Raw genomic sequence first — 54,729 nt, 5'->3', positions numbered from 1 at the left:
CTTCTCGAATACATAAAGATCCTAGACGACGTACAGCTCAAGACCTTTGCCTCTCGATGTAATACCTCAGTCGGCCAATTAAAGCAGGTTGCTTATGGCAATCGTCGAGCGAACGCAGCTTTATCCATTTCGATTGATCGGCATAGCGGCAGTCGTGTGACGTGTGAGTCGTTAAGGCCAGACATTGATTGGCAATATCTGCGAACACAGGCACCAGCTAATCACAGAGTAGAAAACGCTGCATAGAAAAAAGGCGACCCAAGGGTCGCCCAGTTTCTCCCGACAGCATCACCACAATGCTATCGGGTCGTGATGTCAGAAGGCGAGCACACCACATGCCGTCGACTTTCATCGCGTTTCCAAGGCTCGGAAGCCTTGGTGTTGCTGCCGTTCTTACCACAGAGCTGGCAGCTGTTGCGCCAGGGGTGAACAACGGATTGTTCGTCCCGGCACGGTGCCGGTGTTGGTCTTACGAACCTAGCCGGCTTTGGGCCTCTCCAGACCACGCGGCAAATGTATCACCAACTTCTGTCGCGCGGCACTGGCAACTTTTAGGATTAATGCCATGAGCCGTATCGCTCTGAGTTCTCTGGAACGGGCGCAGCGGGAAATCCTGCCGCTCGATTTAGCGCTGTACCACGCCGCTCGCGATTACCCGGGCGGCGCTGCTGCCATCGCAGCCACCACTGGCCGCAACCCGACCACGCTGCAGCACAAGCTGTCGCCAACCCACCCGAGCCACTCCATCAACATTCAGGAGTTTGGTGAGATCCTCGAACTGACCAAGGATCGCCGCATTCTCGATGCTGTGCATGCGCTGGTCGGTGACACGATCTGGCAGGAGCTAGCCGACACCTATACCAACGACATGCCCGAGACTCTCACCACCGGCATCGCCGAATACTTCCGCCAAGTCGCGGATCTCGCCGAGACCTGGGCCAAGAGCATCGGCGACGGTGTCGTCACCGATCAGGAACTCGCCGCGATTCGCCTGCAGGTGTTCCGGGGCATCCAAGGGCTGCTGGGTTTGTTCAACCGCGCCACCTACGTCAACCAGACGACGCGAGGCGCTGATCGTGGCTGACATCGCCGATTTCGCCAATGATCTGGTGCAGGAACGCATCGATCAGGCCATGGCTGCGCGCAGCGCTGCCAAAGCAGAAAGCGCTGCCCATTCTTTGCTGTTCTGTGAAGCCTGTGACGATCCGATTCCGGAAGCACGCCGACTGGCCCAGCCGGGTTGCTCGCAATGCATCAGCTGCCAGTCCCTTTCTGAGCGGGGGATTCAGCATGCTCGATGAGGTGTTGGGGCAATTCGCCGATTACGGTCTGGAGCCAGCGCAACCGCTGGTGTTCGGCAAGCTGACCCGCTGCAAGACATCGCAGGACAAGGGCAAGGAAAAGAACGGCTGGTACGTGGTCCACGAGCAGCGCACGGAGAAGGGCGACACCCTGATCTTTGGCGCCTTCGGTGACTGGCGTTCGGGCGAGACGCAGAAGATCAAGGTCAAGGCCGGCCGCATGTCGCCTGAAGAGCGTGAAGTGATGCGCGCCCGCCAAGAAGAAGCTAAGCGCCGCGCTGCCGAAATCGCGAGTAACGCTGCGCGGCGGGCCGCGAAAAGGGCGCAGGGTTTGTTCGAGCGCATGCCGACCACCGGCCGAAGCGACTACCTGGACCGTAAGCAGATCGTTGGTATCAAAGTGCGTTACGCGCCGCGCACCGGTGCGGTACTGGTGCCGATGAACAATGCCCGTGATCAGATCATGGGCCTTCAGGTGATCTTTCCAAACAAGCAGGAAGACACCGGCCGCGACAAATCCTACTGGCCTTACGGGATGGCAAAGGAGGGCACTTTCCACCTGCTCGGTCCGCACCCAGTACCGGGCGAACCGGTGCTGGTTTGTGAAGGTTACGCCACCGGCGCCAGCCTGCACATGGCGACCTCGCTCGCTGTGGCCGTAGCCTTCGATGCGGGCAACCTGTTGGCCGTGTGCAAGGTCATGCGCGAGCGCTTCGCCGGTTGCCCGCTGATCATCTGCCGCGATGACGACTGGAAGACCACCAAGCCCAACGGCGATGCGTGGAACCCGGGTGAGGAGAAGGCTAGCAACGCCGCGCTGATCGTCGGTGCCCAGGTCGTTGCGCCGATCTTCTCGATTGAACGTCACGACAAGTGGACCGACTTCAACGATCTGCACGTCGCCGAAGGCCTCGACGCGGTTCGCCGACAAGTCCTCGCGGTGGTCCGCCCACCGGCAGCCGGTGGCTGGAAAGATCAGTTGGCTCGCAGTGAAAGCGGCGCCTTGATCGCGCACATGCAGAATGTCGAACTGATCCTGGCTCACGACGAACGCTGGGCCGGGGTGATCAGCTACTGCGCCTTCAGCTCGAAGATCGTCAAGCTGCGTGCGGCGCCTTATGGCGGTGGCACCGGCGAGTGGGCCGACATCGATGATGTGCGCGTGATGAAATGGCTCGCGCAGCAGTACAACCTGCGCGTGAAGTCCTCGCACGTGATTGAGGCCGTCAGTGTCGTGGCCCACGATCACGCATTTCACCCGGTGCGTGAGTACCTGAAGAAACTCGAATGGGATCGTGTGCCGCGCCTGGAGCGTTGGCTGACGGATGTCATGGGGGTGAAGGCAACGGATTACACCTCCAAGGTCGGCAAGCGCTGGATGATCTCGGCCGTGGCGCGGGTGATGAAGCCCGGCTGCAAGGCTGACTCGGTGATGATCCTCGAAGGCGTGCAGGGCGCCGGTAAGTCGACCGCCATGAGCGTGCTCGGCGGTGAGTGGTTCATGGACACGCCGTTTGCCCTCGGTGACAAGGATGGCTTTCAGGCGATTCGCGGTAAGTGGATTGTCGAGCTCGGCGAGCTGGACAGCTTTAACAAGGCTGAGAGTACCAAGGCTAAGCAGTTCTTCTCGGCGTCCACCGACACCTACCGCGAAAGCTATGGCCGCAGAACATTGGACGTGCCACGCCAGTGTGTTTTCGTCGGTACCACCAACCAGGACGAGTACCTCAAGGACGCCACTGGTAACCGCCGTTATTGGCCGGTGGCATGTACCAAGGTCGACGTGGCGTTGCTGCGCGAGATCCGCGACCAGCTGTGGGCCGAAGCGATGTTTTGCTTTGAGGCCGGCGATCTCTGGTGGGTAACGCGAGAGGAAGCGCCGATGTTCAGCGAGGAACAGGACGAACGCTTTGTGGTGGACGAATGGGAAACGCCCATCCTGACCTGGCTCGAAGAGTCGCAGATCGGCGAGACCACTACCGGCAGTGAAGTGATGAGTCAGGCGCTCAAGCTCGATCCCGGTCATTGGGGCAAACCCGAGCAGATGCGCGTGGGAGCGATCCTCCATCGACTGGGCTGGCGACGTTTCCGTTTGGGCGCCTTGAGCAAGAGCGGCCAGCGGCCCTGGGCCTACAAGAAACCGGATGGTTGGGGCAGGGCGCCTGTGCTGGAACAACCGGAGTTTGAGGAGCCGTGCTTCGATGATTAAAGCGATCGATATGGCTCTCAAACAATGGGCGCAGGAGCTGCACAGCGACGAGGTGGCCGCCGGTTACTCGGGCGGCAATATGGTCGCCATGATGATGGAGAGCGGTGGCCAGCTCGTGCGCGGCAGGCGTGGGAGCAGGGTGCCGCTGGAAGCCTCTCTGGACATCGAGCGTATCGTCAAGAAACGCCTCGATCCCGAGTTGAAGACGGTGGTGCAGGTGCATTACTTCCAGCCTGATGCGCCTTTGACTGCGCGTCTGGCCGAGAGTGGCTGCACACGCAACCTTTACTACCAGCGCCTGCATGACGCTCACATCGTGGTCGAGCACTTCCTCTTGGGGGAAGCGGCTTGAACGTGGGCATTACTCTGGCTCACGCCGTCCCACTGGCCTGCCTCCGTCCCACTGCTTTTTGCGGTGGTGGGACGGGCGCAGGCCCCGTCGTTGTTGGGCTGTCCCACCGTCCCACCTTTTTCATGCCTCCCGCCCGTGTATGCGTAGCGGGCATCAATGCGCGTGTTCACGCGCACGCGTGTTTTTAAATATTCTCTCTATACACGAGAAAGGAGAGTTAAAAGTAGGACGGTGGGGCTAAGCCCCAATCTACGGGGCTTTCAGACGTCCCACCTTGTTTTAGAGAGGTGGGACGCATGGGACGCCAGAAAAGCAAAAGACAGCCGGGATAGATATTCACCGACATTCGCCAGCTGTTCACCGGGCGTAACCCACACATTCACTGGATGGCATTAAAACGGCCTTGCTGCCACCAGAATCGACCTGTAAAAAGGGGCCATCTTCGATGGGTGCGACCGCAAAGCGCGGCAGGCCACCCACCACCTGACCCGGCCATTGCGCCGGGTCTTTTTGTTTAAGGGGCAGGGCAATGACGAACGAGCAACAGGCACTGGCAGAGATGCCGATCTGGTTGGTGATTGCCCTGTCATTGGTTGGCGGTGTGTCCGGCGAGATGTGGCGCGCCGACAAGGACGGGGCGAGAGGCTGGGCATTGTTGCGCCGCCTCGCACTTCGGTCCGGTGCCTGCATCGTGTGCGGCGTGTCAGCGATGATGTTGCTGTTCGGTGCGGGCCTGTCGATCTGGACAGCCGGCGCCCTCGGTTGCCTGACTGCGATGGCCGGCGCCGATGTCGCCATCGGCTTGTACGAGCGCTGGGTGGCCAAGCGGCTGGACCTGAGCGAGGCCGAGCCGAAGGCATGAGCCGGGCAGGCCCGGGAGGGCGCCGATTTTTACGGGTCCTCCCTGAAGGCCGCCCCCTACACGGGTTATCGAACTCGCGGAATCTCTCTAGCTGAAACCTTCGCAGGGATGTCCGTCTTTCCAAGTGCAAGACATCACTCAGCACTGATAACGATCACGTATGTGCTGGTTGTAATACGAACCCTTGGATACAGCCGCTATCAACCCGTTATATACGTCTAGGGGGACGTTGCAGAAGTCGTAAGTGTGGCCTTGTTGAAAACAGATCCTCATCCGTTTCGTGCTTGGATCGTAGCCAACGGCGGTGATTGCATCGGAACGCACGGCAATCATTTCCATGCCATCTCTCCATTTGAAAAAGCGTCTGCAAATACTAGTAGAGAGTCATGGATTTGCAGCCCTCCGCACAAAAGTGCCGGGGACCCTGGGGACTTTCAAAGGACACGGGGTCGGAAACCCGCGGGATTGTGTTAGAGGGAGTCCCGCCAGCTTACTGAAATTTCAATCATTGAAATCTGAAAGGACTCATTGAAAACCGCTGAAAAGGAGGGCTTATGACCGCAGCCACGTGCCTGTCCAAGAGCGACTTCGCCGTGCCATCGGCGGGTCATCGAGTTACATCACCTGGCTCAAGGAGAGCCGTCGACTGGTCCTGTCCCCCAACGGCAAGCAGGTCGACGTGCTGGCCACCGAAGCGTTGATCCGCGACACCACCGAGCCGAACTAGGCTGCCGTCGCTGCTCGCCACAACAGGATCGGCTTCAGGGCGATGTTGCAGCCACGTCGCAGCTCAATACGAGCCGACTAACATGGCTGCGCCGCCGCCCGCTGATCCTGCGCAAGGGGAGACTCCAGTCTTTGTGCAGAAGGCCGCATTGAAAAAGCACATCGCTCAATCATTCACTAATGAGCCTGTCGCTCCGGCCGGCGCGGCAACGCGCCGTCTTATCGAATCCTTGGGAAGTGGAGATGCAATTGACTGCTGCGAGTGAAGAAAGCTGTTCGTCTAAATTGCAAGGCACGCGCGTAGTTTGCATCTGATATGTATCTGAAAATATGGATTTGAGCGTGACGCGCGATTCGAAATTCGGTCTGGTCGCCTGTCGCATTGAACCCCTTATTGCGCAGCCTCAGCCGATTGCAACCCGTTGCGCGACGAACAACAACCGACCAAACACTGGCTATTTGCCGCCAAGCGACCAGGCTTATCTGTTAAATAGCTCCTTGTGCAAGTTTACAAACGCTTGAACAGTCATCGGTGGCTGTCCGGTGACTTCACCAATGATGAAATCCTCGCCCTCGAACACGCCGTGCTGGTAGTCCTTGGCAACTTCCAGCAGATGCTGAATGAGGAAAGGCTGTAGGCCATCGCTTTGCATTTCCTTGCGGTACTGATCCAGTGTTATCGCGACGTACTTGATCTCCCGATCCAATACTTTACCGACTTCGTCAGCCACGGCATGCTGGTTCATTTCGACCGGACCGTGAAGCGGATACGTCTTGCCTTTGTGAGGCTGCGGGTTTTGCAATATGGCAGCGATGAGCCGCGCCTGATCCTCTGCTGCAATCGGGGCATGACGACCTGAGCCAAAGGGGAGGCGAATCTCGCCGTGTTCAACGATATGTTTACGCCAATGCGGGTATATCAACCACTGTGCAAAGTACGTCGGTCGCAAGTGCGTCATGTCCAGCCCCGACCAGTCAAACACTCGTTCTGCGGTGTAGTGATTAAGGGCCGCGTGACTTTTGGCAACGCGACGTGCGGAAATTTGAGACATGTTTACAACTGACTCTACCCCGGCTTCTTTAGCAGCGAGAGCGAAGTAGGCAGTCGCTTCAATCAAGCCAGGTGCGATTGGGTAAACGAAATAAGCTCGCTTGATGCCTTCAAGCGCTGCTCGAACAGCGTTCAAGTCCAGCAGGTCCGCGACCACAACTTCGGCGCCCAATTGGCGCAGTTTGGCCGCTCGATCATCGTTCGTGCGGACGAGCGCACGTACCGCGTGTTTTTTCTGGCGCAGTATTTCAACGGTTCTCCGGCCGGTAAAACCACTGGCGCCGGTAACGAGTATGGTGGGGCTTGTCATCGATCTTCTCTCTCTTTTGGTTTTCGACTGCATAATGGCCATGGTTCGCATGATGGCTGCAATATGGTTATATGATAGCTATCATCTTTGTCAACGAGTTCTTTAGCTCTAGGGAATTCAGAACGTAAGTTTTAGAGGGGGTAGGCAGTGTAGGCGGGGACTGGAGGGACGTCAGCAATCTGACGAGAGGGCTGGCAACCACCGGAATGAGTACACCGCACGCCTAACGAGGGTCCGAATACAAAGTCGGCGGGTTGATGGATCATTTTCACGATGACGGCTTGGATTCAAATGCCTGCATGCCCAGCTTCACTGCAGGTCGGGCCTCTATCAACGCCAGCCAGCGTGCCATGCGGGGCAACTTCTCCCAATGAATTTGGTCGCGCACCGATCTTGCAAAAGTAAACGCAGAAATATCGGCCATTGAAAAGGCATCGCCCGCTATGTACCCGCCCTCGAGAAATGCCTCTGCCGTCATCAGATGTTCCAACGCTCGTCGGCTTAATGGTGCAGATGCATCTTGCTGCCCTATCTGGCGCAGAAAAAAAGCAGCGTGGCTTGGCGCGATAACATCCGTGACGAAGAAATAAAACCGGTCGTAGACCCGGTACCGTTGAGCACTCGGCCCTCTGGGCGACAGCCGACCAGGGGCGTGTTCGTCAGCATACTGAATAATGCCATTTGACTGATTGATTACAAGGGGAGGTGAGACGCTGTGATTTACAAATGTCGGAGCCTTACCTAACGGGTTAAGCGCCAGATATTCTGGGGCACGCTGATCGCCAGAGAGAAGGTCAAGGCACCTCGGGGTAAATTCTATGCCCGCCTCAGTCAAGGCGATTGCAGCTCGCACACTGTTCCCCGTTGATGCGCCATAAAGCTCCCGTATCTCAGACATAAAATTCTAACCTCGTAAAATTGGTTACGCGAATGCATCCACGAAGGACTACGTATTACGGTTTCAGCAATTTTGCTGACCTCTCAGAATTTCGTCGGCGCCGAGCACAGCCTCAGTGCCTCAATTTGTACTTGACTGGTGTGTATTTACACATATGATGGTCGTCATGAAAAGCCCCCATGGCGCCGACCTTTGTCATTGCCTCGCCGCCAGACGCCATGCGCGTCTGCTGACCCGCCTCTACGATCGGCATCTGTCTGCTGCGGGTCTCACTGCCTCGCAGTTTTCTACTCTTGCGTTGATCAATGAGCACCCCGGGATTCTGATCGCCGAATTGGCTGAGGTAATGGTCATGGAGCGAACTACGTTGGTTCGGGCACTGAAGCCACTGCAGAACGAAGGTTATGTCGCTAGCCATGCCGAAGGGCCGCGTTCTGCCATCAGGCTCACGCTGTCTGCGCAAGGACGAGCGAAGTTGGCGGAGGCCGAGCCCTATTGGAAAGCCGCGCAGCGTGAGCGTGAGGATCAAATCGGCGGGGTCGCAGCAGTTCTGATTCGTAACTCGCTTCTTCAGCAGGCCGGTGGCGAATAAATTTTTTTGCGTGTTTGGTGTGTAACTGCACATATGATTCTTACCCAGAAATGAGGAAGTACTCATGAAAGCTTTTCCAAGAGTTCCGTCCCAGAGCGCTGTCAATCCAGCGGAGCGAATCAGTGCGATCGACTTCGTGAACAGGCTCAATTGGTGGTTCGAGACTTGGGATGTGGAGGCAATGGTCGATGCTTTTCTACCGGACGCCGTCGCGTACCACTTCCATGGCACCATTCGTGGCCACGATGAGATTCGCCAGTTCTTCAAGAAGGACTATCCGTATCTGATTCCTGGCGTCAGCCGACACGCCACCAACCACATTGTCGATGCGGATGAAGACGGCGTCGTGGTGCGCTATCAGAATCTGCTGGTGCGCTACGCGACGCCAGAGTCGGCCGCGATACTGGGAGATGGCCAAGCCATCGATAGCCCCGATGATTTGCCTGCCATCTGGCTCTACTCGCCAATGATGGATCGCTTGCGTCGAACTGAACACGGCTGGAAAGTCTTCGAGCGGTTCATAGGTGGTTCAGCCATCAACATGAGGCTTAACCCACCGATTACTGATGCTGCTCAACTTGCCAAGTACATGCCCCAATTAAAGCAAGCGTAAGACCTGCCATCGTCGAGTAGAAATGAAAGGGGGGCGTTCCACACATATTCGGAATAGCGAAGCCCTTGCTAACAGTAAGTCAGTCTTCATCCTTTGAGCGGCGCTTAGCAGCCCGCTCTTTTTTTGTGGGAGTGACAGGCCAGGCATTAATGACCGATTGTAGAAACTGCTCAGACAGTTCAGGGCTATCCAGCGCTCTGGCAATGAGCATCGCCCCGGTGATCGATGAAAGGATGCGTAGTGACTCTTGGTACTTTTCTTCATGATTTGCGCCTTCGACCAACGCCATCAGGGTATCGATCAAATGCTCGACGCCTCTGGTGAAGGAGCTGCTGACCGTGCCACCGGTACGCGCGACATCCGCACCTAATGCAGGAATCGGACAACCCTCGGTCCAGTTATCCAGATGCGCTTGTGTCAGGTACGTCTTGACGAGCTCAGGAATAGATTTGGCATTCTGCCAATCCTGAATATTTGATTCAAATGTCCGGCTGACCGCTTCTGACGCGAGCTGTTCCTTGCCGCCCGGAAACTGTCCGTAGAATCCGCCATGGGTCAGTCCAACTGAGCGCGAGAGCTCGCCGATACCAATTCCGTCGATGCCTTTTTCCCGATACAGCCGTGACGCTGCAGTAAGGATGGCTTCTTTGTTGGCTGCGGCCTGGTCTTTCGTCACTTTCATGAAATTGCTCCTGTGGCCAGGTTGGCATCGCCTGGACATAACGATGTTGCTGGGCTGGCTTTCATGATATTCGTCATATAAAGTTGCTGCAATGGCTGTCTAGGCATCTGTAGAAGTCTCGCGGATCCCATGGCTTTAGCTCAAGTCAAATAATTTTCCGGTGGACCGGCCCCATGAAACGTAATGATCTGCGCTGTGTCGATCTGAATCTGCTGGTGGTGTTCGAAGCTCTTATTCAGGAGCGCAACCTCACCCGCGCCGCTGAAAAATTATCTCTTGGTCAGCCAGCGGTCAGCGCAGCGCTGGTGCGTTTGCGCAGGCTGTTCAACGACCCTCTGTTCGAGCGCATCGGTCGTCGAATGGTGCCCACCTCTCGTGCATTGCGTGCTGCACAGACGCTCGGGCCGGCGTTGGATTGCGTGTGTACTGCGATCGCCGACACCAGGGTTTAACCGGGCTGATCCCTTTTTTTGTCATTAAATATGATGGCTATCATTATTAGTGATAGCCAACTTCACTCCCTTCGATTCGTCGTGACCTCGTGCGAGGCCGAGAATCCGCAAATTCCCAAACCGTCTGGCGGACACAACCCATGGAACAGTCACTCAAACCTTTGCGTTATCCCCTTGCCGCGTTGGCGCTGGTAGCGCTTGCTGCGTGTGAACGCACACCCGATGCCGCTCAGGTTCCCGGGGCGCCGCACGTTACCGTCGCGAAAGTGCTTGAGCAACCCATCACCGAGTGGGATGAAGTCACTGCTCGCCTGGAAGCACCAGAAACCGTAGAGGTTCGCCCACGGGTGACGGGCCAGATCGAACGCGTGGCTTTTACCGATGGTGTGCTGGTGAAGAAGGGCGATTTGCTGTTCCAGATTGATCCGCGTCCGTTCGAGCATGAAGTGCATCGCATCGAGGCGCAGTTGCAACAGGCACGCGCCACGCTGATCCGCACTAGCAACGAGGCGCAGCGCGGACAGCGTCTGTTAAGCAGCAACGCGATCTCTGCCGAACTCGCCGACACTCGCACAACCACGGCGCAGGAAGCCCGGGCCGGTGTCGATGCGATCCAGGCGCAGCTGGATCTGGCGCGTTTGAATCTCAGCTTTACCCGCGTCACGGCGCCGATCACCGGTCGTGTCAGCCGCGCGGAAATCACCGCCGGCAACATTGTCACCGCCGACACGACCGCGCTGACCAGCGTGGTCTCCACCGACAAGGTCTACGCATACTTCGATGCTGACGAACGCATGTTCCTCAAGTACAGCCTGCTTTCCCGCCAGGGCCAGCGCGGCCAGACCACGCCGGTCTACATGGGGCTTTCGAACGAGGAGGGCAACACGCACCTTGGGCAGATGAATTTTGTCGACAACCAGGTAAACCCGAAAACCGGCACCATCCGAGGCCGTGCGGTTTTTGATAACGCTGGCGGTCAATACACCCCTGGTCTGTATGCGCGCTTGAAACTGGTGGGTAGCGCTGCGTATCCCGGTCTGTTGATCAAAGACGAAGCGGTCGGCACCGACCTCGGCAAGAAATTCGTGCTAGTGGTCGGCCAGGACAACAAAGCGGTTTATCGCAGCGTTGATCTGGGGCCGAAACTGGAAGGCCTGCGCATCGTGCGCAGCGGCTTGCAGAAAGAAGATCGCATCGTCATCAACGGCCTGCAGCGCGTCCGCCCAGGTGCTTTGATCGATCCGCAGGACGCGCCGATGGCGAGCCCGGAAACGGTCACCACACTGGCTCGCCAGCGTCAGGCAATCGAAGCCGCCAATCAACCGGCTTCAGCTAAATCGCCTGCGCTGGTGAATGCTGAATCTGCCGCTGCACCTCGCGGATAAGGAGCACTGACATGAAGTTCTCCCAGTTCTTTATCACGCGGCCGATTTTCGCCGCAGTGCTATCGCTGCTGATCCTGATCGCCGGAGCCATCTCGCTGTTCCAGTTACCGATCAGCGAATACCCGGAAGTGGTGCCACCGACCGTGGTGGTCCACGCCAACTACCCCGGCGCCAACCCGAAAGTCATCGGTGAAACCGTGGCCGCGCCGTTGGAGCAGGCGATCACCGGCGTCGAGAACATGTTGTACATGTCCTCGCAATCCACCGCTGACGGCCGACTGACCCTGACCGTGACATTCGCTTTGGGCACCGATCTGGACAACGCCCAGGTCCAAGTGCAGAACCGTGTGACCCGCACCGAACCCAAGCTGCCAGAGGAAGTGACGCGCATAGGTATTACCGTCGACAAGGCTTCTCCCGAGCTGACCTTGCTGGTGCATCTGGTGGCACCGGACAAGCGCTACGACATGCTCTACCTGTCGAACTACGCGATCCTCAACGTCAAGGATGAGCTGTCGCGCCTCGACGGTATCGGCGATGTGAAGATGTTCGGTATCGGTGATTACTCGCTGCGTATCTGGCTCGATCCGAACAAGACCGCTTCGCGCAATCTGACCGCAACCGACGTAGTTAACGCGGTGCGCGAGCAGAACCGTCAGGTCGCTGCAGGACAACTGGGTTCGCCGCCGGCACCGAATGCCACGAGCTTCCAGATGTCGATCAACTCCCAGGGGCGTTTGGTCAGTGAAGAAGAGTTCGAGAACGTCATTATCCGCAGCGGTCCGGATGGCGAGATCACGCGTCTGAAAGACATCGCCCGGGTCGAGTTGGGCTCCAACCAATACGCCTTGCGCGCCTTGCTCAACAACGAGGAAGCGGTGGCGATGCCGATCTTCCAGCGTCCGGGCTCGAATGCGATCGACATCTCCAACCAGGTGCGGGCGAAGATGGCGGAACTGAAGAAGAGTTTCCCGGAAGGCATGGACTACGAAATTGTCTATGACCCGACGATCTTCGTGCGCAGTTCGATCGAGGCAGTGGTTCACACCCTGTTCGAAGCATTGATTCTCGTGGTACTGGTGGTGATCCTGTTCCTGCAAACCTGGCGCGCCTCGATCATTCCGCTGGTCGCGGTGCCGGTGTCGCTGATCGGTACGTTTGCCGTGATGCACCTGTTCGGCTTCTCGTTGAATGCGCTGTCGCTGTTCGGCCTCGTGCTGGCGATCGGGATCGTGGTGGACGATGCGATCGTGGTGGTGGAGAACGTCGAACGGAACATCGAGTCGGGGCTGGAACCGGTCGAGGCGACCAAAAAAGCCATGGGCGAGGTGACCGGTCCGATCATTGCCACGGCGCTGGTGTTGTGTGCGGTGTTCGTACCCGCAGCCTTTATTTCCGGCTTGACCGGGCAGTTCTACAAGCAGTTTGCGTTGACGATTGCGATCTCTACGGTGATCTCTGCGTTCAACTCCTTGACCTTGTCACCGGCCCTGGCCGCCGTGTTGCTCAAGGCACACGGCGCACCGAAGGACCGTTTCTCCAAAGTGTTGGATCGCCTGCTTGGTGGCTGGCTGTTCAAACCTTTCAACCGCTTCTTCGATAAGGCCAGCCATGGCTATGTGATTGCCGTGGCCAAGATCATTCGCGGCAGCAGCGTGGCGTTGCTGATATACGCAGGTCTGATCGCCTTGACCTACATGGGCTTCAGCACCACGCCGACCGGTTTTGTGCCGACCCAGGACAAGAAGTACCTAGTGACTTTCGCCCAATTGCCGGACGCCGCGAGCCTGGATCGCACCGAAAACGTGATCCGGCGCATGAGCACCATCGCCATGAACGAACCGGGCTTCGACAGCGCCGTGGCCTTCCCGGGCCTTTCGATCAACGGCTTCACAAACAGTCCGAATGCCGGCATCGCCTTCATCGGTTTGCGGCCGTTCGATGAGCGCAAGGATCCGAGCCTGTCAGCCGGGGCGATTTCCGCTTCGCTGAACGCCAAGTTCGGCAGCATCCAGGACGCCTACATCGCGGTGTTTCCGCCGCCGCCAGTGCAAGGCTTGGGCACCATCGGCGGGTTCCGTTTGCAGATCGAGGACCGGGGCAACCTGGGTTACGACGAGCTGTACAAAGAAACCATGAACATCATCAACAAGAGCCGCAGCGTTCCGGAGCTGGCCAACCTGTTCACCAGTTACACGATCAACGTGCCGCAGATCGAAGCCGCCATTGACCGCGAAAAAGCCAAGACCCACGGCGTGGCGATCAACCACATTTTCGACACGTTGCAGGTGTACCTGGGCTCGCTGTATGCCAACGACTTCAACCGTTTCGGGCGGACCTACCAGGTCAACGTACAGGCCGAACAACAGTTCCGCCAGGAGCCGGAACAGATCGGCCAATTGAAGGTGCGCAACGACCGCGGCGAGATGATCCCGTTGGCCACCTTCGTCAAGATCAGCCCTAGTTCGGGGCCTGACCGCGTCTCGCACTACAACGGTTTCGTCACCGCCGAAATCAACGGCAGCGCTGCGCCAGGCTACAGCTCCGGCCAGGCCCAGGCGGCGATTGAAAAACTGCTGAAAGAAGAATTGCCGAATGGCATGACCTACGAATGGACCGACCTGACCTACCAACAGATCCTGTCCGGCAACACCGCGTTGCTGGTGTTCCCGCTCTGCGTGTTGTTGGCGTTCCTGGTGCTGGCGGCGCTGTATGAAAGCTGGAGCCTGCCATTGGCGGTGATCCTGATCGTGCCGATGACCCTGCTGTCGGCGATTGCCGGGGTGATCATTTCCAAGGGCGACAACAACATCTTTACCCAGATCGGCCTGATCGTGCTGGTTGGTCTGGCCTGCAAGAACGCGATCCTGATCGTCGAGTTCGCCAAGGACAAACAGGAGCAGGGCATGTCGCCGCTGGATGCGGTGCTGGAGGCTTGCCGCATGCGGTTGCGGCCGATCCTGATGACCTCGTTCGCCTTCATCATGGGTGTGATTCCGCTGGTGACGTCCACTGGTGCCGGCTCCGAAATGCGCCGGGCGATGGGGGTTGCGGTGTTCTCCGGGATGCTCGGCGTAACTTTCTTCGGCTTGCTGCTGACGCCGGTGTTCTTCGTGCTGATTCGTCGCTCCATTGAGCGCAAAAACGCACGCAAGGTCGCCAAGGTTCACCCAACAACCGCATTGCATCCGGAGGCACACTGATGAACACCTTGAAGCTTTTTTTTCCCAGCCTTCTCGTCGTTGCGCTCGCCGCGTGTACGGTCGGTCCCGACTACAAGACGCCTGACACCGCGCCGGCCACTATCGTGTCGATCCAGGGCGGGCACTACGATCAATCGCGGTTTGAAACGGTGTGGTGGCAGCAATTCGATGACCCCACGCTCAACCAGTTGGTGAGCAAATCCCTGGAAGGTAACCGCGATCTGCGCGTGGCGTTCGCCCGCTGGAAAGCGGCCCGAGCGATTCGGGACGACGTCAGCAACGACAATTTGCCGGTGGTTACCAGCCGCGTCAGCAGCCAACAAGGAAAGGGCCAAGTGCCCGGTCAGACCGAAAGCCGCGTCAATCAGGAACGCTATGATCTTGGCCTCGACATGGCCTGGGAAGTCGATCTGTTCGGTCGCATCCAGCGCCAACTGGAATCCAGCGACGCTCAGGAAGATGCTGCCGCCGCAGACTTGTATCAACTGCGCGTGACGATGATTGCCGAGTTGGTGGACGCCTATGGCCAATTGCGCGGCGCACAACTGCGGGAAAAGATCGCCCTGGCCAACCTGAAGAACCAGCAGGATTCGCGCAGCGTGACGGTCAGCCTGCGCGATGCGGGTGCGGGTAATGAACTCGACGTAGTGCGCGCCGATGCACGTCTGGCTGCGGTCGAGGCTACGGTGCCGCAACTTCAAGCGGAGCAGGTGCGGCAGAAAAACCGCATCGCCACGCTGCTGGGTGAGCGTCCGAATACGTTGAGCGTGTCGTTGAACCCCGCCGAGTTGCCAGCCATCGCCAAAGTGCTGACAATTGGTGATCCCGCAGAGCTGCTGCGTCGGCGCCCGGATGTGCTTGCCGCCGAGCGCAGGCTGGCTTCCTCCACTGCGGATATCGGTGTGGCCACCGCCGACTTGTTCCCGCGCGTGAGCCTGAGCGGTTTCCTTGGTTTCACCGCCGGCCGTGGTTCGCAGATTGGTTCCAGTGCCGCCAGGGCCTGGAGTCTGGGACCGAACATCACCTGGGCAGCATTTGATCTGGGCAGCGTGCGGGCGCGCATTCGCGGTGCCGACGCCAATGCCGAAGGCGCGCTGGCGACCTATGAACAGCAAGTGCTGCTGGCGCTGGAAGAGTCTGAAAACGCCTTCAGCGACTATGGCAAACGCCAACAACGCTTGTTGTCGTTGATCAAACAAAGCGAATCGAGCCGCGCCGCTGCCGACCTTGCGGCCATCCAGTACAAGGAAGGAACCGTGGATTATCTGGTGCTGCTGGATGCGCAGCGCGAGCGGCTCAACGCCGAAGATGCTCAGGCACTGGGTGAAACCGATCAGTACCGTGGCATCGTCGCGATCTATAAAGCGTTGGGTGGTGGTTGGGACAGCGGTGACGGCAGGGTCGCGAGCGTTTATTGATATACCGATCGAAACCCCTGGCGGAATCTTTGGCACAATATCAGAAGCGATTTAGAGAAGGTGCAGCGTTTACCTCGCCTGATCGTTCGTCATTATGATTCCAGCAGCGATTGCTCACACCATCGCTGCTGGTCTGGACTCCACAGGCAAGGCGTGTCGAGAACTGCGGCAACTTAAGGTAATAGGCCTGCCGAGCGATACGTCGCGATTGTTCTGTCAAAGACACTGATGTCAGCCCGCCCGCGAGCGATCAATTGAGCTCCCTCCACAGCCGCATAGATCGCCAGCGCTTGTTCCTGTCGTTCCTCAAGGCTCAGCTGTGGCCGGCAAACCGACAACACTTCCGTCAGCCAGCGCACATTCAGTTCGGTGAAACCGTCGACCTCTGTCCTTACCTCTGGTGGCAAGTCATCGTATTCGGCAGACATGATCCCGCACAGGCACATGCGATTGTCGTTGACCAAAGCCATGCGAAAGATGTCCGTGTAGCCCTTGATCCACACATTCAGGTCGTCGGAATCGGCCCGTAAGCCAGCAAGGTATTCAAGCCCATCCTCGGTGTAACGTTTGGCTAAAGCCGCGCCCAAGTCGCCTTTGGTAGGGAAGTGGTAGTGGATGCTCGCGCTTTTGATGCCGACTTCCTTGGCGAGCTCACGAAAGCTCAAGCCGTTGTAGCCCCGGGTCTGCACCATCTTTCGGGCAGCCGACATGATCGTTTCTCGTGTATCCGTCGTCACAAATAAATCTCCCTATCGATAGATAGACGTTGACAGTGAAAATGTTCTTGCCGTAGCTTATACCTATCGATAGGTAGATGGATAGTTATGGAGCTCGTATGAAGATTTTTGATATCCCTGGTTTTCCTAACCCGCTGCGCATTCGTATTGTTCTCGCCGAAAAAGGGCTGGGCTCGCAAGTAGAGTTCATTAAGGTCGACCTGCCTGCTGCGGAACACAAGCAACCCGCGTTCCTGACGATCAACCCGTTGGGTACCGTCCCGGTGCTGCAACTGGATGACGGCACCAACATCAGCGAATGTACCGCAATCACCGAGTATCTGGACAATCTGGACGGCAACCCGATTCTCACCGGCAAGACGCCGAAGGAAAAGGCCATTATCCACATGATGCAAAAGCGCGCAGAGTCCGAGCTGGCGGATCCGGTCGGCTATTACTTCCACCACGCCACGCCGGGGCTCGGTGCCGCGCTGCAGCCCTACAAGAGTCCTGAATGGGAAGGTCGTATCGAGTGGGGCAACCGTCAGCGCGACAAAGCAGTTGCCGGCATGCACTACTTCGATCAGCTCTTGCGCAGTCAGCCATACATCGCCGGTGAGCAATTTTCCATGGCCGACATCACGGTGTATGCCGGGCTGATCTTCGCCGGTTTCGCCAGTATTGCCATCCCCAATCAGTGCAGCGCGCTCCTGGCATGGCAGGCGAAAGTGCAGCAACGCCCAAGCGTAAAAAATCCCGCCTGATCCTTGCTCCTCCGCCCCAACTGGAAAACAGTCAGGGCGGACCTAAACCTACTCGTTTTTTTCAGGTTCCTCTATATGACCCTTTTCAACATCCGATGGGCGATGCGCCATACCCTGGCCATCGTCGCGCTGACGACTGCGTGCTCGACATTGACTGTTCAGGCCAGCAGCACCCCAGCAGAAAAAAAAGCTGCACATAGCTACACCCATCAAACCGCTCCGACCCAGTTCATCGAAGTCGAGGGTGCGCGCCTGGCATATCGTCGCTTCGGCAAACCCAGTGCCGTGCCACTGGTATTTCTCCAGCATTTCGTTGGCAACCTAGACAGCTGGGATCCCAAAGTCATCGACGGTTTTGCCCGTGATCGTGAAATTATCCTTTTCGACAATGCCGGCGTCGCCAGTTCCAGCGGTGAAGTACCGAACACCATCGAAGGCATGGCCAAATATGCCTCCGGCCTGCTGCAGGCACTGAACGTGAAAAAGGCTGACTTGCTCGGCTTTTCCATGGGCAGTCTGATCGCACAGCAAGTGACGCTTGATCATCCGAACCTCGTCCGTCGCCTGATTCTGGTCGGTTCATCACCTCGCGGTGGAGTTGGTATGGACTCGCTGACGCCGGAATTTCAGGGCTACCTGGCGAAAAAGCGTGCCGTACCGGATGAACTGTTGCTGGACGTTTTCTTTACCCAGACCGTAGAAAGCCAGGCCGCCGGACGCGAATTCCTTTCCCGTCTGCGCTCACGTAGGGTCAATCGCGATGTTGATGTCGATAGCAAGACTGCACCCGCACAAGCAGCCGCCATCGCTGGTTGGGGGGCGCCAGCCGGCAACGCCAACGACTACCTGAAAGGCATCAAGCAACCGACGATGGTAGTCGCCGGCAGCCATGACATTGTCTTCTACACAGTTAATGACGTGACCTTGCAGCAGAGTTTGCCCAACGCCCAGTTGGTGATCTACCCGGATTCAAACCATGGCGCGATCTATCAATACCCGGATCTATTTTTGAAACACGCCACGCTGTTTCTCAATGGGGTGAAGTAATCGAAACAAAGCACTGACGATTTGCTCGGCAGTACATGCCGCACGACCGATTAGGCTCCAAGTCAGGCCTGCGTCTACAGATCTGACGAGCGAAGAATCCAGGATCTCAAAATATGAAAGCGATTCAGTTCCGTAGCTTCGGCGGCCCCGAAGTACTCGAGTACGTCGACTTGCCAACGCCCGTGCCGCGGCCGGGAGAAGTATTGATAGAAACCTCCGCGATTGGGGTGAATTTTCCGGATATTCGTGAACGGTTAGGCATGTATAACCGGCCCGAAACACGCGTTGGTGGTGTCACGCTGCCGCATGTATCCGGACTTCAGGTGGTCGGACGCGTTTCAAAAACAGGAGCGGGCGTTGACCGTGCCGTTATCGGGCGCAAGGTCATGGCCTTGATGCCCAAGGGCGCATACGCACAGCAGGCTATTGCCCGTGCTGACATGCTGGTAATGCTGGATGAGTCGGTAAACGACGTCGCCATGGCGGGTTTACCTTGTCAGGGGGTGACTGCGTTCCTCGCTCTACGCACATGCGCGCATTTACAGTCAGGTGAAAGCGTTTTGATCCAAGGCGCCGCCGGGGGGCTTGGCAGTCTGGCTGTGCAGATTGCAAAAGCCATGGGCGCACAGACAGTTTTCGGTACGGCCAGCACTGAAAATCGACGCGCATTCGTGCGCAGCCTCGGGGCCGACTATGCCATTAGCTACGACACTCCCCAGTGGCCGGAGCGGGTGCTTAAATTGACCGAGGGGCGTGGAGTCGATGTGATCCTCGAAACCATCGGCGGCGAAGTGTTCGATCAGAATTTTGAGTGTCTCGCCATGCTGGGGCGTTGTGTGGTGGTAGGCTCCACGCGGGGGCCAGGCGAGGCATTGGCGCCTCGTCGGTTGATGGCCAAAGCGCAAACCTTGACCGGCATGTACCTGCCGACGTTCTTCCAGCGCCCTACTTTGATTCGCGAAGCTTTGCAATTCCTCGCTGATGGCGTTTCAGGCGGAGTGATCAGACCAGTCATCGGCGCGACGTTACCCCTGAGCGAAGCAGGGCTGGCGCACGCCTTATTGGAGCGAAGGGAAGTGCAAGGCGTCATTGTGCTGGATCCAAACCTCTAAGAGTGAATCTCCGATTCCCTGAGTTTTCTCGCGAATTAATGATGTAGGGGGGCTGTGGCGTTGATCAGGCGGACAAACATTCATCAGTAAATATGTCCTCACGAGAAGAGGACGCTATGCGGCATCACGGTTTCAATGGCAATGCAAGATGTTGACGCTCGGACTGGTGCTCGCGTGGGACGATCAATGCATTAGTGCGGTCACATAGCCTTTCTAGGTCTATAAAGGATAAGGTCTTGCGCACACGCGTCACGCCGTCCTCATTAAGAGTGGCCCGATATTAGCGTTGCGATTATGGCGGTTCGTCTACCGATGGCGGACCTGATAGGCTGCTTCTGGCCGTTAGCGGCCACTTGCGAACGGCCGCTTCTAGGCGAAACCTGTTATACATGAACGCCAGCAATTGCTCGATTACAACCCCCCCCATTAGCCTGAAATCTAAGTCTTGAAGGGAGCCAGTTTCCTGCCCCCGTCAGATTGTGGAACCTTCGTTTTTCCGAGAATTCTTCCTGCATCCTTCGCAGGTGAAAGCCCAAATACCTTCGTATAGTCTCGACTAAACTGCGTTGGGCTTTCGTAGCCCACCTCGAAAGCTGCCGCCATGACGCTCCTGCCGCTGGCTACCATGAGCATCCGCGCCTGAAGTAAGCGCACTCGTTTGTGATACTGCAATGGACTCAACGTCGTCACCGCTTTGAAGTGGCGATGGAAGGCCGAGACGCTCATTGCCGCTTTCTGAGCCAAGCTTTCCACCCTGATCGGCTGCGCAAAATCTCGACGGATCCATTGAATGGCTGTGTTCACTCTGGCCATGGCGGTATCGGGCGCTGCGATCTCTCGCAGCATCCAGCCGTGGGGGCCTTGCAGCACGCGAAACAGTATCTCGCGTTCATAAACAGGCGCCAGGGCTGCGATAGCTTCCGGGTTGCCCATCAATCGCAACATGCGCACCCATGCGTCCATTAATTCGGTCGTAACGGCCGCCACCGAAAAGCCCGGGTCGCTTTCATGGCGGCCGACAGGTTTGGGCAGGTCAGCCAGCAAGGTTGATAACACGGTGGGATCAAGCGTGAGGCTTATGGCCAGATAGGGTTCGCCCGTTGCCGCAGGGTGCACCGCGCCCACCGCAGGCAACTGAATCGACATGACGAAATAGGTCGCAGGGTCGTATCGCAGCGTGCGGTCGCCCACGGTCATGGTTTTGCTGCCCTGCAGAATCAAGTTGATCATCGGGTCATAGACTGCCGCCAGCATATGCTCGGGGATTTTGCCTTGGACCATAGCGACGCGGGGAATGCCCGTCTCTGTGCGGCGTTTTTCGGCCTTGGCGGCGAGGATGCGGAGTTCGTTAAGTTGTTCGTTCATGCTGGCCATGCTGAATGTCACAGCAGGAGCAACGCAAGCGAAAAGTAGAAACAGGCAGATTTCGAGTAGGAACGGCTGCGTCCGCAGTGACCAGCGCCCTTAATGTGGAGGCTCATTCAAGCAGTCGAGGAGTACGTCATGGGCGTTATCGTCATTACCGGAGGCAGTCGAGGGATCGGTGCGAGTGCAGCAGAACACGCCGCCCGGTGGGGTATGGGTGTCATTCTTACTTACAACCAGCATCCGGACGATGCGGATGATGTGGTGCGACGCATTGAACGAGCGGGCGGCAAGGGCGTTGCGCTTAATCTCGACGTGGCGGATGTGGAAAGTTTCAAAGGGTTCCGCGATGCCATCCTGTTAGTGCTCCGGGAGACATGGGGCACAAGCACCCTCTCAGGTTTAGTTAATAACGCCGGCTATGGCCTGTTCAACCCGCTGGCGTCGGTCAGCGAGGCTCAGTTTGATGGTCTTTTCAAAGTCCATCTGAAAGGCCCTTTCTTTCTGACGCAGACCTTGCTGCCATTACTGGAGGAGAACGCCAGCATCGTCAATCTGACCAGCGCTACTACACGCGTGGCCACCTCCGGGGTGGCGCCGTATGCGGCGTTCAAAGGTGGACTGGAAGTGCTCACGCGCTACATGGCCAAAGAGTTCGGTGATCGGCGCATACGTGTCAATGCGGTTTCACCTGGGGCGATTCGAACCGAGTTAGGTGGCGGGCTCAATGATGAGTTTGAGGCGATGCTGGCTGAGCAAACGGCGCTAGGCAGAGTCGGTGAGCCCGAAGATGTGGCCCGCGTCATTGCCATGTTGCTGTCCCAAGACGGGGCCTGGATCAATGCCCAGACCATCGAAGTCGCGGGCGGCTACATCATCTGAACGATCGGGAGACGTTGCCATGCTGGATCATATTTTTCTGTCTGTGAGTGACATTGAGCGCTCTATCCGTTTCTACGAAGCTACGTTGGCGCCGCTGGGTATCACCGCGCGCTTGGACTACGATGGCAAGGACGGTCCGCCTGGGCATCCGGACCTGAAAGGTTTCGGCGCCAAGGGCCGGATGTTTTTCTGGCTGCGTCAGGGTGAAGTCGAAGGCCGAGCGGTACATGTCGGTTTCGTCGCAGACAGTAAAGCTCAGGTTGCGGCGGCCTATGCGGCAGCGTTGGCTCAGGACGCCGTCGATCAAGGCGCACCGGGGGCGCGTCTGCACTACGACCCCAACTACTACGCGGCCAATGTTCTGGATCCTGACGGATACAGCCTGGAATTCGTTTACAAGAACTGGCAGCACGCACAATGAAAAAATTGATGATTTATGGCGCAACCGGCTACGTCGGGCGCATGGCGACCGACTATGCAGTGGCGCAGGGACTGGACGTTGTCATCGCCGGGCGCAGCCACGACAAGCTGCGCGCTCTGGCTGCACAGTTGGACGTTCCTTATCGCGTGTTTTCCCCTCATGCCCCGTCGACACAATGCCTGGAAGGCATTGGCCTGCTGGTGAACTTTGCCGGCCCCTTCGCGCGGACAGCTGACGCCTTGATGTGGCTCTGTATCAAGGCTGGAGTCGATTATCTGGATATCACGGCCGAGATCAACGTATATCGGTTGGCCGAGCAATTGGGCGATGAGGCGGCAGGGGCAGGGGTCATGCTCCTACCTGGCGTCGGTTGGGACGTAGTGCCGACCGACTGCCTGGCGGTGCATGTCGCTCGTCGGGTGAAATATCCGCAGTCGTTGAACATTGCACTACAGGTCGCGGGTTCCATTTCACGTGGGTCAGCACTGAGTGTTAGCGAAATTGTTGGAGCGGGGCTGCTGGCCCGGATTGATGGAGCGCTTCTTTCAACTCCCGATGCGCAACCGCGACACTTCGATTTTGGCGACGGCCAGGAGCTTTGCGTGCCTTTGTCGTTCGGTGATCTGGTCACCGGCTGGCGCTCCACCGGCATTCCCAATATTGCAATGTTTGTACATTTTTCCGGTGATCCATTACCTGACGGAGATCTTTCAAAAATTCCCGAGGGGCCGAACGCGCAACAGCGCGAAGCTCATCGCGCTCGGGCAGTGGCCGAGGTAACTGGCGCTGACGGCACTGTGGCACGTTCAGTGATCGAAACCGTCAACGGTTACACCTATACGCCGATTGCTGCCATGGAGGCGGCACGCCAAGTATTGAACGGCGTGCGAAGACCGGGTTTTGAGACACCGGCAAAGCTGCTGGGCGGCTCATTCGCCGAGAGCATCGGCGGTACGACCATCACTGATTACTGATTGATCGGACGATAGTGCAGATGTTGTTTACTCAGGATTCCACTGCGCTGTCGTCTGCCTCGAACTCATGGGCAAGCCACCTGCCGGCAATCCGTGCGACGTTCACCAAGCGCTCGCTGGACATCCCGCTGCATGCCGCTGCAGACAGCCCCCGCAGGGTGACCAGGATGTAGTCAGCCCAGGTCTGCGCAGCGTCCGGGCAGACTTGGTCCAGATACCGGCGGATCGCCTGGATTCCAGCGTCGCCGAATTTCTCCGCCATGTTTCGAGCGACCGGATCGTCCGCACGCAGGCCTTCGGTGATCAGGCAACCACGCAAAGCGCTATCTCGCCCGTACTGCTGCGCAGCGGCAATCAGCAGCGAGGTTAGCGCTTCGGCGGGAGGTCGATCCGGTGCCAGCAGTCTGTCCATTGGCAGCGCGTTTTCTGCGGCATAGCGATGCATTGCTCGTTCGAACAGTTCGGCCTTGCTTCCATAGGCTGCGTAAAAGCTCGGCGGCTTGATATTCATTGCCTCGGTCAGGTCGGTCAGGCTGACAGCGTCGTATCCACGCTGGTGAAACAGTGCTTGTGCGATGGCTATCCCTTGCTCCCGGTCAAAGGCGGAACGGCGCTGTCTGGGTTTTTCGTTCATGGCTATTTCTCTAGGTAATACGCCACTGTAGCGATCGCTACATGCAAGTTCAAACGCTTCGGTTGCTCCTTTTATTTAGTACTCACTAAATAATTTGCAGAGGACGTTCTTCCTATGTAGTGTTCACTACATATACGACAGTTGAGGTTCATCCCATGCAATTCAGAAACAAGGTCGTGCTGGTTACTGGCGGTTCTTCGGGCCTCGGCTTCGCAATCGCCGAAGCATTCGTCAGCCAGGGTGCGGATCTGATCATTACCGGGCGCCGCCAGCCTCAGCTAGACGAAGCAGCAAGTCGCCTCGGTGGGAATGTTTCTGCGGTGCGGACTAATATCTCGGACCCAGCCTCCCTAGGGGAACTGTTCAAGCATATCGGTGCGGTCCACGGTCGTATCGATGTATTGATCGCTAACGCCGGGATGGGTGAAATCGAGCCTCTAGGTGCAATCACCGACGCGGGCTTCGATCGGGTGTTCGCGACCAACGTCAAAGGCACCACCTTTACGGTTCAGGGGGCGTTACCGCTGATGAGCGAGGGGAGCAGCGTTGTCATTATCGGCTCGACTTCTTCGATCAACCCTGGACCTGGTATGAGCGTGTACGGAGCAACCAAGGCCGCACTACGCGCGTTGGTGAGGAGCTGGATTCTCGACATCAAAGGATCGGGTGTACGCATTAACTTACTCAGCCCCGGGCCGGTGGACACCCCGTCCCTACGGGCCGTGCTTGGTGAAAACGCGCCACAGGTAATCGATTTGCTAAATGAGAAGAGCACCCTCGGCCGGATCGGCCAGGCACACGAGATCGGCCAAGCTGCGCTCTTTCTGGCGAGCGAGGCGTCGAGCTATGTCAATGGTGCCGAGCTGTTCGCCGACGGTGGAGCTTCTCAGGTTTGAACGCCCATGGATCGGTCGTCTCGCCAAATGCTTACCTTCCGCTGAACGACGACAATGCCTTAACGGGCAATCCGCAACGGGAATATCATTCGCTTATAGCTGACGAGTGCAACCATCCTGCCGAGTGAATCGGGGATGCAAGGAGTTACCAAATGAGTAAGTTTGCTGGATCAGTAATCGATCATGTGGGCATTGGTGTCTCGGACATTTTGCGCGCTCGCGCCTTTTACGAGCGGTCGCTCGAGCCGTTAGGGATCACATTGCTAATGAGCATCGAGACGGACCATCCGCATTCGACGCCTCGCAGACTTGGGTTCGGCTCCGCAGGCAAGCCGTTCCTGTGGCTGCACGATGCACCAGTTCCCAGCTACGGGGCTCATATCGCGCTGATGGCGCAGAGTCATGGGGCCGTCGACGCATTCCATGCGGCTGCCATCGCCGTTGGCGGACAGGACAATGGCGCACCAGGCATCAGGCCTCAGTACCACTCCGATTATTACGCAGCCTATGTACTGGGCCCTGACGGAGTTAATCTGGAGTGTGTTTGCCAACTGACGCCTTAGGTGCCTGGGCTCTCATTAGGTATCTGTCAGGTGGCATTCTTCGTCAGCTTTTCAACCGCATCGAGCTGTTAGCCAATGGAGGTTTTCCCAGAATTGAATGTGTTCCTGTTTAGCTATGGAGCAATTCTTATAACCGATAGCAGCGCCAACTCAAGATGTCTCGTGGCACGGCTGTAATGAGGCTCCTCCTCTGGCCTGTTGCTGTGGCTGCTCCTGGCCGTTAGCTGCCGCTCGTGACCGCCAGCTTCCGGCCAAAAGCTGACAGTCGTGGCCGCACTATGATGAGCTAGCCTCCAATCGAGGCTGGGGGCATTCGATGCTTGACTTCTACACGACATCCCCTGTCGGGGCGACAAAAACAACAAGAGTTAAACTGCTACCGGGGAGATACTGTACGACGCGAAATTCCTGCTGCGGCACCGTCCCGTTGGTAGCGATATTGAACTGGCTGCACGCGGGGAAGAGGAACCCGATCACTTCGGCTCCTTAATTGACCCCTGTGGGCAGTTCCTCTGCCGAAAGCTGAGGCAAGCCGCTGAGCGGCAGTGAATCATGCCCCTTCCAAGATCACGTATTCCGGCAAGTTTTACATGCCTCTGGCATTAGTCTGGCCCCGTGGCGCTTTGCTTGCGCTGTTTGCGGTCCATCGGATTGTAAGTCAATGAGCTCATTCGGCTTCGCTCAAATGGTCGATATGAGCAAAGCGCTCGACCAGAAAGTCGATCAGGGTGCGAACCCGTGCAGATAGCTGCAGTTGCTGCGGGTAAACTGCATAGACATCCGCGCGGGTAGGCGTCTGATCTTCAAGGATCAACTGCAAGCGGCCGCTTCGGACATATCGGGCGATGTCCCACTCTGCTCGCATCAGAATGCCGTAACCCTCCAACGCCCAATTCAAAGCCACCTCGCCGTCGTTGCAACCCAGGGCGCCATGCACTTTGATGTTTTGAGTACGGCTCCCTGCTGCGAAACTCCATACGCCATAAGGCGTCTCGTTTTGCCTGATGAAAATGCAGTTGTGCTGCTGCAAATCTGCCAGTCGCTCAGGTGTGCCGTGCTTCTGCAGGTAGAGGGGAGAGGCACAGAGCAACCGACGGTTGGATGCGATTTTGCGAGCATGGAATGCTGCATCTGGCAGTGTGCCGAAACGGATGCTCAGGTCAAACCCATGGGTCGTGAGATCCAGTGGGTGGTCGCTGATCTCCAGTTGTATTTCAACCTCAGGATACCGGCTGTAAAAGGCCGCCAACGCCGGCCCGATATAGCGGCGACCAAAGCCGAGCGATGCGTTGACCCGAATCAACCCTTTGGGAGTTGCCCGACTGCTGCTGACCATCTGCTCGACCTCATGGATCTGCGTCAGGATTCGCGCCGCGTGGGAGAAGTAAAGCTCACCCTCTGTGGTCAGGCTCATTGAGCGGGTGGTGCGATTGATTAAACGAATGCCCAGCCTGGCTTCCAGCGCCGATAGACGTTTGCTCACTGCCGGAGGGGTGACCCCCAGCTCGCGAGCCGTGGCGGCAAGGCTGCCTTGGTTGGCCAGCAGGTAAAAAAACGACAGGTCTAAGGTCTGGCTCATTCATCGCTCAAAGTCGTGTATGGGGCGTATAAGTTTGATTGAAGCATCATCAATACATATATCCTGCCCATGGCTTGTCTGAATAGCATTTTCAACCTGCAAAAGCAGGAGCTTTAGGTGAAGGTGCTCTGGTTTCCGTCAGTGCTGCGCTTGCTTCGGGGGCGAGCCACCTTGAACCGTAATCACCTTTTCAAATCCGCACGGCCCGGTTGTTTACCTGAAGGCTTGGTCTCGAGTGGTTTACGGCTCAAAAAAGGCGAAGGATTCATAACCTAAAGTAAATTATGTAGTGATTTAAAGTAACTCACGCCTTCCGATTCAATACTTATACTCGGAACACACCCTGATCGAACGACTCCGTTTGACGGGCAAAACAAAACTTACAAAGGTGTTCCCAAATGAATGCGTACAAAATTGCTTCGGTTCCTGGAGACGGTATCGGCATTGAAGTTATTGCTGCCGGGGTTGAAGTCCTCAAGGCGCTGTCCAAGAAAGTCGGCTTTGAAATTACCTTCAAGGACTTCGACTGGAACTCGGATAACTACTTGAAAAATGGCTACTACATTCCGGAAGGTGGCCTGGAAGAACTCAAGACTTTCGATGCGATTTTCTTCGGTGCCGTAGGTGCGCTGAACGTTCCTGACCACATTTCTTTGTGGGGACTGCGTCTGCCTATTTGCCAAGGCTTTGACCAGTACGCAAACGTACGTCCTGCCCGCGTGCTTCCTGGCGTTAAAAGCCCGCTGCACAATGGTGATCAGATCGACTGGGTCGTGGTGCGTGAAAACTCTGAAGGTGAGTACTCGGGCAACGGCGGACGCGTACACCGTGGCTTGCCAGAAGAAGTGGCCACTGAAGTCTCTGTGTTCACCCGTGCCGGTGTTGAGCGTATCCACCGTTTTGCTTTCCAGTTGGCCCAGAGCCGTCCGCGCAAGCACTTGACTATGGTCACTAAGTCCAACGCCCAGCGCCATGGCATGGTGTTGTGGGATGAGATCTTCTACGAGGTGGCCAAGGACTTCCCTGATGTGAAGATCGACAAAGAACTGGTCGATGCCGTTACCACACGCATGGTGCTTAAGCCATCCACTCTGGATGTGATCGTGGCGACCAACCTGCACGCCGATATCCTTTCCGACCTCGCCGCCGCCTTGTCAGGTAGCCTGGGTATTGCACCGACTGCCAATCTAAATCCTTCGCGCCAGTTCCCGTCGATGTTCGAGCCGATCCACGGTTCCGCCTTCGACATCACCGGTAAAGGCGTCGCCAACCCGATCGCAACCTTCTGGACTGCGGCCATGATGCTCGAGCATCTGGGCGAGGCTGCGGCCGCCAAGGAACTGATGTCCGCCATCGAAGCTGTTACCGAAAGCGGTTTGCACACGCCTGATTTAGGCGGTACAGCGACCACTCGGCAGATCACCGACGCTGTAATCAAGCTGATTGGCCGCTAATTCATAGTAATAACTACGGCATACCGCCAAGGGAGGGGTCATTGATCCAGCCCTTGGCATTTCCTGACAACAATAAAAAATCAGGGCCCCGTCATGAAAAAAATTCTGGGAAAGCTCTACGTTCAAGTTTTGCTAGCCGTGATCCTCGGTGCCATCGTGGGTGTAGCGGTTCCTGAAACCGGTGAAGCACTGAAGCCCTTGGGCGACGCGTTCATCAAACTGATCAAGATGCTCCTTGCACCGGTGATTTTCCTCACGGTGGTAACGGGCATCGCCAAGATGGAAAACATGAAGGAGTTAGGGCGTGTCGGTATGCGCGCACTGATCTACTTCGAGGTGGTGTCGACCCTAGCACTGGTGGTTGGTCTGGTGGTGGTGGACGTGTTCAAGCCCGGCGCAGGCATGAACATCGACGTCGCGACGCTGGACGCTTCAAGCCTGGATACCTATACCACCGCAGCGAAGCACACGACGTTCATGGATTTCGTGATGAACATCATCCCGAACACCATTGTCGATGCCTTTGCCAAAGGCAATGTACTGCAGATCCTATTGTTCTCGGTGCTGCTGGGCGTCGCCCTGGCACAGGTTGGCCCCCGCGCAAAATTCTTCGTCGACACGCTTGATAGCCTGATGCAGGGCATGTTCCGAATGGTCAACATGATCATGCGCTTGGCCCCCATTGGCGCATTCGGCGCGATTGCCTTCACCATCGGCAAATACGGCTTCGGCTCGCTGTTCTCGCTGGGCAAGCTGATGGCCTGTGTCTACCTCACCTGCATCGTGTTTGTGATCTTCGTGCTCGGTCCCATCTGCCGCATGAGTGGTTTCAGCCTGTGGAAGTTCCTGCGGTTTATTAAGGAAGAGTTGTTCACTGTGCTGGGCACCAGTTCATCGGAGTCGGTACTACCGCAGATGATTTCCAAGATGGAGAAGGCAGGGGTTTCCAAGCCGGTTGCTGGCATGGTGATTCCGGCGAGCCTGACGTTCAACCCGGATGGGCAGGCGATCTACTACACCATTGCAGCCATCTTCATTGCCCAGGCCACCAACACACCATTGACCTTGATGGACCAATTGATCGTGCTGGCCGTGCTGATGTTCACCTCCAAGGGATCGGCCGGGGTGACAGGTTCGGGTTTTATCATTCTGGCGGCCACCCTGGCTTCGCTGGGAACCATTCCGGTCGCTGGCATGGTGCTGTTGTTGGGTGTCGACCGTTTCATGTCTGAAGCGCGTGCCATCACCAACACCATTGGCAACGGCGTCGGCACCATGGCGATTGCCAAGTGGGTAGGAGCACTGGATACGGCGAAGATGAATCGTGCACTCAACGGTCAGCCGGAGCCTGATGAAGTGACGCCCCCTGTCGCCAGCCAATCCGCGTCCCATGACGCTCATAGCAACGGCTCTCAACAGGTGGGCCTGGCGCCTGCTTTGAAGGTCTAAGCTTCTGCAATCAGAAGTTTGGGCTGGCTCAACGTCGGCTCCTTCCCGGAGTCGACGTTTTCTTTTTAGGTGACCTTCAATTTGAAATCAGATAGCTGCGCCGGTTGCGTGACGAGTCATTTTCAAAGGTAAAAACAATGTTTGAGTTGGATCATGTGCTTGCGCAGGACATCGTCGATCGAGCAATGCTCATCCTTCCTTTCAATGTCAATGTGATGGACTGCCAGGGCTTGATTATGGGCAGTGGCGAGCCCGAGCGGATAAACACCCGTCATGAGGGTGCCCAGCTAGTTCTGGCGAACCAGCGCGTGGTGGAAATCGATGTGCAGTCGTCTCCCTGCCTCAAAGGGGTCCAGCCAGGTATCAATGTGCCCCTCATGCACGATGAACGCTTGATTGGCGTGCTGGGCCTTACCGGCGATCCGCATACGCTGCGTACTTACGCAGAATTGCTGCGCATGACCGCTGAAATGCTAGTTTCGCAACGGCACCGCGAAGTGCAGTCGCAATGGCGCAAGCAGCGCAGCGACGACTTGCTGGCCTTGCTCTTGGGGGATGCGGGAAACTCTCCTCGCTTGTTGGACGAAGCGCAGCAGCTAGGGCTCAAACACCAGCTCACGCGCACGCCACTTTTGATTGAGTTCGCGTCTAACCAGGTCGCAGCGATGGTGAGTGAATGGTTGCTGGGGCGGGTTCCGGACAGTTGGTGTCTGAGTCCGTCGCCTAATACGGTCCTGTGGTGCTGCCCCGCCGTCAGCGGGGTCGATCCTCACAAGTACCTGCAAAAAATGCAGAGCCAAGGCTGGACGCCTGTTCGTGTGGCCATCGGAGTGCCTGTCCAGGGCATGGAGCGGCTACGCAAAGTCTGCGCGCATGTGACGGCGCTAGCGGCCTATGGTCGTGCCGTTTTGAAGACGCAGCGGCTTTTGCTGCTGACGCGCTTGCGTCTGCCGGCAATGTTATGGGCTCATCGAGAAGAGTATGTGGTCGAGGAACTACTGGCCGTCGTCAACAAGGTGCGTGCCAAGGACAGCAATGGTCAGTTGATGCAAACGTTGCGAAGCTGGTGTGAGCACAGTGGGCAAATCCAAACCTGTGCAGATGCCCTAGGCTTGCATCGAAACACCCTGCGTTATCGGATGGATAGGATTTCAGAGATCACCGAAATGGATTTGAACAAGCTAGATGACGTGGTTGTTTTGTACCTGGGTGTGCAACTGATGTCTGACGGTTGAGCCTCGATGTTCAGCGTAAACAGGCGCAGACTTGCATCAGCGCCTGAGGTTGGAGGCTAAACGGTTCGCCGATATCAGCACTCGGCATAGGTTTAGCGAGTACCTGCGCCGTAAACCGCGAAGGCGCCCAATGCTTCTTCTATTCGCAGTAGACGATTGTATTTGCTCACTCGGTCCGACCGGCACAACGATCCGGTCTTGATCTGTCCGGCCCGCGTGGCGACGGCGAGGTCGGCAATGAAGGTATCCTCCGTTTCCCCGGAGCGGTGTGAGATGACCGCTTTGTAGCCCGCCGCTTGAGCCATGCGAATGGCGGCCAGGGTTTCGGTCAAGGTGCCGATCTGGTTGTATTTGATCAGCACCGAGTTGGCAATCCCTCGATCTATCCCTTCCTTGAGGATGCGCGTGTTGGTGACGAACAGATCGTCGCCTACCAGTTGCACATGTTCGCCAAGCTGGGCGGTCAGTTTTTTCCAGCCGTCCCAGTCACTTTCGTCCATGCCGTCTTCGATAGAAGTGATGGGGTAGCGCTCACAGAGTGAGCTCAAGTAACGGGAAAAGTCTTCGGAGTCGAATCGACGATCTTCACCCTGCAGATGGTAGAAACCGTCCTCGAAGAATTCGGAGGCTGCGCAGTCGAGCGCTAGAGTAACGTCCTGTCCCAGCACATAGCCTGCTCGCTCCACGGCTTCTTGGATGACCAACAAAGCGGCTTCGTTGGAGGGCAGCGAAGGGGCAAATCCGCCTTCGTCGCCGACCGAGGTACTCAGGCCTTGAACGCGCAAAACGGCTTTCAAGGAGTGAAAGATCTCGGCACCCATGCGCAGTGCCTCGCGAAACGATGAGGCTGAAACCGGCTGAATCATAAACTCCTGAATGTCCACATTATTATCGGCATGTTCGCCGCCGTTAATGATGTTCATCATCGGTATCGGCAAGGCGTACCGTCCAGGTTGACCGTACAGGGAGGCCAGGTGTTCGTACAGCTCCAGGCCCTGATGCTGTGCGCCAGCCCGTGCGGTGGCCAGCGATACGGCTAGCGTCGCATTGGCGCCCAAGGCGCTTTTGGAATCTGTGCCGTCCAGTTTGATCATGGCCTCATCGACGGTCTTCTGGTCCAAAGCGCTAAGCCCTTTGACCCGTGCGCTGATCACGCCCTTGACGTTTTCCACGGCGCGCAGTACGCCCTTGCCCAGGTAGCGAGCCTCACCATCGCGAAGCTCCAGCGCTTCTCTCGAACCCGTCGATGCGCCAGAGGGCACACTGGCGGAACCGGTCACACCGTTGGCCAGTGTCACGCTGGCTTCTATCGTCGGGTTGCCGCGTGAATCGAGTATCTCGCGAGCGTGAATGTGCGCAATGGCAGAGGTTTCAGGCGTCATGGAGGGTCTCCGATTGAGTGGTGCTTGCAGGGCGCGGTTGGTTGGCGTTTTCGAGCAGTTCTTGCTGCTCTGCTCGTAAGGCACGGACGTCGAAATCCCGTGGCCAATCAGTCATGGACTCTCGGGGAGTCGGCATTTGTACGGCTGGGTGCTGCTTCGAAATCATTGGACGTCACTCTTTTTGATATTGAGGGACAACTATTACCTGACCAAGCCTACGCCGAGATTCGGGCGAATCCTTTAGGCGCGCGAACAAAAGCGCTTGCCTTTGCTTGTGCCTGGAGCTGGAGCCTAAGCGGTTCGCTGATGTCAGCATGAGGCATCACCTATCGCCGGAGAGCGCTCATGAAAGTCGTCATAGCACCTGATTCATTCAAGGACAGCCTAAGCGCCGATGGCGTTGCACAAGCCATTGCGCTGGGGCTGGCTGAGGTGCTGCCTAACGCTGAATTGGTGCAATGCCCGATGGCCGATGGCGGCGAGGGAACCATGGAGGCGATTCTGGCGGCCCTGCACGGTGAGTGTCGTCACGCCGAGGTTAGAGGGCCTTTGGGTGTCGGGGTCAGCGCCCGTTGGGGATGGCTTGCGCAGACGCGAACCGCGGTCATTGAAATGGCCGAGGCGAGCGGCCTGCAACTGGTGGCCTTGGAGCAACGTGACGCATGTCTCAGCTCCAGCTATGGCACTGGGCAACTGATCCTTGATGCTCTGAATGCCGGGGCCGAAACAATCATCTTGACCATCGGTGGTAGCGCGACCAACGACGGCGGTGCGGGTATGCTCAATGCCTTGGGCGCGCGCTTCCAAGATGAAGGTGGAAGGGAGCTGACGCCAGGTGGCTTGGCTCTTTCTGGATTGTGTAGTATCGATTTGAGTGAGATGGATCCCCGTCTGCATAGTACCCGTTTCGAAGTGGCGGCTGATGTCGATAACCCCTTGTGCGGTGCCCACGGCGCTTCATTTACCTTTGGTCGGCAGAAGGGGGCAAGCAGCGAGCAGATCGAACAGCTGGATCAGGCATTGACCCATTTTGCCGATTGTTGCGCTGTCGTGCTTGCGCAGGATGTTCGCGACATTCCGGGCGCCGGGGCAGCCGGAGGCATGGGGTTTGCCGCGAAAGCGTTCCTGGGGGCCGGTTTTCGACCGGGCGTAGAAGTGGTGGCAAAATTGGTCGGGCTTGCCGATAAGATCAAGGGTGCAGACCTAGTCATCACCGGCGAAGGCCGTTGTGACGGTCAAACGTTGCGCGGCAAAACCCCCATGGGGGTAGCGCGTATTGCCCGTGAGCAAGGCGTACCTGTAGTGATTCTTGCCGGCACGCTCGGTGAGCGCTACGAGGCGCTGTATGAACACGGCGTCAACGCTGCTTTCGCATTGGTGTCAGGCCCCATGAGCCTCGCCGATGCGTGCCAGCAAGCACCTCGACTATTGCGCGAACGGGCGCGGGATATTGCTCGTCTCTGGCGGCTTAAATAGCTATTCGCGGCCTGCAGGCAACTGAGAGGGGTGAACCGTCCCACGCCTGAGCTCAGTTACTACCACCTGCGGGGCACCTACTCGCCACATTGAAAGGTTTCTCAGTCCTGCGGTGATCTTTGCTGCTTTTTAACGGATTAGTTTCAGGTTAATTGCTAGTGCATGTGCGCCTATCCTGTGTCTACGGCCTTAGATGCAATTAAGTCAGCCGTTGCAGTTTCTGCACCTGCGGCGGCCTGTGTAAACTCATCGCTCACGCCTCATGCTGTGTGGTTTGTAGTGATCCAACGCCAGGATGCGCTTGAGGTGAGCTCACACCATTTCTACTTTTTTACGGTCGTGCGAAGGCGCTGATGACGAACCACATCTCGGGTCGCTCATCGTTCGGCCCCATTCCTACAGTTCGAGTATCAGCCCCAAAGCGATTCCTGGTTATGTGCCGCTTTTGCCGACCTTTGCGGAGCCTGAGAGGCTGCAATGGTTCGAAAGGGGCCACTCACGAATGACTGGTTTTGGCCGATAGCGGCCCTTGAAGACTGACAGGTGGAATTCCTGCCTATGTTCAATTGGCCCCTACACCTAGCCCAGGCGTGGACACCCTTTCTTGCCACCTCGGAAACCTGGCCCCTGTGAGCTGGGTCCACCGATCCTTTCTGCCTAGCTAGATGAGGCGACAGTTACCAGTGATAGATTCATGTCAATCTGTAGCCTATCTACCACGTCCGGTCCGTCATCCTTGATCCACGCTCCGTACTGCTGACTGATCATCTTTCCATGAGTATGGTTCAACTGATCGGAGATCCAGTCGACCGGCGCACGGTGACGGCCAGGCCTCTCTACAGCCCGGTTTCTTTCCGCAATTTATTTTGAGGTGCTGATTTTGCTGTCTTGGAACGGATAAGAAATGTGTGCGATGCGGAAAAATCATGTCCCTAAGCGAATGATTTAAAAGAAAAAGATTATGGACTTAAAATCCCCCGCTCGTAAGGGCGTGCCGGTTCGATTCCGGCTTCGGGCACCATGAATATGAAGGGCTTGCATGAGATATCTCGTGCGAGCCCTTTTTTTGCTTTGCAGTTACCAGGTTCAGCGCGAATTCATCTCTTTGCTGAGTCGAGTGGACTTTACCCTGCGCCTGCGCATCCAGCTCGCGAGTGCATGTAGCGGATGCAGAACGGCCGCAAGCGCGCCCACAACCAGGATTGAAAAAAGCGTGATCAGCGCAATGCTTTCGTGCGAGAACATGGTGGGTTACTCCTGTAGTCACTATGTTGGAACCCGCAGGCTAGACGCTTTCGACGGTGTTTGCGGTGAACGTATGTTCATCTTTTTCCAGCCGGACTGTGCTACGGGAAACTCGCGTAGGGGGCTGGCGGAGTAAAAAGCGATACTGGCTTTTGACCGGCAGGGAACCGATCAGGAAGGAAAAATAATCATCACGCGCAAGCGAACTGGCGGTGACTGCAGCGTCACCGCTCGTGCAGCAAACCTCGCGTCCGCTTGTTCAATCGCGGTCATCTGAACCGGGGCAATGGCCGATCGATAGGTTTCAACGCTGACAGCGTATTGCGAATCAGCGGAGCATCCTTTTCGATGTCGTTGAGCCGGTCGCGGATGCGCAGGGCGGTGGGGTGACCGCCTTGATGATCGACCCAGTCGGCGATTTCCTTGCAGGCCGCCGCAAGTCGAGCCTGGCGGGCGTCGAGAAGGGTGAGGAGGGTGGTGATGGACTCTTTTTCGGACATGGAACACCTCCGTTCTATCTAAGCTGAATGGCAGCAAAAAGCCCGCGCTGGCGAGCCTCATGCCGTGGGGGTGCTGCTCCCTCAGCTGGTTTGAGTATAGACCCGCTTTTGATCGATATCAGGCGCAGGGCCGGCGGGCAACTGACGGGGCGCTGGCTGCGTTCAGCCGCTGGCATTCATTTTCCGCGTCGTCTTCTTTGTCGTAGCCATCGCCGATGAAGCCGCCTGTGCGCGTGTCGCGGATTCGAAACCAGCTTTGCGCTTCAGCGGGATCTTGCTGACTGTCCCCGGCGCGACGGCCGTGGATGATGATTTTGGTGCAACGCTGCACGACGAAAATGTCTTCCATGGCGCCACCGCACTGATTCGTGTCACAACAACTATAGAAGCCTGTAGCGATTGCGCAAAAAATACACAGTTCAGCGCGTCGGCTGCCCGCTCAAGTCAGCCATCAACTGGCGTCCGCCACCTCAATCATCTGTTCAAGAAACATCGCCAGAGCCACTTCCTCGGTGCGCAAGCCTTTGCGCACGCGCGGTTTCGGCAGTTCGGCAAGGGCGCCGAGCATGAATTTTTCCACCACGCCGGGATGGATGTAGCACTTGCGGCACACCGCCGGGGTGTTCCCCAGTTGCTTGGCGACGTTTTTCACCATCTCCACCACGTGCCGTTTTGCCTCGGCCTCGGACTCCCATTGCAACTCACGCAATGTCGACAGCGCCAAAGCGCTGCCGGCCCAGGTGCGGTAATCCTTGGCGGTGAAATCGGCGCCAGTGAGGGTTTTCAAGTAGGCGTTAACGTCTGACGAGGTGACGGAGTGGCGTTCGCCGTTTTCGTCCAGATATTGAAACAGGTTCTGCCCGGGGATCTCCAGGCAGCGCTTGATGATGCGTGCCAGGCGTCGGTCCTTGACGGTGATCTGGTGTTCGATGCCGCTCTTGCCACGAAACTGGAACAGGATCGCGCTGCCGTTGACCTCGACGTGGCGGCTGCGCAGGGTGGTCAGACCGTAAGAACGGTTATCGCGGGCATATTGCGTGTTGCCGACCCGAATCAGCGTAGCGTCGAGCAAAGTGATGACGGTTGCCATGACCTTGTCGCGACTGAAGCCGGGCGCCGCCAGCAGCGCTTCCAATTGCTTGCGCAGCTTTGGTAGCGCCAGACCGAAATCGCGCAGCCGGGAATACTTGTCGGCATCGCGCACCTCACGCCAGCGTGCATGGTAACGATACTGCTTGCGGCCGCGCGCATCGCGGCCAGTGGCTTGCAGATGACCGCACGGGTCCGGGCAGATCCACACATCGGTGTACGCCGGAGGGACGGCGAGGGCGTTGATCCGTTTGATTTCATCCGGGTCGGTGATGCGTTGTCCCGACGGTGAGAAGTAGCAGAACTTGCCGCGCAGTTTCTTGCGAGTGATACCGGGCTGGGAGTCATCGACGTAATGCAGGTCGGATGGCAGTGCAGCAGTCAGCTCGGTGTCGGGCATGGCAAGGTCCTTGGGTGGCAGCGGTCAGTAAAATCATTGACCGCACGCCGTTGCCGTCGTGCCAAATGATTCAGGCAAGCACCGCGACCGCTTTGATCTGCGCCCACAACCGCTGGCCCGGGTGCACACACAATTGGTCTCTGGAATAGCGCGTGATCCGTGCGAGCAACGGCGTTCCGCCTGCATCGAGACGAATCAGTACGTGAGCGGCGTTGTCGGCTGCTTGCTCGCCCACTACCGTAACTGGCAATCGATTGAGAATGCTGCTGGATTCGCTGTCATGCAGCGCCAGGCTGATGTCCCGCGCATGCACCTTGCAGCGCAGCGTCTGGCCGATACTCATCGGTGCATGCGTGACGCGAATGCTCATTTCGGTAGCCGGCAGTTGCAGGCTCAGTAATTGATACTGCGCATCGTAAGCGCTGACCTGGCCTTCGATGATCACCCCGGCGTCATCGCCCATTGCCATCGGCAAGTCCAGCCGTGCGAGGGTTTCGCCGATCGGGCCGCTGGCCAACACCTTGCCCTCGCTGAGCAACACCAGGTGATCGGCCAGTCGCGCCACTTCGTCCTGGGCATGGCTGACATACAGCACCGGAATGTCCAGTTCGTCATGCAGGCGCTGCAAGTAAGGCACAATTTCGTTTTTGCGCTGGCTGTCGAGTGCGGCCAGCGGTTCGTCCATCAGCAACAATTTCGGACTGGTGAGCAACGCGCGGGCGATGCCGACACGCTGTCGCTCACCGCCGGACAAATGCTCTGGATGGCGATTCAGCAGATGCGCGATGCCCAGCAGTTCGGTGGCTTGCGTTATATCGACCTGACGCTGTGATTTGGCAATACGTTTGAGGCCGAACTGCAAATTGGCCATGACCGACAGATGCGCAAACAGGCTCGCTTCCTGGAATACATAGCCGATTGCTCGCTTGTGCGGCGGGACGAAAATGCCGTTGTCGCTGTCCTGCCAGACCTCGCCGTTGACCTCAACAAAGCCTTGCCCGGCGCGTTCGAGTCCGGCGATACAACGCAGGCAAGAGGTCTTGCCAGAGCCCGAAGGTCCATAAAGCGCGGTCACGCCGCGGCCCGGCACATGCAAGTCGACATCGAGACGGAAGCCCGGCCAGACGGTTTTCAAACGAGCATTGATCATCACTCAGCTCCAGCCCGCGCGGGTCTTGCGGCTGGAGTACAGCGCCAGCAATACCACAAACGAAAATATCAGCATTGCCCCGGCCAGCCAGTGGGCCTGGGCGTATTCGAGGGCTTCGACGTGGTCATAGATCTGCACGGAAACCACACGGGTCTTGTCGGGGATGTTGCCGCCGATCATCAGCACTACGCCGAACTCACCGACCGTATGCGCAAAGCCGAGGATCGCTGCGGTGATAAAACCAGGTCGAGCCAGCGGCACCATCACGCTGAAGAACGTATCCCAGGGACCGGCGCGCAGGGTGGCGGCGACTTCCAGCGGGCGCTGGCCAATGGCGGAAAACGCGTTCTGCAATGGTTGCACCACGAACGGCATGGAATAGATCACCGACCCAATCACCAGCCCCGTAAAGCTGAAGGTCAGCGTGCCCAGACCCAGCCATTGGGTGAATTGGCCGAGAAAGCCGTTCGGGCCCATCAGCAGCAACAGGTAAAAACCGATGACGGTGGGCGGCAGAACCAGGGGCAGGGCGACGATCGCCCCAATCGGGCCACGCAACCAGGAGCGGGTGCGCGACAACCACAGGGCAATCGGTGTGCCGACCACCAGAAGAATTGCCGTGGTGACGGACGCCAGTTTCAGGGTCAGCCAGATCGCGGCGAAATCGGCACTGGTCAGTGCCATTTACAGTTGATAACCGTAAGACTTGATCACCGCAGCGGCTTGCGGGCCTTTGAGGTATTCGACCAGTGCCTTGGCGGCAGGATTGTCTTTGCCTTTGTTCAGAATCACGGCGTCCTGTTTGATCGGATCATGCATGTCGGCCGGTACGATCCACGCCGAACCGCTGCTGACTTTACCGTCCTTGTAGATCTGCGACAGGGCGACAAAACCCAGTTCGGCGTTGCCGGTCGAAACGAATTGATAAGCCTGTGTGATGTTTTGTCCCTCAACCAGCTTGGCTTGGGTAGCCTCGGTCAGTTTGAGTTTGGCCAGTACCTGGGTCGCCGCCAAGCCGTAGGGTGCAGCTTTCGGATTAGCGATGGACAGATGCTGGTACTGGTTTTTCTGCAAAACTCCGCCCGCATCATCGACGTAACCTTCTTTCGCCGACCACAGCGCCAAGGTGCCGATCGCATAAGTGAAGCGCGAACCTTTGACAGTGTCGCCTTCCTTTTCAAGTTTTTCCGGGGTGGTATCGTCAGCGGCCAGGAACACTTCGAACGGCGCGCCGTTCTTGATTTGCGTATAGAACTGGCCGGTGGCGCCGTAGGCTGCAACCAGTGTATGCCCGGTGTCTTTTGCGAAGCCGGCGGCGATGGCCTGGATCGGCGCGGTGAAATTCGCGGCCACTGCCACTTGTACTTCATCGGCCAAAGCGCCATTGCTGGCGAATACAGCGATCAGAGATGCCAGGCAGGCAGGGGCAAATCGTGAGGCATGCAGGATCATGCAACAGCTCCGTGGTTGGCGTGTACGCCGGGCAGCACTGTCAGGTGAGGGCTGCTTCGCGGCAAGTGTGCTTTCGCTATATACGGAAATATATAGCGAAAGCAGGCCAAACAGGAAATGTTCTGTGCCACGTCAACGATGCTTGAGTTTCGCCAGTGCGCCTTCGGCTAACTGCCGGGTCAGTTCAGCACTGTCTGTATCCTTGCCCAGCGTGAACGCCTGACCGGCCCATAGGTTCGCGAACTGTTCCTCTTTCACCGCGCGCAAAGGCATCAATGCCCCGCCAGCCAGGGGGAACGCCGGGGCTTGAGCCGACATCGGGCCGAGTTCGCGCATCACCCGGTTGAGAATGCCCCGCGCCGGCCGGCCGGTAAAAAGATTGGTGATTGCGGTTTCGCTTTCCTTGGCGGTGCGCAGCGCCTTGTGGTGACTGGCGCTGATTTTTGCTTCGGTCGTAAACAGATAAGCGGTGCCGACTTGTACGGCCGAGGCGCCGAGCATGAATGCCGCCGCCACGCCGCGCGCATCGGCAATGGCCCCTGCGGCAATCACCGGGATTTTTACCGCATCGACCACCTGTGGGACCAGGGCAAACGTACCCACCTGACTGCTCAGGTCATCACTCAGGAACATGCCCCGATGGCCGCCGGCCTCATAGCCCATGGCGATGATCGCATCGCAGCCGTGCTGTTCCAGCCAGACCGCTTCATCGACCGTGGTTGCCGACGAGAGGATCTTCGCTCCGGTAGCCTTGACCCGCTCCAGCAGGGATTTTTCCGGCAGGCCGAAATGGAAACTCACCACCTCGGGCCGGAACTCTTCCAGCACTTCGCAGGCCACCGCATCGAAAGGCGCACGGTTGGACACCGGCGTCGGTGCGTCGAAATCAACGCCCAGTTCGCGGTAGTACGGCTCAAGCAGGTTTTTCCATTCGCGTGCGCGCTGTTCATCGGTGACTGGAGGCTGATGACAGAAGAAATTGACATTGAATGGCCTGGTCGTGTTCTGGCGAATGGTCTTCAGTTCTTCGCGCAATTGCTCGATGCTCAGCATCGCCGCTGGCATCGATCCCAATCCACCCGCGTTGCATACGGCGATCACCATGGACGCATTCGTCGCGCCGGCCATCGGCCCCTGAATGATGGGTAATTCGATGCCGAGCAAATCAACGATGCGAGTGTCTGGCCATTGGCTCATGAAGCTGTTCTCCGAACGAGGAAGCGGGCAGGGATGGCAGAAGCGGTTTGTAACAGCAAAAGCGCGTTTCGAGCCAGTCCGAAATTGAGAACAACCCGTGCAGTTTTTCGGCGCCGAAAGAGTCCGCCACTTGTCCTGCGTGCGCAGCTGCGCCTTCTCCTGAGGCAGATTCGCTGTTTGGCCCATGGTCGAATGTGGCAATGTGTTTCGATGTGCTATTCCACGACACGACATTCTGAAAACAGTCATGCGAGGCAGTCATGTTCAACGCCATTGTGATCGACAAAGACGACAGCAGTTACCGCGCCAATCTGCAGCAACTCGACGAAGCGCAATTGCCTGAAGGGGACGTTACGGTAGCTGTCGCCTACAGCACGCTGAACTTCAAGGATGGGCTGGCGATTACCGGCAGCAGCCCGGTGGTGCGCAAGTTTCCGATGGTGCCAGGGATCGATCTGGCCGGCACCGTGGAACACAGCTCCCATCCGGATTACCAGGTCGGCGACCAGGTACTGCTCAATGGCTGGGGCGTTGGCGAAAATCACTGGGGCGGTCTGGCGCAGAAAGCCAGGCTCAATGGTGACTTGCTGATTCCTTTGCCCGAGGCTTTTACACCGGCGCAGGCCATGGCTGTCGGGACGGCCGGTTACACCGCGATGCTGTGCATTCTGGCGCTCGAACGCAATGGTGTGACACCAGCCCAGGGTGAGGTGCTGGTCACCGGCGCCAATGGTGGTGTCGGCAGCTTCGCGATCGCGCTGCTGAGCAAACTCGGTTATCGCGTGGTGGCGTCCACCGGGCGAGTGTCGGAGCATGAATACCTGCAGCGATTGGGCGCCAGCGAAATCATCGACCGCGCGACACTGTCCGAACCGGGCAAGCCGTTGGCCAAGGAACGCTGGGCCGCCGTGATCGATTCCGTCGGCAGTCACACTTTGGCCAATGCTTGCGCCAGCACTCGCGCCGAAGGCACTGTCGCGGCCTGTGGTCTGGCGCAAGGGATGGACTTCCCGGCATCCGTGGCGCCGTTCATTTTGCGCGGCGTGACGCTTGCCGGCATCAACAGCGTGACCCAGCCGAAAGCGCGGCGAGTGCACGCGTGGGAGCGGCTGGCCAAGGATCTGGATTTCTCGCTGCTGGCCTTGATCAGTCGTGAGATCGGCTTGAATGAAGTCCTCGACGCGGCGCCGCAGTTGCTGGCCGGGCAACTGCGCGGTCGCGTTGTGGTTGACGTCAATCGCTGAGCTGAACGAGCGCCAGGCGCTAAGGCTGGGTTTCCCGCTCGAGCAATTGCCGTTTGCGCTCAACGCCCCAGCGATAGCCTGAGAGGTTGCCATCGCTGCGCACCACGCGGTGGCACGGGATCGCCACCGCCAGACGGTTGGCCCCGCAAGCCTGAGCCACGGCGCGCATCGACGTTGGCGCGCCGATGCGTTGAGCGATTTGCGCGTAACTGGCCGTCTGCCCCGGCGGGATTTCCCGCAGCGCTTGCCATACGCGCTCCTGAAACGCAGTGCCGCGCACATCAAGCGGCAAGTCCAGGCCGATCGCTGGCGCCTCGACAAACCCCACGACCTGGGCGATCAGTTGCTCGAACCCGGCATCGGCGCCGATCAGGTTGGCCAGGCGAAACTGATCCTGCAAATCACAAACCAGACGATGCGGATCGTCACCCAACAGAATCGCACACACTCCGCGATCACTTTGCGCGACCAGAATCGCCCCGAGCGAGCATTGGCCGACGGCGAAGCGGATATCGTTATTCTTGCCGGCAGCGCGGTAATCGCCAGGTTTCATCCCGAGCAATTGATTGGCTGACTCATAGAAGCGGCTATTGGAATTGAATCCCGCGTCATATAGCGCCTCCGTCACCGACCCAGCGTTTGCCAGGTGTTGACGCAGCTTGCGCGAGCGGTGGGCGGCGGCGTAGCCCTTGGGCGTCAATCCGGTTGCGGCTTTAAAGATGCGGTGGAAATGAAATGGGCTCAGGCCAGCGGTCTGCGCCAGTTCGCTGAGCGCCGGCAATGTCTCGGCGGCCTCGATATGACGGCAGGCGTTGGCGACAGTCGCTGCGTGCTGTGCGGCAACGTCGCTGTGATCCTTGCCGGCGCGTCTGCTGGCTCGGTAGCCTGCGGCCTCGGCCTGCTCAGCCGTATCGAAAAACTCGACGTTGTGCGGTTTTGGCAGGCGCGAGAGGCTGCTTGGCCGGCAATAGACACCCGTGGTCTTTACTGCATAGACGAATTGCCCGTCCGCTTTCGGGTCGCGGGCCACCACAGCGGCCCAGCGCGGATCGGTTTCGATGCTGATGGTGTTGGCTAGCGTGTCCATAGGGGGTAATCCGTTGACCTGTTTGATTCAGGTTAACTGGCGTCGATTGCCTCGACACTCCGGGCCTTGCGGTCAAACTTTCACGCGCTGCCGGCGACGCGAAAGGTGAGATTCATGCGTCGTTCGCCCAAGCGCGGATGATAGCCCGGCTTGATCGGCAACACGCCGTGGAAACGCAAGCGATCAACGCCGCCCCAGATCACCATGTCGCCATGCAGCAGCGGAATTCGCTGGCATTTGTCGCTGCGTTCGAAGCCGCCGAACAGAAACATCACCGGTAAACCCAGCGACAACGAAACGATCGGCGCGGCATAGGCTTTTTCGTCCTTGTCCTGATGCAATGACATTTTCGCGCCGGGGACATATTGGTTGATCAGGCAGGAATCGGCCGCAAAGTCAGCGAACCCGGCTTGCTCTGCGGCGGCGCGCGCCAGATCGGCAAACACCGCAGGTAACGCAGGCCACGGCAATCCGCTGAGCGGATCCACGTTTGAATAGCGATAACCTCGGCGATCGGTGACCCAGCCCAGACGGCCGCAACTGCTGGTGCCGACCGACATGCTGAAGCCGCCGGGGGTAACCATATGGCGGAGCGGGGCGGCCGCAAGCACCGTGTCCAGCTCCGACAGCAGCCGATCAATCTGTGACAAGGCAAACCCGCGCAACACCCACGATTGCTCGCCGATCTGCTCGGCCCGGGCTTGCTGGACGGGTTCGTGGTCGGCGAACAGGTCAAAGTTGGACGGTTGCATGGTGTCGATTACAGCGCTTTGCTGACCTTGATGTCACTGACTTTTCCGGTGACGTGCATTTCTTTTAGCGCCGCTTCTGCTTCCTCTTCAGTGCCGCTTTCAAGCTCAGCGAACTCGAAACGTTGCTCGCCGTCGAGCTTGTACTTGATGACGTATTTGGTCGTTTGCGCCACGGTGATGTTTCCTCTTCTGGTAAGCGTTTATCAGCTGAGCTTGGTGCTGGAGCGACGAATGATCTTGATCGAATGGGTCAGCGTCGGCTTGCGCGTCACGCTGATGGCGCGGCGGTTGACGGTGTCGATGGTGATGTTCCAGAAGCCGGTGCTAGGCGCGGTGATGCGGGCCGGGAACGTATCGAAGGCGCCGCCGTGATAAGTGTGACGGCCGCCATTTTTGAAGCTGCGGAAGTTGGCGTCGTTCATCAGACGGATGTTGCACATTTGCGAGCACTGGATGACGACGATGTCGTCTTCGTTGAGGTGTTCGCGCTGGTGAATGAATTTCATGGGCGCCTCCAGAAGGGCTTTTGCTACAAAATCAAAACGATAGCTTGTCGATGAGCGCAGTTTATCAGCCCGCACGGGTTATTATCTGGCCGTCGGGCATCGGTTTGACAATTTTGAACAGATATTCGCAATCGGATGCGGGTTAAATGCAAAAGGCGTCGGAGAAAAACAGCGTTTGTGCTGTCGGACGGTCTTTAACGGAGGTTTTGTATGAAGTGGGGTGTGGTGTGTCTGCCGTTGATATTGGCTGTCGGTGGTTGTGCGAACGTTTCCGAGATCAATGAAACGCTGCCGACCATGAGCGTAATCTCCGGCAAGAAGCCCCAGGAATATGCCGAGTGTCTGGCCGAAAAGCTGGCCGACAGCCGCGGCGCGCTGCAAGTGCAGCCGCACAAGGAAGGCGTGCGAGTGATCGTGCCGGGCAAACTTTCCACCGGTCCGGCAGCGGTCTTCGATATTGAAGACCGCTCCGGCGGCAGCAGCATCAAATTGCACGAGCGCATGTCGAATGTGCCAGTGCGTCCGCATGATGTGCAAAAAGCCGCCAATGCCTGTATTTCCGGCTGATAGACTTGTCGTCGTCAGCACCGATGCCGTCGCAGTGATGCTGTGACGGCATTGTCATTTCTGGAGTCGCGATGAAGCGAGAGCACGTTAGGGAGCGCCATGCAGAGGGCCTTATCTCTGCCACCCATGTCATCCAGAACCCGGCCAATCCGGGCGAATGGATCGTGTTTTTCAAGAAAAGCGCCGGTCGCAGCTATTTTCTGGTGGACGAAAACGACGAAGTCGAGTCGTTCAGCCGTCTCGACGATTTGATCGAAGTCGTGCGTGGACTCGGGATCAAATTCGCCGAAATTCATATGTAGCGACTATTTGCAGACCACGATGACGCTGCGGTTTTTGTAGTTGCCGACATCCACCCCCAAGGTCTTGTCATCCTCTGTGGGGGCGGGCGTTCCGTCTGTACCGACGATGCGGTAACCGGTGCCGGCGCAAGATGCATCGGCCTTTTCGTAGCACATTGCCCAAGAGTTGGCTTCGCCGGAGCAATCGATCGCCAAGCCTTGTTCGCCGTTGTTCAGATAGGCAGGGCGCGAGGTGGCGCATCCGGCCAGGGTCAATACTGCGATGATGGAAAGCAGGTTTTTCAGGGTCATGTTCAGGTCTTCAGCAAGGGGGGCTAGACGCTCTGACAGCGCTGCGTCGAAAAGGTTATAGCGATTGGCCACTTGTTTGTCCGCAGGCATGAAAAAGCCCTGCGCGATGGCAGGGCTTGAGGGTTGTGGCTCGGCCGATCAGTCCTGATCCTTGCCGCGGCGCTTGGCCGATGCTGGCGTGTCGGTGAACACAGCCGCCACATCGGTGGCCATTTGTTCGCTGTCGAAAGGCCCGGCGATGTGCTCGCCATTGGTGGTGGTCAGCGTCCACTTGCCGTCTTTCTTGTCGATCACATACCCGTTGACGATTTTTACCGCAGCCATCTATCTGTCTCGTTCGCTGGTTCAAAGTCGCCATGATACCGGCAAATGCGCACATTGGGGGCCGATCAGGGTATGGTGATCCGGCTCGTCCGGTTCTTGAGCTACGCTGAATACGCCGCTGAAAATCTGGATGGAACTATCGGCACGAATATTTCTCTATCTTGGCATCGGTTAGCCAGTGCGGGGCATTGTAAGGTGCACGCCGCCTGATTAGACTGCGCCGAAACTCGTACACACAGCCTTTTCAAGGACTTATATGATCAAGAAATGCTTGTTCCCAGCAGCCGGTTACGGTACTCGCTTCCTGCCAGCGACTAAAGCCATGCCTAAAGAAATGCTGCCGGTGGTAAACAAGCCACTGATCCAGTACGGCGTTGAAGAAGCGCTGGACGCTGGTCTGACGGAAATCTCCATCGTGACCGGTCGTGGCAAACGTGCTCTGGAAGACCACTTCGACATCAGTTACGAGCTGGAAAACCAGATCAAAGGCACCGACAAAGAGAAATACCTGGTCGGTATCCGCAAGCTGCTCGACGAGTGCTCGTTCTCGTACACCCGTCAAACCGAAATGAAAGGCCTGGGTCACGCGATCCTGACCGGTCGCCCACTGATCGGTGACGAACCGTTCGCCGTGGTGCTGGCGGATGACCTGTGCGTGAACCTCGACGGCGACGGCGTGCTGACCCAGATGGTCAAGCTGTACAAGCAGTTCCGCTGCTCGATCATCGCCATCCAGGAAGTCGACCCGCAGGAAACCAGCAAGTACGGTGTCATCGCTGGCGAAATGATCCGCGACGACATCTACCGCGTACACAGCATGGTCGAGAAGCCAAAGCCGGAAGACGCGCCGTCGAACCTGGCGATCATCGGTCGCTACATCCTGACGCCGGACATCTTCGATCTGATCGAGCAGACCGAGCCAGGCAAGGGTGGCGAAATCCAGATCACCGACGCCCTGATGAAGCAGGCCCAGAACGGCTGCGTGATGGCTTACAAGTTCAAAGGCAAGCGTTTCGACTGCGGTGGCGCCGAAGGCTATATCGAAGCGACCAACTTCTGCTTCGAGAACTTCTACAAGACCGGCAAGGCTTACTAAGAGCGCTTGACTGGTCTGCAGGAAAAACCCGCTTCGGCGGGTTTTTTCGTTTTGCGCCCCCATATCAGCGGCAACGCTTGCCCAATCAGCGCCTGCGGGTATGCTGAGCGCCTGCCTAGGAGATAGAAATGGCCTACGATTTTGATCTTTATGTGATTGGCGCCGGTTCCGGCGGTGTGCGCGCTGCGCGTTTTGCCGCCGGTTTCGGTGCGAAAGTGGCGGTGGCCGAGAGCCGTTATCTGGGCGGCACCTGCGTCAACGTTGGCTGCGTGCCGAAAAAGCTGTTGGTATACGGCGCGCACTTCGCCGAAGACTTCGAGCAGGCGTCGGGGTTCGGCTGGAGCCTGGGTGAAGCGAATTTCGACTGGGCGACGTTGATTGCCAACAAGGATCGCGAGATCAATCGCCTCAACGGCATTTATCGCAATCTGCTGGTCAACAGCGGCGTAACGTTGCACGAAGCGCACGCAAAAATTGTCGGCCCACATGAGGTCGAAGTGAAGGGTGAGCGCTTCACTGCTAAAAATATTCTGATCGCTACCGGCGGCTGGCCACAGATTCCTGAAATTCCTGGTAGCGAACATGCCATTGGCTCCAATGAGGCGTTTTTCCTCAAAGAGCTACCCAAGCGCGTACTGGTCGTTGGTGGCGGTTACATCGCAGTCGAGTTCGCGGGGATTTTCCATGGTCTCGGTGCGAACACCACGCTGTTGTATCGCGGTGATCTGTTCCTGCGCGGGTTCGATGGCGCGGTGCGCAAGCATCTGCACGAAGAACTGAGCAAGCGCGGCATGGACCTGCAGTTCAATGCCGACATCGCGCGGATCGACAAGCAAGCTGACGGCAGCTTGAAGGCCACCCTCAAGGACGGTCGCGTTCTGGAGGCCGACTGCGTGTTCTACGCCACGGGTCGTCGTCCGATGCTCGACAACCTGGGCCTGGAAAACACCGGTGTGCAGTTGGACGACAAGGGTTTCATCAAGGTTGATGACGAGTATCAAACCACTGAGCCGTCGATTCTGGCGCTCGGTGATGTGATCGGTCGTGTGCAATTGACGCCGGTAGCGCTGGCGGAAGGCATGGCCGTGGCGCGGCGTCTGTTCAAGCCTGAGCATTACCGTCCGGTGGATTACAAGATGATTCCGACGGCGGTGTTCAGCCTGCCGAATATCGGCACGGTTGGCTTGACTGAAGAGCAGGCGCGAGAGGCGGGTCATGAGGTGGTGATTTTCGAAAGCCGCTTCCGGCCGATGAAGCTGACGTTGACGGAGTGTCAGGAGAAGACCCTGATGAAGCTGGTCGTCGACGGCAAGACCGACAAGGTCCTCGGTTGCCACATGGTCGGCCCGGATGCCGGCGAAATCGTCCAGGGGCTGGCCATCGCATTGAAGGCTGGCGCGACCAAGCGCGACTTCGACGACACGATCGGGGTGCACCCGACGGCCTCCGAAGAGTTTGTCACCATGCGTACGCCGGTCAGCGCTTAAGCGCCTTTCGGTTCTGGCGCTGCCGCAACGGCAGCCGCCAGACGCTGGCTGTCTTCCAGGCTGGCCTGAACTTTGGTCAATTCCTTTTCCAGTGACTGATTGAGCTGCGTTTGCTCCTCGACGCTCAGCTTGAGTGCCTGGCTTTCCAGTGAGGCGACGCGCAGGCGCTCCTGGAGGAGGGTGCGTTCGCTGTCGACGCGCGTGGCTTGTTCGAGCAACTGATCCTGGCGCAAGTTGCTTTGCTTGAGCTGATCCTGCAGCAGGCTCAGCTCGCGCTGGGTGCCACGGTTCTCGGTGAGCAGACGCTCGTTGTCGCGGTGCAACTGAGTGATCTCGTCCTGACGCATCAGCGCGCTTTGTTGCGCCTGACGCAGCTCGGCCTGAATCTGCTGAACCTGGCTTTCGTGGCGGCTCTGTTCCTGCTCGCGTTGTTCCTTGCTGGCGTTGCGGTAGTGCTCCAGTGCGTCGCGAGCGTGCAGGTGCTTTTCTTCCAGCGAGCGGATTTGCTCGTCCTTGTCCTGCAAGCGCAATTCAAAGTCGGCCAAAGCCTGATTGAGCCCGGCGTTGCGTGTCTGCTCGGTTTGCAGCATCGAGCGTGTGCTGTTCAACGCCTCGGATTCGCGTTCCAGTGCAGCGCTTTGAATGTCGTGCTCGTGCTCGAGCTTCTCCAGTGCCTGACGCGTCTGCGCGAGCTCTGCTTCCAGTGCTTCACGCTGCGCCTCGAACTGTTCGCGCGCCTGCTCGATCGGCTCCTGCGCCTGCTCTTTCAGGCGCTGGGCAAGACGAGAGACGAGGGCGGTCAGCTCGTCATCGATCGGCTCAGCGGAGGCTTCAGCCGGTTGCGCGCCGTCATCCAGCTCTTTCAGATAGCGGTGAATTGTGGTTTTCGAGCCGGTGTTGCCCATTTCGATGCGTACTGCATCGATGCTCGGGTGTTCGCCGCGCGCCAGAATTGCGGTGCGCGCGATCTGCACCAGCGCTTTGGTAATGCCGCCACGGGCCATGTGAACTCCTACGATTACGTACTGTGGTACATGCCACTGATAAGCGCAGTGTACCATGCCGGCATAAAAGTGAAATATATCGAAAATTACAGGCGGGATATTCTGGTATTACCCAATATCATGCAGCAAAATGCACATCTTCATCTTCAAACCAGTACGCCAGCGAGAAAACAGCCCATGAGCGATCTGGATCGCTATCTGCAAGCCGCCACCCGCGACAACACGCGCCGCAGCTATCGCGCAGCCATCGAGCATTTCGAAGTGAAGTGGGGCGGGTTTCTGCCGGCGACCGCTGACAGCGTTGCGCGCTATCTGGTTGCTCACGCTTCTGAGCTGTCGATCAATACCTTGAAGTTGCGCTTGTCGGCGCTGGCGCAGTGGCATAACAGTCAGGGTTTCGCCGACCCGACCAAGGCGCCGGTGGTGCGCAAGGTCTTCAAGGGTATTCGCGCGTTGCATCCGGCACAGGAGAAACAAGCCGAGCCGTTGCAGTTGCAGGACTTGCAGCGAGTCATCGATTGGCTTGAGCAGGAGGGACAAACCGCGCGCGAGCAACAGGATCGCCCGGCGTTGCTCAAGGCGTACCGCGATCGTGCGTTGATTCTCTTGGGATTCTGGCGTGGCTTTCGCAGCGATGAGCTGTGCCGCCTGCAGATCGAGCATGTTCAAGCGCACGCCGGCAAAGGCATCACCTTGTATCTGCCGCGCAGCAAGGGTGATCGGGAAAACCTCGGGCAGACGTATCAAGCCCCGGCGCTGCTCAAGCTGTGTCCGGTGCAGGCCTATATCGACTGGATTACTGAGGCGGCGCTGGTGCGCGGGCCGGTGTTTCGCAGCATCGATCGCTGGGGCAATCTGAACGAGGCGGGGCTGCACGCCAACAGCATCATCCCGTTGCTGCGCCAGGCGTTGCAGCGTGCCGGGATCGCCGCCGAGGGTTACACCAGTCACTCGTTGCGGCGCGGCTTCGCCACTTGGGCTCATCAGGCGGGTTGGGACCTGAAGTCGCTGATGAGTTACGTCGGCTGGAAGGACATGAAATCGGCGATGCGCTATGTTGAAGTCAGCCCATTCCAGGGAATGGCTCGGATTATGGATAAGCCGGATCAAGCGTAGAGATCGTTTTCTTCTATTAATACAGTCAGCTAATAGCGAAAACAAATCAGCAGCATCAGGTTTGCCAATGAGCATTCCGTCGAGTGAGTGGGTAGGATTCACCCATCAACTTCATAACCCCTGACGGAGAGTCATCGATGCCTATCATCAACAGCCAAGTAAAACCGTTCAAAGCTACCGCGTTCAAAAACGGCGACTTCGTTCAAGTCTCGGACGCTGACTTGAAAGGCAAGTGGTCCGTGGTGTTCTTCTACCCAGCCGACTTCACCTTCGTTTGCCCAACCGAACTGGAAGACCTGGCCGACAACTACGCTGAATTCAAGAAACTGGGCGTAGAGATCTACAGCGTGTCCACCGACACTCACTTTGCCCACGCTGCCTGGCACAACACTTCGCCAGCCATCGGCAAGATCGAATACACCATGATCGGCGACCCGACCCACGTCATCTCGCGCAACTTCGACGTGCTGATCGAAGAAGCTGGCCTGGCTGACCGTGGCACCTTCGTGATCAACCCTGAAGGCCAGATCAAAATCGTTGAACTGAACGATGGCGGCGTTGGCCGTGACGCTTCCGAGCTGCTGCGCAAGATCAAGGCTGCTCAGTACGTCGCTGCACACCCAGGCGAAGTTTGCCCGGCCAAGTGGAAAGAAGGCGAGGCCACTCTGGCTCCGTCCCTGGACCTGGTCGGCAAGATCTAAGTCTGTGACACGCAACGCAGGGCGGCACGCCGCACCTTTCTAGTTAGCTGCACCGCCCAATAAAAATGCCCGGGCGAGATTCGCTCGGGCTTTTTTTCGCCTCAAATAAAGGAAATCGCCCGTATGTTGGACGCCAATCTTAAAGCCCAGTTGAAATCGTACCTGGAACGGGTCACCCAGCCGATCGAGATCGTTGCATCCCTCGACGACGGTGCGAAATCCCGTGAAATGCACGACCTGCTGAAAGACGTTGCCAGTCTTTCCAGCCAGATTACTTTGATCGACAACGGAGACGATGCACGCAAGCCGTCGTTTTCGATCAACCGTCCAGGCGCCGACATCAGTCTGCGTTTCGCCGGTATTCCGATGGGCCACGAATTCACCTCGCTGGTGCTGGCCCTGTTGCAAGTCGGCGGCCACCCGTCGAAAGCCAGTGTTGAAGTGATCGAGCAGATCCGCTCGCTCAAAGGCGAGTTCAGCTTCGAGACTTACTTCTCATTGTCTTGCCAGAACTGCCCGGACGTGGTCCAGGCGTTGAACCTGATGGCCGTGCTCAACCCGAACATCCGCCACGTCGCCATCGACGGCGCGTTGTTTCAGGACGAAGTCAACGATCGCAAGATCATGGCTGTGCCGAGCATCTACCTCAACGGCGAGAACTTCGGTCAGGGCCGCATGGGCCTGGAAGAGATCCTCGCCAAACTCGACACCGGCGCCATCGAGCGTCAGGCCGAGAAAATCAGTGCCAAAGAAGCGTTTGACGTGTTGGTCGTCGGCGGTGGCCCGGCCGGTGCTTCGGCAGCGATCTATGCGGCGCGTAAAGGCATTCGCACCGGCGTTGCGGCTGAGCGTTTCGGCGGCCAGGTGCTCGACACCATGGCCATCGAGAACTTCATTTCCGTACAGGAAACCGAAGGGCCGAAACTGGCGACCGCGCTGGAAGAACACGTCAAGCAATACGACGTCGACATCATGAACCTGCAACGCGCCGACCAGCTAATCCCGGGCAGGAACGGCGAGCTGCATGAAGTCCGCTTCGCCAGCGGCGCGACACTCAAAGCCAAGAGCGTGATCCTGGCGACCGGTGCGCGCTGGCGTGAAATGAACGTGCCGGGCGAGCAGGAATATCGCAACAAAGGCGTGGCGTACTGCCCTCACTGCGACGGTCCACTGTTCAAAGGAAAGCGTGTCGCGGTGATCGGCGGTGGTAACTCCGGCGTTGAAGCGGCCATTGATCTGGCGGGTATCGTCTCGCACGTCACGTTGCTGGAATTCGACGTCCAACTGCGCGCCGATGCCGTGTTGCAGCGCAAACTGCACAGTCTGCCAAACGTCACCGTGATCACCAGTGCGCAAACCACTGAAGTCACCGGTAACGGCGAGAAGGTCAACGGTCTGCGTTACAAGGATCGTACGACCGATGAGATGCGCACGGTCGAGCTGGAAGGCATCTTCGTGCAGATCGGTCTGCTGCCCAACACCGATTGGCTCAAAGGCACCATCGAGCTGTCGCCGCGTGGCGAGATCATTGTCGATCACCGTGGCGAGACTTCGATCCCGGGGATCTTCGCTGCCGGTGACGTGACCACCGTGCCGTACAAGCAGATCGTGATTGCGGTGGGCGAGGGCGCCAAGGCTTCGCTGAGTGCTTTCGATCATTTGATTCGCACTTCGGCCCCGGCGTAACTGCCAGGTCGAAAACGAAAAAACCCATGAGCGATCATGGGTTTTTTATTGCGCGTGGAAAGCCACCCCTCATCGGAACGCCGCCCGCCCAGCCCTCTCCCGAGGGAGAGGGAGCCGACCGAGGTGTCTGAAGTCATCCATCGACCTGAGAGAGCCGGTCGATTATGGATTCACCGCGAATCGTTCAAGTCGGCGTAATTCTTCAACATCCCCCCAATCAGTCCCCTCTCCCTCCGGGAGAGGGCTAGGGGTGAGGGGCTTCTAAGGCCTTTCAGTTCTTACAACGGCGCAGGCTGAATGATCTCAACCCAGTAACCGTCCGGATCCTTGATAAACGCCAGGCTCTTCATCCGTCCATCAGTCAGGCGCTTCTGGAAATCGCAGCCCAGTTCTTCGAAGCGTGCACACGCCGCAACGATGTCCGGCACGGAAATACAGATATGGCCGAAACCACGCGGGTCGGTATTGCCATTGTGATAGGCGAATTCGGCATCGTTCTCGGTGCCGTGGTTGTGAGTCAGTTCGAGAATCCCCGGAATCGACTTCATCCATTCGGTGCGAGCAGCGGCATCAGCGGGGATTTGCGATTTGTCGACCAGAGCGAGGAAGTAAAGGCTGAATTCGGCTTCCGGGAAGTCGCGTTTCTCGACCAGCGAAAAACCCAGTACGCGGGTGTAGAAGTCCAGGGACTTGGTGATGTCTTTGACGCGCAGCATCGTGTGGTTGAAAACGAAGTTGCGGGTTGCGCTGTCCGGGGTGGCGGTGACGCCGGGGAATGTGTTGAGTTCGTGCAGGCTCATGGGCCCTCCAATAACTATGGGCGAGTGATGGGCGCAATGATACGCATGCCTGCCGGCATCGCCAAATGAAAGGGCAGACTTGCCCTGCGCCCGGGCGAGCCTCAGACTTTACCGCTCAATCTGCGAGTGCTTGCGGCGATGATCCGACTGTTCAAATCCTTCTGTGTATTTTCTGCCTTGTCGTTCGTGACTGTGTGCGTGTCTGCGGACGAGCCGATTATCACCTGGCCAGCCGGCTGGCAGGTCGAAGCGCTGCCTGCGGCGACTGCGCAGGTTTCCCGTCAACGGGCGGTAAAAACGGATGCCGATGGCAATCAGGTGATGGTGATGGAGCTGACCATGACCGAAGTCGAAAAGGACCATCAAGTCAATTTGCCGGGCGTGCTGCTGGAGATGCGCAAATCGATCCAGAAGGATTTTTTCCAAAGCGGCTACCAGAGTGTCTGCAACAAAGTGCACGCCGCGACACTGGGATCTTTGTCTGCGCTGGAAACCACTTGTACGATCACGGAAAACGGACGACATGTACTGTCGCAAACCCTCGTCGCGGCAGTGGAGGCGGACAAGGCCTATGTACTTTCCTACGCGGGGCAGGCAGAGGTTTATAAGGCGAGCGCAGACGAAATAGTGGCGGTGAGAAACAGCTTGAAACTTTAAGTCGCTGTTCTGCACAAGACGGTTAGATACCGGAAGGGATTAAGACTAAAGTTTAATCGTAGCGCCGTCTGGC

The 54,729-nt window shown here is 57.8% G+C and carries 59 protein-coding genes (1 of these 59 only partly in view); 34 read left to right on the top strand and 25 right to left on the bottom strand.

Going from position 1 to position 54,729, the window contains the following annotated elements:
- The 6 genes from BLU24_RS16045 to BLU24_RS16020 form a co-directional block, all read left to right on the top strand.
- Positions 1-246, top strand: partial view of a transcriptional regulator gene (locus BLU24_RS16045; RefSeq protein ID WP_081500541.1) — the 3' portion only. Its footprint begins 6 nt before the window's first position; the window shows 246 of its 252 coding nt (coding positions 7-252); its start codon lies beyond the left edge, outside the window; it ends in the stop codon at positions 244-246.
- 319 nt (positions 247-565) lie between these two features.
- Positions 566-1,084 (top strand): phage regulatory CII family protein, encoded by a 519-nt coding sequence (locus BLU24_RS16040; RefSeq protein ID WP_009049401.1) that lies wholly within the window; start codon positions 566-568, stop codon positions 1,082-1,084.
- On the top strand, positions 1,077-1,301 hold the full coding sequence (locus BLU24_RS16035; protein WP_008080171.1) for a TraR/DksA family transcriptional regulator: 225 nt from the start codon (positions 1,077-1,079) through the stop codon (positions 1,299-1,301). The genes BLU24_RS16040 and BLU24_RS16035 overlap by 8 nt, the downstream gene beginning before the upstream one ends.
- Positions 1,291-3,510, top strand: coding sequence for a VapE domain-containing protein (locus tag BLU24_RS16030; RefSeq protein WP_093101812.1), 2,220 nt, complete (start codon positions 1,291-1,293; stop codon positions 3,508-3,510). Before BLU24_RS16035 ends, BLU24_RS16030 begins: the two co-directional genes overlap by 11 nt.
- Positions 3,503-3,862 carry a PA0613 family protein gene (locus tag BLU24_RS16025; RefSeq protein WP_093101811.1) on the top strand — a complete coding sequence of 120 codons (360 nt, stop codon included), beginning with the start codon at positions 3,503-3,505 and terminating at the stop codon, positions 3,860-3,862. The genes BLU24_RS16030 and BLU24_RS16025 overlap by 8 nt, the downstream gene beginning before the upstream one ends.
- 529 nt (positions 3,863-4,391) lie before the next feature.
- Positions 4,392-4,724 (top strand): phage holin family protein, encoded by a 333-nt coding sequence (locus BLU24_RS16020; protein WP_008080174.1) that lies wholly within the window; start codon positions 4,392-4,394, stop codon positions 4,722-4,724.
- Between the two features lie 138 nt (positions 4,725-4,862).
- Here the strand turns inward: BLU24_RS16020 and BLU24_RS16015 are convergent, their stop codons facing one another.
- On the bottom strand, positions 4,863-4,997 hold the full coding sequence (locus BLU24_RS16015) for a KTSC domain-containing protein (RefSeq protein WP_231990229.1): 135 nt from the start codon (positions 4,995-4,997) through the stop codon (positions 4,863-4,865).
- Positions 4,998-5,292: 295 nt separating this feature from the next.
- Between BLU24_RS16015 and BLU24_RS28025 the strand changes: the two genes are divergently transcribed.
- Positions 5,293-5,451: a hypothetical protein gene (locus BLU24_RS28025; protein ID WP_231990161.1), complete on the top strand. Its 159-nt coding sequence runs from the start codon at positions 5,293-5,295 to the stop codon at positions 5,449-5,451.
- A 478-nt stretch (positions 5,452-5,929) separates the two neighbouring features.
- Here BLU24_RS28025 and BLU24_RS16005 read toward each other — a convergent pair whose 3' ends face one another.
- The gene (locus BLU24_RS16005) at positions 5,930-6,811 is read right to left on the bottom strand and encodes an NmrA family NAD(P)-binding protein (RefSeq protein WP_093106737.1); all 882 of its coding nucleotides are present in this window, start codon (positions 6,809-6,811) and stop codon (positions 5,930-5,932) included.
- Between the two features lie 268 nt (positions 6,812-7,079).
- A complete protein-coding gene (locus BLU24_RS16000; RefSeq protein WP_093101809.1) occupies positions 7,080-7,709 on the bottom strand; it encodes a glutathione S-transferase family protein in 630 nt (209 codons plus the stop codon).
- 166 nt (positions 7,710-7,875) lie between these two features.
- Between BLU24_RS16000 and BLU24_RS15995 the strand changes: the two genes are divergently transcribed.
- A complete protein-coding gene (locus BLU24_RS15995) occupies positions 7,876-8,301 on the top strand; it encodes a MarR family winged helix-turn-helix transcriptional regulator (RefSeq protein WP_231990160.1) in 426 nt (141 codons plus the stop codon).
- Positions 8,302-8,365: 64 nt separating this feature from the next.
- Positions 8,366-8,914, top strand: coding sequence for a nuclear transport factor 2 family protein (locus BLU24_RS15990; RefSeq protein ID WP_093101807.1), 549 nt, complete (start codon positions 8,366-8,368; stop codon positions 8,912-8,914).
- A 79-nt stretch (positions 8,915-8,993) separates the two neighbouring features.
- On the opposite strand, the gene BLU24_RS15985 is transcribed toward BLU24_RS15990, so the two are convergent.
- Positions 8,994-9,596, bottom strand: a complete 603-nt coding sequence (locus tag BLU24_RS15985; RefSeq protein ID WP_093101806.1) for a TetR/AcrR family transcriptional regulator — start codon at positions 9,594-9,596, stop codon at positions 8,994-8,996.
- A gap of 173 nt (positions 9,597-9,769) precedes the next feature.
- Here BLU24_RS15985 and BLU24_RS15980 point away from each other — a divergent pair, with 173 nt between their 5' ends.
- The 4 genes from BLU24_RS15980 (at position 9,770) to BLU24_RS15965 (ending at position 16,054) form a co-directional block, all read left to right on the top strand.
- On the top strand, positions 9,770-10,048 hold the full coding sequence (locus tag BLU24_RS15980; RefSeq protein WP_093101805.1) for a LysR family transcriptional regulator: 279 nt from the start codon (positions 9,770-9,772) through the stop codon (positions 10,046-10,048).
- Positions 10,049-10,188: 140 nt separating this feature from the next.
- Positions 10,189-11,433, top strand: a complete 1,245-nt coding sequence (gene mexE / locus BLU24_RS15975) for a multidrug efflux RND transporter periplasmic adaptor subunit MexE (protein WP_093101804.1) — start codon at positions 10,189-10,191, stop codon at positions 11,431-11,433.
- 11 nt (positions 11,434-11,444) lie between these two features.
- Entirely contained in the window at positions 11,445-14,636 is a 3,192-nt protein-coding gene (locus BLU24_RS15970) for an efflux RND transporter permease subunit (RefSeq protein WP_093101803.1), read from the top strand.
- Positions 14,636-16,054 carry an efflux transporter outer membrane subunit gene (locus BLU24_RS15965; protein WP_093101802.1) on the top strand — a complete coding sequence of 473 codons (1,419 nt, stop codon included), beginning with the start codon at positions 14,636-14,638 and terminating at the stop codon, positions 16,052-16,054. The genes BLU24_RS15970 and BLU24_RS15965 overlap by 1 nt, the downstream gene beginning before the upstream one ends.
- 173 nt (positions 16,055-16,227) lie before the next feature.
- On the opposite strand, the gene BLU24_RS15960 is transcribed toward BLU24_RS15965, so the two are convergent.
- Positions 16,228-16,764 (bottom strand): TetR/AcrR family transcriptional regulator, encoded by a 537-nt coding sequence (locus tag BLU24_RS15960; RefSeq protein WP_093101801.1) that lies wholly within the window; start codon positions 16,762-16,764, stop codon positions 16,228-16,230.
- A 125-nt stretch (positions 16,765-16,889) separates the two neighbouring features.
- Between BLU24_RS15960 and BLU24_RS15955 the strand changes: the two genes are divergently transcribed.
- The 3 genes from BLU24_RS15955 (at position 16,890) to BLU24_RS15945 (ending at position 19,693) form a co-directional block, all read left to right on the top strand.
- Positions 16,890-17,534 carry a glutathione S-transferase gene (locus BLU24_RS15955; RefSeq protein WP_093101800.1) on the top strand — a complete coding sequence of 215 codons (645 nt, stop codon included), beginning with the start codon at positions 16,890-16,892 and terminating at the stop codon, positions 17,532-17,534.
- A 75-nt stretch (positions 17,535-17,609) separates the two neighbouring features.
- Complete coding sequence (locus BLU24_RS15950; RefSeq protein WP_093101799.1) at positions 17,610-18,581, top strand: alpha/beta fold hydrolase; 972 nt, start codon at positions 17,610-17,612, stop codon at positions 18,579-18,581.
- Positions 18,582-18,694: 113 nt separating this feature from the next.
- The gene (locus BLU24_RS15945) at positions 18,695-19,693 is read left to right on the top strand and encodes a quinone oxidoreductase family protein (RefSeq protein WP_093101798.1); all 999 of its coding nucleotides are present in this window, start codon (positions 18,695-18,697) and stop codon (positions 19,691-19,693) included.
- Between the two features lie 438 nt (positions 19,694-20,131).
- Here the strand turns inward: BLU24_RS15945 and BLU24_RS15940 are convergent, their stop codons facing one another.
- Positions 20,132-21,058: an AraC family transcriptional regulator gene (locus tag BLU24_RS15940; protein WP_093101797.1), complete on the bottom strand. Its 927-nt coding sequence runs from the start codon at positions 21,056-21,058 to the stop codon at positions 20,132-20,134.
- A 138-nt stretch (positions 21,059-21,196) separates the two neighbouring features.
- On the opposite strand from BLU24_RS15940, the gene BLU24_RS15935 reads away from it, so the two are divergent.
- Genes BLU24_RS15935 through BLU24_RS15925 form a run of 3 tightly spaced genes read left to right on the top strand, consistent with a single transcriptional unit; the run spans position 21,197 to position 23,335 of the window.
- Entirely contained in the window at positions 21,197-21,940 is a 744-nt protein-coding gene (locus BLU24_RS15935) for an SDR family NAD(P)-dependent oxidoreductase (protein ID WP_093106733.1), read from the top strand.
- A gap of 19 nt (positions 21,941-21,959) precedes the next feature.
- Entirely contained in the window at positions 21,960-22,361 is a 402-nt protein-coding gene (locus BLU24_RS15930) for a VOC family protein (protein ID WP_093101796.1), read from the top strand.
- Positions 22,358-23,335: a saccharopine dehydrogenase family protein gene (locus tag BLU24_RS15925; protein ID WP_093101795.1), complete on the top strand. Its 978-nt coding sequence runs from the start codon at positions 22,358-22,360 to the stop codon at positions 23,333-23,335. Before BLU24_RS15930 ends, BLU24_RS15925 begins: the two co-directional genes overlap by 4 nt.
- 31 nt (positions 23,336-23,366) lie before the next feature.
- On the opposite strand, the gene BLU24_RS15920 is transcribed toward BLU24_RS15925, so the two are convergent.
- Positions 23,367-23,969: a TetR/AcrR family transcriptional regulator gene (locus tag BLU24_RS15920; RefSeq protein WP_093101794.1), complete on the bottom strand. Its 603-nt coding sequence runs from the start codon at positions 23,967-23,969 to the stop codon at positions 23,367-23,369.
- Positions 23,970-24,124: 155 nt separating this feature from the next.
- On the opposite strand from BLU24_RS15920, the gene BLU24_RS15915 reads away from it, so the two are divergent.
- On the top strand, positions 24,125-24,865 hold the full coding sequence (locus BLU24_RS15915) for an SDR family NAD(P)-dependent oxidoreductase (protein WP_093101793.1): 741 nt from the start codon (positions 24,125-24,127) through the stop codon (positions 24,863-24,865).
- A gap of 152 nt (positions 24,866-25,017) precedes the next feature.
- Positions 25,018-25,428: a VOC family protein gene (locus BLU24_RS15910; RefSeq protein WP_093101792.1), complete on the top strand. Its 411-nt coding sequence runs from the start codon at positions 25,018-25,020 to the stop codon at positions 25,426-25,428.
- A 667-nt stretch (positions 25,429-26,095) separates the two neighbouring features.
- Here BLU24_RS15910 and BLU24_RS15905 read toward each other — a convergent pair.
- Complete coding sequence (locus BLU24_RS15905) at positions 26,096-27,007, bottom strand: LysR family transcriptional regulator (RefSeq protein WP_093101791.1); 912 nt, start codon at positions 27,005-27,007, stop codon at positions 26,096-26,098.
- Between the two features lie 398 nt (positions 27,008-27,405).
- Between BLU24_RS15905 and BLU24_RS15900 the strand changes: the two genes are divergently transcribed.
- The 3 genes from BLU24_RS15900 to BLU24_RS15890 all read left to right on the top strand — a co-directional run bounded on the left by BLU24_RS15900 (position 27,406) and on the right by BLU24_RS15890 (position 31,145).
- Entirely contained in the window at positions 27,406-28,461 is a 1,056-nt protein-coding gene (locus BLU24_RS15900; protein ID WP_093101790.1) for a tartrate dehydrogenase, read from the top strand.
- 93 nt (positions 28,462-28,554) lie between these two features.
- Positions 28,555-29,910: a dicarboxylate/amino acid:cation symporter gene (locus BLU24_RS15895; protein ID WP_093101789.1), complete on the top strand. Its 1,356-nt coding sequence runs from the start codon at positions 28,555-28,557 to the stop codon at positions 29,908-29,910.
- 137 nt (positions 29,911-30,047) lie between these two features.
- Positions 30,048-31,145 carry a sugar diacid recognition domain-containing protein gene (locus tag BLU24_RS15890; protein WP_093101788.1) on the top strand — a complete coding sequence of 366 codons (1,098 nt, stop codon included), beginning with the start codon at positions 30,048-30,050 and terminating at the stop codon, positions 31,143-31,145.
- 92 nt (positions 31,146-31,237) lie between these two features.
- On the opposite strand, the gene eno is transcribed toward BLU24_RS15890, so the two are convergent.
- On the bottom strand, positions 31,238-32,527 hold the full coding sequence (gene eno / locus BLU24_RS15885) for a phosphopyruvate hydratase (protein WP_093101787.1): 1,290 nt from the start codon (positions 32,525-32,527) through the stop codon (positions 31,238-31,240).
- 345 nt (positions 32,528-32,872) lie between these two features.
- On the opposite strand from eno, the gene BLU24_RS15880 reads away from it, so the two are divergent.
- On the top strand, positions 32,873-34,003 hold the full coding sequence (locus BLU24_RS15880; RefSeq protein ID WP_093101786.1) for a glycerate kinase: 1,131 nt from the start codon (positions 32,873-32,875) through the stop codon (positions 34,001-34,003).
- Positions 34,004-35,089: 1,086 nt separating this feature from the next.
- Here the strand turns inward: BLU24_RS15880 and BLU24_RS27805 are convergent.
- The 8 genes from BLU24_RS27805 to BLU24_RS15840 form a co-directional block, all read right to left on the bottom strand.
- On the bottom strand, positions 35,090-35,248 hold the full coding sequence (locus BLU24_RS27805) for a hypothetical protein (RefSeq protein WP_167359894.1): 159 nt from the start codon (positions 35,246-35,248) through the stop codon (positions 35,090-35,092).
- A 269-nt stretch (positions 35,249-35,517) separates the two neighbouring features.
- The gene (locus BLU24_RS15870; RefSeq protein ID WP_090283253.1) at positions 35,518-35,748 is read right to left on the bottom strand and encodes a hypothetical protein; all 231 of its coding nucleotides are present in this window, start codon (positions 35,746-35,748) and stop codon (positions 35,518-35,520) included.
- A 118-nt stretch (positions 35,749-35,866) separates the two neighbouring features.
- A complete protein-coding gene (locus tag BLU24_RS15865) occupies positions 35,867-36,097 on the bottom strand; it encodes a hypothetical protein (protein ID WP_093101785.1) in 231 nt (76 codons plus the stop codon).
- A 102-nt stretch (positions 36,098-36,199) separates the two neighbouring features.
- Positions 36,200-37,237, bottom strand: coding sequence for a DNA topoisomerase IB (locus BLU24_RS15860; protein WP_093101784.1), 1,038 nt, complete (start codon positions 37,235-37,237; stop codon positions 36,200-36,202).
- Between the two features lie 70 nt (positions 37,238-37,307).
- The gene (gene modC / locus BLU24_RS15855) at positions 37,308-38,387 is read right to left on the bottom strand and encodes a molybdenum ABC transporter ATP-binding protein (RefSeq protein ID WP_093101783.1); all 1,080 of its coding nucleotides are present in this window, start codon (positions 38,385-38,387) and stop codon (positions 37,308-37,310) included.
- 3 nt (positions 38,388-38,390) lie between these two features.
- Positions 38,391-39,071 (bottom strand): molybdate ABC transporter permease subunit, encoded by a 681-nt coding sequence (gene modB, locus BLU24_RS15850; protein WP_093101782.1) that lies wholly within the window; start codon positions 39,069-39,071, stop codon positions 38,391-38,393.
- Positions 39,072-39,839 (bottom strand): molybdate ABC transporter substrate-binding protein, encoded by a 768-nt coding sequence (gene modA / locus BLU24_RS15845; protein WP_093101781.1) that lies wholly within the window; start codon positions 39,837-39,839, stop codon positions 39,072-39,074.
- A 132-nt stretch (positions 39,840-39,971) separates the two neighbouring features.
- Positions 39,972-41,036: an NAD(P)H-dependent flavin oxidoreductase gene (locus BLU24_RS15840; RefSeq protein WP_093101780.1), complete on the bottom strand. Its 1,065-nt coding sequence runs from the start codon at positions 41,034-41,036 to the stop codon at positions 39,972-39,974.
- Positions 41,037-41,296: 260 nt separating this feature from the next.
- Between BLU24_RS15840 and acuI the strand changes: the two genes are divergently transcribed.
- On the top strand, positions 41,297-42,280 hold the full coding sequence (acuI, locus tag BLU24_RS15835; RefSeq protein WP_093101779.1) for an acrylyl-CoA reductase (NADPH): 984 nt from the start codon (positions 41,297-41,299) through the stop codon (positions 42,278-42,280).
- Positions 42,281-42,299: 19 nt separating this feature from the next.
- Here the strand turns inward: acuI and ada are convergent, their stop codons facing one another.
- The 4 genes from ada to BLU24_RS15815 all read right to left on the bottom strand — a co-directional run bounded on the left by ada (position 42,300) and on the right by BLU24_RS15815 (position 44,625).
- Complete coding sequence (gene ada, locus BLU24_RS15830; protein WP_093101778.1) at positions 42,300-43,367, bottom strand: bifunctional DNA-binding transcriptional regulator/O6-methylguanine-DNA methyltransferase Ada; 1,068 nt, start codon at positions 43,365-43,367, stop codon at positions 42,300-42,302.
- Between the two features lie 80 nt (positions 43,368-43,447).
- Positions 43,448-44,119, bottom strand: a complete 672-nt coding sequence (alkB, locus tag BLU24_RS15825) for a DNA oxidative demethylase AlkB (RefSeq protein WP_093101777.1) — start codon at positions 44,117-44,119, stop codon at positions 43,448-43,450.
- Between the two features lie 8 nt (positions 44,120-44,127).
- On the bottom strand, positions 44,128-44,292 hold the full coding sequence (locus tag BLU24_RS27800; RefSeq protein WP_093101776.1) for a hypothetical protein: 165 nt from the start codon (positions 44,290-44,292) through the stop codon (positions 44,128-44,130).
- A 30-nt stretch (positions 44,293-44,322) separates the two neighbouring features.
- Positions 44,323-44,625 (bottom strand): DUF1883 domain-containing protein, encoded by a 303-nt coding sequence (locus tag BLU24_RS15815; RefSeq protein WP_007912251.1) that lies wholly within the window; start codon positions 44,623-44,625, stop codon positions 44,323-44,325.
- A 210-nt stretch (positions 44,626-44,835) separates the two neighbouring features.
- On the opposite strand from BLU24_RS15815, the gene BLU24_RS15810 reads away from it, so the two are divergent.
- Positions 44,836-45,192, top strand: coding sequence for a hypothetical protein (locus BLU24_RS15810; protein WP_090283264.1), 357 nt, complete (start codon positions 44,836-44,838; stop codon positions 45,190-45,192).
- 71 nt (positions 45,193-45,263) lie between these two features.
- Positions 45,264-45,494 carry a hypothetical protein gene (locus BLU24_RS15805; RefSeq protein ID WP_090283265.1) on the top strand — a complete coding sequence of 77 codons (231 nt, stop codon included), beginning with the start codon at positions 45,264-45,266 and terminating at the stop codon, positions 45,492-45,494.
- Positions 45,495-45,497: 3 nt separating this feature from the next.
- Here BLU24_RS15805 and BLU24_RS15800 read toward each other — a convergent pair whose 3' ends face one another.
- The gene (locus BLU24_RS15800; protein WP_090283266.1) at positions 45,498-45,785 is read right to left on the bottom strand and encodes a hypothetical protein; all 288 of its coding nucleotides are present in this window, start codon (positions 45,783-45,785) and stop codon (positions 45,498-45,500) included.
- Positions 45,786-45,923: 138 nt separating this feature from the next.
- Positions 45,924-46,109, bottom strand: a complete 186-nt coding sequence (locus BLU24_RS15795; RefSeq protein WP_090283267.1) for a hypothetical protein — start codon at positions 46,107-46,109, stop codon at positions 45,924-45,926.
- Between the two features lie 256 nt (positions 46,110-46,365).
- Between BLU24_RS15795 and galU the strand changes: the two genes are divergently transcribed.
- Both galU and gorA read left to right on the top strand, forming a co-directional pair.
- The gene (gene galU, locus BLU24_RS15790; protein WP_053120371.1) at positions 46,366-47,205 is read left to right on the top strand and encodes a UTP--glucose-1-phosphate uridylyltransferase GalU; all 840 of its coding nucleotides are present in this window, start codon (positions 46,366-46,368) and stop codon (positions 47,203-47,205) included.
- A gap of 128 nt (positions 47,206-47,333) precedes the next feature.
- The gene (gene gorA / locus BLU24_RS15785; RefSeq protein WP_093101775.1) at positions 47,334-48,692 is read left to right on the top strand and encodes a glutathione-disulfide reductase; all 1,359 of its coding nucleotides are present in this window, start codon (positions 47,334-47,336) and stop codon (positions 48,690-48,692) included.
- Here gorA and BLU24_RS15780 read toward each other — a convergent pair.
- Complete coding sequence (locus BLU24_RS15780) at positions 48,689-49,696, bottom strand: DNA-binding protein (RefSeq protein WP_093101774.1); 1,008 nt, start codon at positions 49,694-49,696, stop codon at positions 48,689-48,691. The genes gorA and BLU24_RS15780 overlap by 4 nt on opposite strands.
- A gap of 177 nt (positions 49,697-49,873) precedes the next feature.
- Between BLU24_RS15780 and BLU24_RS15775 the strand changes: the two genes are divergently transcribed.
- The 3 genes from BLU24_RS15775 to ahpF all read left to right on the top strand — a co-directional run bounded on the left by BLU24_RS15775 (position 49,874) and on the right by ahpF (position 53,199).
- Entirely contained in the window at positions 49,874-50,812 is a 939-nt protein-coding gene (locus BLU24_RS15775; RefSeq protein WP_093101773.1) for a site-specific integrase, read from the top strand.
- Between the two features lie 137 nt (positions 50,813-50,949).
- The gene (ahpC, locus tag BLU24_RS15770; protein ID WP_016774916.1) at positions 50,950-51,513 is read left to right on the top strand and encodes an alkyl hydroperoxide reductase subunit C; all 564 of its coding nucleotides are present in this window, start codon (positions 50,950-50,952) and stop codon (positions 51,511-51,513) included.
- A gap of 123 nt (positions 51,514-51,636) precedes the next feature.
- The gene (gene ahpF, locus BLU24_RS15765; RefSeq protein WP_093101772.1) at positions 51,637-53,199 is read left to right on the top strand and encodes an alkyl hydroperoxide reductase subunit F; all 1,563 of its coding nucleotides are present in this window, start codon (positions 51,637-51,639) and stop codon (positions 53,197-53,199) included.
- A 278-nt stretch (positions 53,200-53,477) separates the two neighbouring features.
- Here ahpF and gloA read toward each other — a convergent pair whose 3' ends face one another.
- Entirely contained in the window at positions 53,478-53,999 is a 522-nt protein-coding gene (gloA, locus tag BLU24_RS15760) for a lactoylglutathione lyase (RefSeq protein WP_090283272.1), read from the bottom strand.
- A gap of 138 nt (positions 54,000-54,137) precedes the next feature.
- Here gloA and BLU24_RS15755 point away from each other — a divergent pair, with 138 nt between their 5' ends.
- Positions 54,138-54,656 carry a DUF4946 domain-containing protein gene (locus BLU24_RS15755; protein ID WP_093101771.1) on the top strand — a complete coding sequence of 173 codons (519 nt, stop codon included), beginning with the start codon at positions 54,138-54,140 and terminating at the stop codon, positions 54,654-54,656.
- Positions 54,657-54,729 lie beyond the last annotated feature (73 nt).

The organism is Pseudomonas sp. Z003-0.4C(8344-21) (assembly GCF_900104975.1).
GTDB lineage: Bacteria > Pseudomonadota > Gammaproteobacteria > Pseudomonadales > Pseudomonadaceae > Aquipseudomonas > Aquipseudomonas granadensis.
This window is presented reverse-complemented; position numbering and strand designations above follow the sequence as displayed.

Coding starts and splice junctions, on each gene's coding strand:
- BLU24_RS15895 (WP_093101789.1), top strand. CDS start 28,555: ATGAAAAAAATTCTGGGAAAGCTCTACGTTCAAGTTTTGCTAGCCGTG.
- BLU24_RS15985 (WP_093101806.1), bottom strand. CDS start 9,596: ATGAAAGTGACGAAAGACCAGGCCGCAGCCAACAAAGAAGCCATCCTT.
- BLU24_RS27805 (WP_167359894.1), bottom strand. CDS start 35,248: ATGTTCTCGCACGAAAGCATTGCGCTGATCACGCTTTTTTCAATCCTG.
- BLU24_RS15780 (WP_093101774.1), bottom strand. CDS start 49,696: ATGGCCCGTGGCGGCATTACCAAAGCGCTGGTGCAGATCGCGCGCACC.
- gloA (WP_090283272.1), bottom strand. CDS start 53,999: ATGAGCCTGCACGAACTCAACACATTCCCCGGCGTCACCGCCACCCCG.
- BLU24_RS15950 (WP_093101799.1), top strand. CDS start 17,610: ATGACCCTTTTCAACATCCGATGGGCGATGCGCCATACCCTGGCCATC.
- BLU24_RS15755 (WP_093101771.1), top strand. CDS start 54,138: ATGATCCGACTGTTCAAATCCTTCTGTGTATTTTCTGCCTTGTCGTTC.
- ada (WP_093101778.1), bottom strand. CDS start 43,367: ATGGACACGCTAGCCAACACCATCAGCATCGAAACCGATCCGCGCTGG.
- BLU24_RS15870 (WP_090283253.1), bottom strand. CDS start 35,748: ATGTCCGAAAAAGAGTCCATCACCACCCTCCTCACCCTTCTCGACGCC.
- BLU24_RS15840 (WP_093101780.1), bottom strand. CDS start 41,036: ATGAGCCAATGGCCAGACACTCGCATCGTTGATTTGCTCGGCATCGAA.
- BLU24_RS15810 (WP_090283264.1), top strand. CDS start 44,836: ATGAAGTGGGGTGTGGTGTGTCTGCCGTTGATATTGGCTGTCGGTGGT.
- BLU24_RS15890 (WP_093101788.1), top strand. CDS start 30,048: ATGTTTGAGTTGGATCATGTGCTTGCGCAGGACATCGTCGATCGAGCA.
- BLU24_RS16025 (WP_093101811.1), top strand. CDS start 3,503: ATGATTAAAGCGATCGATATGGCTCTCAAACAATGGGCGCAGGAGCTG.
- ahpF (WP_093101772.1), top strand. CDS start 51,637: ATGTTGGACGCCAATCTTAAAGCCCAGTTGAAATCGTACCTGGAACGG.
- BLU24_RS16020 (WP_008080174.1), top strand. CDS start 4,392: ATGACGAACGAGCAACAGGCACTGGCAGAGATGCCGATCTGGTTGGTG.
- acuI (WP_093101779.1), top strand. CDS start 41,297: ATGTTCAACGCCATTGTGATCGACAAAGACGACAGCAGTTACCGCGCC.
- ahpC (WP_016774916.1), top strand. CDS start 50,950: ATGCCTATCATCAACAGCCAAGTAAAACCGTTCAAAGCTACCGCGTTC.
- BLU24_RS15865 (WP_093101785.1), bottom strand. CDS start 36,097: ATGGAAGACATTTTCGTCGTGCAGCGTTGCACCAAAATCATCATCCAC.
- eno (WP_093101787.1), bottom strand. CDS start 32,527: ATGACGCCTGAAACCTCTGCCATTGCGCACATTCACGCTCGCGAGATA.
- BLU24_RS15930 (WP_093101796.1), top strand. CDS start 21,960: ATGCTGGATCATATTTTTCTGTCTGTGAGTGACATTGAGCGCTCTATC.
- BLU24_RS15980 (WP_093101805.1), top strand. CDS start 9,770: ATGAAACGTAATGATCTGCGCTGTGTCGATCTGAATCTGCTGGTGGTG.
- BLU24_RS16015 (WP_231990229.1), bottom strand. CDS start 4,997: ATGAGGATCTGTTTTCAACAAGGCCACACTTACGACTTCTGCAACGTC.
- modC (WP_093101783.1), bottom strand. CDS start 38,387: ATGATCAATGCTCGTTTGAAAACCGTCTGGCCGGGCTTCCGTCTCGAT.
- BLU24_RS15970 (WP_093101803.1), top strand. CDS start 11,445: ATGAAGTTCTCCCAGTTCTTTATCACGCGGCCGATTTTCGCCGCAGTG.
- modA (WP_093101781.1), bottom strand. CDS start 39,839: ATGATCCTGCATGCCTCACGATTTGCCCCTGCCTGCCTGGCATCTCTG.
- BLU24_RS15905 (WP_093101791.1), bottom strand. CDS start 27,007: ATGAGCCAGACCTTAGACCTGTCGTTTTTTTACCTGCTGGCCAACCAA.
- BLU24_RS15990 (WP_093101807.1), top strand. CDS start 8,366: ATGAAAGCTTTTCCAAGAGTTCCGTCCCAGAGCGCTGTCAATCCAGCG.
- BLU24_RS15955 (WP_093101800.1), top strand. CDS start 16,890: ATGAAGATTTTTGATATCCCTGGTTTTCCTAACCCGCTGCGCATTCGT.
- mexE (WP_093101804.1), top strand. CDS start 10,189: ATGGAACAGTCACTCAAACCTTTGCGTTATCCCCTTGCCGCGTTGGCG.
- BLU24_RS15965 (WP_093101802.1), top strand. CDS start 14,636: ATGAACACCTTGAAGCTTTTTTTTCCCAGCCTTCTCGTCGTTGCGCTC.
- BLU24_RS15900 (WP_093101790.1), top strand. CDS start 27,406: ATGAATGCGTACAAAATTGCTTCGGTTCCTGGAGACGGTATCGGCATT.
- BLU24_RS15880 (WP_093101786.1), top strand. CDS start 32,873: ATGAAAGTCGTCATAGCACCTGATTCATTCAAGGACAGCCTAAGCGCC.
- BLU24_RS15945 (WP_093101798.1), top strand. CDS start 18,695: ATGAAAGCGATTCAGTTCCGTAGCTTCGGCGGCCCCGAAGTACTCGAG.
- BLU24_RS16000 (WP_093101809.1), bottom strand. CDS start 7,709: ATGTCTGAGATACGGGAGCTTTATGGCGCATCAACGGGGAACAGTGTG.
- BLU24_RS15860 (WP_093101784.1), bottom strand. CDS start 37,237: ATGCCCGACACCGAGCTGACTGCTGCACTGCCATCCGACCTGCATTAC.
- BLU24_RS15960 (WP_093101801.1), bottom strand. CDS start 16,764: ATGTCGGCTGCCCGAAAGATGGTGCAGACCCGGGGCTACAACGGCTTG.
- BLU24_RS15910 (WP_093101792.1), top strand. CDS start 25,018: ATGAGTAAGTTTGCTGGATCAGTAATCGATCATGTGGGCATTGGTGTC.
- BLU24_RS15935 (WP_093106733.1), top strand. CDS start 21,197: ATGGGCGTTATCGTCATTACCGGAGGCAGTCGAGGGATCGGTGCGAGT.
- BLU24_RS15815 (WP_007912251.1), bottom strand. CDS start 44,625: ATGAAATTCATTCACCAGCGCGAACACCTCAACGAAGACGACATCGTC.
- BLU24_RS15800 (WP_090283266.1), bottom strand. CDS start 45,785: ATGACCCTGAAAAACCTGCTTTCCATCATCGCAGTATTGACCCTGGCC.
- BLU24_RS15805 (WP_090283265.1), top strand. CDS start 45,264: ATGAAGCGAGAGCACGTTAGGGAGCGCCATGCAGAGGGCCTTATCTCT.
- BLU24_RS16040 (WP_009049401.1), top strand. CDS start 566: ATGAGCCGTATCGCTCTGAGTTCTCTGGAACGGGCGCAGCGGGAAATC.
- BLU24_RS15925 (WP_093101795.1), top strand. CDS start 22,358: ATGAAAAAATTGATGATTTATGGCGCAACCGGCTACGTCGGGCGCATG.
- gorA (WP_093101775.1), top strand. CDS start 47,334: ATGGCCTACGATTTTGATCTTTATGTGATTGGCGCCGGTTCCGGCGGT.
- BLU24_RS15920 (WP_093101794.1), bottom strand. CDS start 23,969: ATGAACGAAAAACCCAGACAGCGCCGTTCCGCCTTTGACCGGGAGCAA.
- BLU24_RS15995 (WP_231990160.1), top strand. CDS start 7,876: ATGAAAAGCCCCCATGGCGCCGACCTTTGTCATTGCCTCGCCGCCAGA.
- galU (WP_053120371.1), top strand. CDS start 46,366: ATGATCAAGAAATGCTTGTTCCCAGCAGCCGGTTACGGTACTCGCTTC.
- modB (WP_093101782.1), bottom strand. CDS start 39,071: ATGGCACTGACCAGTGCCGATTTCGCCGCGATCTGGCTGACCCTGAAA.
- BLU24_RS16005 (WP_093106737.1), bottom strand. CDS start 6,811: ATGACAAGCCCCACCATACTCGTTACCGGCGCCAGTGGTTTTACCGGC.
- alkB (WP_093101777.1), bottom strand. CDS start 44,119: ATGCAACCGTCCAACTTTGACCTGTTCGCCGACCACGAACCCGTCCAG.
- BLU24_RS15915 (WP_093101793.1), top strand. CDS start 24,125: ATGCAATTCAGAAACAAGGTCGTGCTGGTTACTGGCGGTTCTTCGGGC.
- BLU24_RS15795 (WP_090283267.1), bottom strand. CDS start 46,109: ATGGCTGCGGTAAAAATCGTCAACGGGTATGTGATCGACAAGAAAGAC.
- BLU24_RS15775 (WP_093101773.1), top strand. CDS start 49,874: ATGAGCGATCTGGATCGCTATCTGCAAGCCGCCACCCGCGACAACACG.
- BLU24_RS16030 (WP_093101812.1), top strand. CDS start 1,291: ATGCTCGATGAGGTGTTGGGGCAATTCGCCGATTACGGTCTGGAGCCA.
- BLU24_RS15940 (WP_093101797.1), bottom strand. CDS start 21,058: ATGAACGAACAACTTAACGAACTCCGCATCCTCGCCGCCAAGGCCGAA.